Below are 53,845 nucleotides of genomic sequence, written 5' to 3' on the forward strand. Positions count from 1 at the left end.
GGCCCTCACGGCCTTTCGCCCGGCCAAAACCGCCCCGGGCCCCCCCCCGCCCCCCCCGGGGCCCGGTACCACCGCGACGTCCGCGGCGCGCCCTCGTCGGGCGGGCAGCGCCGTGGCGTCCGCGGAACCGCCGCTGATCAGCGTGGTCGTGGCCACCCACGACCGCGCCGCACGCCTGCGGTGCTGCCTGGACTCGCTGCTGCGGAACGGCTATCCGCACTTCGAGGTGATCGTCGTGGACAACGCCCCGTCGTCCGACGACACCCGGCAGCTGATCGGCCGGCGGTACGCCGGCCAGGTCCACTACCTGCGCGAGCCGGTGGCGGGCCTGGCCCGGGCGCACAACGCGGCGCTGCCCGCCGTGCGCGGCGAACTGTGCGCGTTCACCGACGACGACACGCTGGCCGACCCGCGCTGGCTGGCCGCGCTGGCCGAGGCGTTCGGCCAGGACCGGCGGATCGGCTGCGTCACCGGGCTGATCCTGCCCGCCGAACTGCAGACCCCCGCCCAGCTCGCGCTGGAGCGGCTGGCCGGCTTCAGCAAGGGCTTCGCCCCGCTGCGCTGGTCGCTGGCCGACCCGCCGGCCGACCCGCTCTTCCCTTTCACCGCCGGGCAGTTCGGTTCGGGAGCCAACATGGCCTTCCGCACCTCGACGCTGCGCCGGCTCGGCGGCTTCGACCCCGCGATGGGCACCGGCACCCCGGCCCGCGGCGGCGACGACCTGCTCGCCTTCCTGCGGGTGCTGGCGGCCGGCTACACCCTGGCCTACCAGCCCGAGGCGCTGATCTGGCACCACCACCGGCGCGCGCCGGAGGCGGTGCCGGCCCAGGCGTTCGGCTACGGCGCCGGGTTCGGGGCCTTCGTGGCCGCCGCCCTGGTGCAGGAGCCGCAACTGGGCGCGGCGCTGCTGCGGAGGCTGCCCAAGGGCCTCGGCCGGGCCGCCCAGCGGGCCTCGCGGTACTCCGACGAGGTGCCGCAGACCCCGGGGCTGGGCCTGCTGGAGCTGCGCGGCCTGGCCTACGGGCCGGTCGGCTACCTGCGCAGCCGGCTGCAGGCCCGCCGGATCGGAGGCTGAGCCATGCCCGCGCTGCCCACCCTGACCGTCGCCGTCTGCGCCTACACCACGCGGCGCTGGGCCGACCTGAGCGCCGCGCTGGACTCGCTGCGCCACCAGCAGTACCCGCCCGAGGAGGTGCTGCTGGTGGTCGACCACTGCCCCGAACTCGCCGCCCGGGCCGAACTGGCCTGGCCCGACGTGCAGGTGATGGCGAATCAGGAGGCCCGCGGGCTGTCCGGGGCGCGCAACACCGCGGTGGCGCACGCGCACGGCGAGGTGATCGCCTTCCTGGACGACGACGCGGTGGCCGAACCCGCCTGGACCGGCCACCTGCTGGCCGGCTACCGGGACCCGGCGGTGCTGGGCGTCGGCGGGCTGGTCCGGCCCCGCTGGGACGGCGGCCGACCGGCCTGGTTCCCGCCGGAGTTCGACTGGGTGGTCGGCTGCAGCTACCGCGGCCTGCCCGAACACCCCGCGCCGGTGCGGAACTTCATCGGCGCCAACATGTCGTTCCGGCGGGCCGAGCTGGTCGCCGCCGGCGGCTTCCGCACTGAGCTGGGCCGGATCGGCACCCGGCCGCTGGGCTGCGAGGAGACCGAGCTGTGCCTGCGACTGGCCGCCGCCCACCCCGGCTGCGAACTGCGCTACGACCCGGCCGCCGCAGTGCGCCACCACGTGCCGCGGACCCGGGCCCGGTGGGGCTACTTCCGGGCCCGCTGCTACGCCGAGGGCCTGTCCAAGGCCACCGTGGCCCGGTTCGCCGGCCGGGCCCGGGCGCTGGCCAGCGAACGCAGCTACCTGCGCGCCACACTGCCCCGCGCGGTGGGCCGGGCGCTGCGCCCCGGGCAGCTGCGGGTGGCCGCCGCGATCTGCGCGGGCACCGGCGCCACCGTGCTCGGCTACCTGCGCGGGCGGCTGACCGACCTGGGGAGCGGTGCGCCATGACCGTCGTCCCGGTGCTGCTGTACCACTCGGTCAGCGCCGACCCGCCCGCCTGGATCGCCCCGTACACGGTCGCCCCGAGCGTGTTCGCCGAGCAGCTGGACCGGCTGGCGGACGCGGGCCGCACCGTGGTGCCGCTGCGCCGGCTGGTCGCCGCCCAGCGCGGCGGGCCGCAGCTGCCCGAGCGCAGCGCCGTGCTGACCTTCGACGACGGCTTCGAGGACTTCTACTGGACGGTCGCGCCGATCCTCACCGAGCGCGGCCTGCCCGCCACCCTGTACCTGACCACCGGGGCGGTCCACCCGCCGGGCGAGGAGGGCAGCGGCAGCCTGCTGCCGCCCGCACCGATGCTGAACTGGCGTCAGGTGGCCACCCTGGACGCCTACGGCTTCGACATCGGCGGCCACTCGCTGACCCACCCCCAGCTGGACACGCTGGGGCGGGCCCGGCTCTGCGCCGAGGTGGCCGACTGCAAGCGGATCCTGGAGGACGCGCTCGGCCACCCGGTCACCAACTACGCCTACCCGCACGGCTACAACAGCGCGGCCGTGCGGCGCAAGGTGCACCAGGCCGGCTGGACCTCGGCCACCGCGGTGGCGAACCGTTTCAGCTCGCAGGCCGACGACCCGCTGCGGATCGCCCGCCTGATGGTCCGGGCGGACACCGCCCCCGACCTGTTCCAGCAGTGGGTGACCGGCCACGGCGCACCCATCGCACCCCGCCCGGAGCGGCTGCGCACCAAGGGCTGGCGGGTCTACCGCCGGCTGCGCGCCGCCGTCGGCCGACCGGCCGGCGGCCCGCCCCCGGTGGAGGACTGACCGGCGGGTCGCACTCGCCGAACACCGCCCGACTGGGAGGCTGAACCATGGTCGACGCACAGATCCGCACCTCGCGCCGCGCGGTGCCGGACGACCACCGCCCCGCCGCCCCGGTGCCGGTGGCGGTCGACCCGCTGCAGACCGTGCCCGAGCTGACCGAGCGGCTGCTGGCGGAGGTGGAGCGGGCCGACTGGCTGGAGGCCTACCTGGCCGCCGCCGGTGCCACCCAGATCCTGCAGGACCTGCTGGAGGGCACCGACCGCGCCCTGCCGCGGGCCGCCCGGCACCTGGCCGACCGCCGGTTCGGCGCGCTGCTGCGGGTGCTGGCGCGGCTGTCCGTGCTGCTGCGCCCGTGGCGCGGCCGGTGGGCGCTGCGGCGCTGGTGCGACCGGCTGGCGGCGCTGACCGACCAACTGGCCGACCTGGTGCTGGTGCCCGGCCGGGCCGACCAGGCCGGGCCGGGCCTGTCGGCGGCCGCCCGGCCGGCCGCCACCGGGCCGGCCGGCTGCCGGGCGCTGCGCCGCGCGGTGCTGCGCCGGCCGCCGTGCTTCGCCGGGTTCGACCAGCACCCGCAGGACGTCGCCGAACTGGTCCGGCGGTTCGCCGCCCAGTACCCCGAGCACGGCCGCCCGCTGCTGGTGCTCGGCGTGCGCACGTCCGGCAGCTACCTGGCCCCGCTGGCCGGCGCGGCGCTGCGGGCCCGCGGCTACGCGGCGGTCACCGTCGGCACCGTGCGCCCGCACGGTCCGCTGCTGCCCGGGCGGCGGCGGACCGCCCGCCGCACCGCCCGCCGCGGCGGCGCCGTGCTGCTGCTGGACGCCCCGCCGGAGACCGGCGGCTCGGTGGCGGCGGTGGCCCGCGCGGCCGAGCGGGCCGGCTTCCCGGCCGCCGCCGTGGTGCCGCTGCTCGCGCTGTTCGGCGCGGCGGTGGTGCCCGAGGCGCTGCACCGCTACCCGTGCGTGCTGCTGCCCGGCGACCGCTGGGCGGTGCGCGAGCGGCTGGGCGAGGCCGGACTGCTGCGCACCGTGGCCGCCGTGCTGCCCGACTCCGTGCGGGTGGCCGAGGTGACCGCGCCCGCGGTGGGCCGGCCGTCCCGCTGGGCGCACCTGTCGGTCCCGGTGGCCGTCCGGGTGGAGCGGGCCGACCGCTCGGCCGTGCTGCTCTCGCTCACCGCGGAGTGGGCGGGCCTGGGCGGCTTCGGCCGCTACCGCGCGCAGATCGCCGAGCGGCTGCCCGGTCTGGTCGCCCCGGTGCTCGGCTTCGTCGACGGCGTGCTGCTGCGCGAGCGGCTGCCGGGCGAGGACCGGCCGGGCCGTCCGGTGGCCCCGGTCGCCGTGGCCGGCTACCTGGCGCAGCGCCGGCGCAAGCTCGCGCTGGCCGAGGACCGCAGCGCCTGGCTGGCCGGCCGCCGGCCGGTCTGGGAGGTGGCCGGCCAGGTGCTGGCCGCCCCCTACGGCCGGTTCGCGCTGCCGGCCCGCATCGCGCTGCTCGACCGGCTGGCCCGCCGCACGCTGACCGTCGACCACCCGTGCGTGACCGACGGCCGAACCGGTCCGGGCGCCTGGGCCGCCGACGGGCGCGGCGGCTGGGCCAAGACCGACTGCGCCGGCGGCAGCTCCAGCCACCTCGACCTGGCCGGCCGGGACGCCGCCTTCGACCTGGCGGGCGCCGCGCTCGGCTCCCCCGAGGACGAGGCCGCCCTGCTGGCCCGCTACCGCGAACTGACCGGCGACCCGCTGCCGGGCGCCCGCTGGTGCCTGCTGCAACTGGTGCAGGCGTGGAACGAGCGGCGCCTCGCCGCCGCCGGGGCGCTGCCCGCCCCGGCCGGCGAGCGGGCCCGCACCGCCCAGGCCCGCGCGGTGCGCCGGTTCCTGGCCGACGTCTACCTGGCCGACCTGCCCGCCGACTCCGGCGGCAGCGGCTGGGTGGTGCTGGACGTGGACGGCGTGCTGGAGACCGACGCGCCGGGATTCCCCGCCTCCTCGCCGCTCGGCCTGCTGGCGCTGCGCGCGCTGCGGGCGCACGGCTACCGCACCCTGCTGGCCACCGGGCGCTCGTTGCCCGAGGTGCGCGAGCGGTGCGCCGACTACGGGCTGTCCGGCGGCGCGGCCGAGTACGGCTGCGTCGGCTGGGACGGGCAGGGCGAACTGGCCCTGCTGCCGCAGGAGCTGCGCGAGGCGGGCGACGGCGGGCTGCCCGGGCGGATCGCCGCGCTGCCGGGCTGCTCGGTGGACCTGCGCTACCTGTGGTGCGTGCGCGGCCGGAGCGCCGCCGGACCGGGTGCGCTCGATCCGCGGACGGTCCGTCAGCTGCTCGCCGACTGCGACCCGCCGGTCCGGTACGAGGTGGTGCCGGGCGAGGCGCAGACCGACTTCGTGCCGCTGGGCGCCGACAAGGGCCACGGCGTGCGCGCCCTGCTGGACCACCTGGGCGCGCCCGGCGCCGTCCCGGTGCTGGCGGTCGGCGACGGCCGGGCCGACCTGTCGATGCTGCGGTCGGCGGTGCACGGCAGGGCCCCGGCCAACGGGCAGCGGGCGCTGCACGACACCCCCGTGACGGTGCTGCGCCACGCGTACCAGGCCGGCCTGGCCGAGGCGGTCGCGGGCCTGATCGGCCACCCCGTGGGCAGCTGCGACCAGTGCCGGCCCCCGCTGCCGGACGACACCGCCCGCCCGCTGCTGGCGCTGCTCGCGGTGTCGGAGGACGGCCGGCGCGGCACGGTCTCGCGCACCGCCCGGCTGGTCCGCGCCGCGCTGCGGCCGGACGGACCCGGGGAGCGGCTGTGATGCTCCGCTCCCCGGCCAGGGTCCGGGTGGTCGCCGAGGTGGCCGCCACCGACGGGGCCGCGCCGTCCCGGGCCCGCCGTCGCCGGGCCGACCCGCTGCTGCGCAACGGCCTGCTGCTGACGGCCAGTTCGCTGATCACCTCGCTGGTGGGAGTCGGCTTCTGGGCGCTCGCCGCCCGCTGGTACAGCCCGGCGCAGGTGGGCCGCAACTTCGCCGCCGTGTCCGCGCTCATGCTGCTGGGCGGGATCGGGCAGTTCAACCTCTCCACCGTGATGGTGCGCTTCGTGCCGCCGGCCCTGCGCCCGGCCCGGCTGGTGCTCCGCTCCTACCTGGGCGCGTTGGCCGCCACCGCGCTGGTCAGCGTCGTCTTCGTGCTGCTGATCCCGCTGATCTCGCCCCAACTGGGCTTCCTGCACGCGCCGCTGCTGGGCGCGGCCTTCGTGGTGGGCGCCGCCGGCTACGCGATCTTCGAACTGCAGGACGGGGTGCTCACCGGGCTGCGCCGGGCCGATCTGGTGGTCTGGGAGAACTCCGGATTCGCCTTGCTGAAGACCGGGCTGCTGGGCGCCTTCGCGGTGGGCGGACTGACCCTGGGCATCCTGCACTCGTGGCTCGTCGGCCTGGTGGTGGTGGTCGCGGTGACCAACGCCTACATGTTCACCCGGGTGATCCCGCGCCACCGCCCGCGCGGCAGTGCGGTCAGCCCGACGCCCGGTTACGTGGCGGCCGACTTCGTCGGGGCGATGTGTTGGCAGGCCGCCACCTCGCTGCCGCCGATCATCGTGCTGAACGTGGCGGGCGCCGCGCCCAGCGCCTACTTCTCGATCTCCTGGCTGATCGCCTTCGGCCTCTACCAGCTGGCCAACAACATGGGCTACTCGCTGATGGTCGAGTCCGCCGACGAACGCCGGCTGCCGGCCCACTACTGGCGGATCATGCGGCAGGCCGGCACGATCCTGGTCGCGGCGGTGCTGCTGCTGGAGCTCGGCGCGCCCGTGCTGCTGCGGGTGTTCGGGCCCGACTACGCGGCCCACGGCACCACGACGCTGCGGTTGCTGGGCGCCTCCGCGCTGCCCAACCTGGTGCTTACCACGACGGTGGCGGTCTGCCGGGTGCGCCGGCGGCTGCGGGTGTCGGTCAGCGCGCTGTTCGTGCTGTCGGTGATGGTGCTGGGGCTGACCGTGCTGCTGCTGCCGCACTGGGGGATCGCCGGAGCGGCGGCCGCCTGGCTGGTGGCGCAGCTGACGGTGGCCACCGGGCTGCTGGTGCTCGCCCGCCACTGGCGGCCGGCCGGGGACGGGGACCGGCCGCACGGCACCGGCGGGTGGCTGACCCGGGTGTGCTGCCTGCCGGTGGCCCCGCCGCGGCTGCGGCGGGCGGCGGACCGGCGCACGGCCCGTCGGCTGGCGGCCCGGGCCCGGCCCGGCGCCCGGCCGTCGGGGGTCGAACGCACCGCTGCCGACGTGCTGGTCGTCCGGCTGGACGGCGCCCGGGGCCCGGTCACGGTCACCCACCCGTGCACCGGCCGGGCGGCGGCCGCGCTGGCCGCCGACTGCGAGGCGCTCGCCCGGCTCGGCGCCGACCCGCGGCTCGACGGACTGCACGCGCTGCTCCCGGGGGTCACGGACCACCGGTTGACGGGTCGACTGCCGATGGCGGTGCAGGCCCGCCCGCCCGGCACGGACGGCGAGCGGCTGCTGCAGCGGGACCCCGGGAGCGCCCGGGCGCTGGCGGCCGGCTCGCTCGGCGCGATCGCCGCACTCCACCGGGCCACCGGGCGGACCGAACCGGCCGCCGCGCTGCTGGCGGACTGGGTGGACCGCCCGGCCGACCAGCTGGCCGCCGGACTCGCCTGCTGCCGTGACGGGGCGGGTGCGGCCGCGCTGCGGGCGGTGCGGGAGCGGCTGCACGCCCGGCTGGCGGAGCGCCGGATGCTGGTGGCCTGGACGCACGGCGACTTCCACCCCGGTCAGGTGCTGCTGGACGGCCGGCTGCGGGTGACCGGACTGATCGACTGGTCCAGCGCGGTGGAGCGCGGCCCGGCCGAGGTGGACGGGTACCAGTTCGTCTTCGCGCTGCACCGGCTGCTGGACGGACGGGGGATCGGCGAGCAGGCGGCCCGGTGGGCGGCGGGACGTGATCCCGAACCCGACGACCTGGCGCTGCTGGCCGTCACCGGCACCCCGGTGACCCCGGAAGGGGCGTTGCTCGGCTGGCTGTGGCGGGTCGCCGGCGATGTCACCAAGGGCGGCCGGTCCGCCCGCGACCACTGGTGGGTGGCGGCCAATCTGGCGCCGGTCCTGACGGAGGCAAGGCGATGGCCCGAGAGTCGACGGTGACGGCTGCGCCGCCCACCAGGCTGCGCCGGGTGGGCGGACGCGGTCCCTGGCCGCAGTGGGTGCCGCGCGCGATGCTGCCCGTGGCGCTGGCCGTCTGGCTCGTCTCGCTGCGCCGGGTGCAGCTGGAGCGGATGGGCGACCTGGGGCTGCTCCAGGTGCTGCCGGTCTGGTTCTGGGTGGCGGTGGCCCTGCTCACGCTGGGCTTCGTGGCCGCCCTGCGGGACCTGCGGGTCGGCAAGGGGTGGCTGGCGGGCTACCTGCTGGCGCTGGTGATGATGATCCACGCCACCCCGAGCCTGCTCTACCCCGCGCTGCGCTACTCCTGGGCCTGGAAGCACATCGCGGTGCTGGACGCGATGCTGCGGCACAACGGCACCGTGCCCAACGCGCAGGGCCTGGACATCTACAACCAGTGGCCCGGCTTCTTCCAGATCAACGCGCTGCTGCTGCGGGTCACCGGGATGCACTCGGCGCTCGGCTACGCGGCGTGGGCGCCGGTCTTCTTCAACGTGCTGCTGCTCGGGCCGCTGCTGCTGCTCTACCGCTCGGTCAGCAGCGACCGCCGGGTGGTCTGGGGCGGGGTGTGGATCTTCTACTCGGCCTCCTGGGTGGGCCAGGACTACTTCGCCCCGCAGGCCTTCGCCTTCCTGCTCTACGCCAGCCTGCTGGCGGTGCTGATCAGGCGGCTGCACGAGCCCGGGGTGCACGGCTGGCCGCCGGGCCGGCTGCTGATGCTGCTGCTGATCGAGTTCGCGATCGCCTCCTCGCACCAGCTGACCCCGCTGATGCTGATCAGCGCGCTGCTGATGCTCGCGCTGCCCCGGCGCAACCGGCGCACCGTGCTGCCGCTGCTCGCCGGCGCGGTCGGGTTCACCGTGCTGTGGGACGCCACGGTGGCCCGGCCGTACCTGTCGGCCAACCTGCACGACCTGCTGCACGCGCTCACCTCGCCGGACGCCAACGTGCTGTCCGGGCTGGCCGGACTGGGCGCGGCGGCCCCGGGACAGGTGCTGGTGGCCTGGGTGGACCGGGGGATGTCGGCCGCGCTCTTCGCGCTGGCCGCCGTGGCGTACTGGCGCCGTCCGTGGACCCGGCGGACCGGGGTGCCCCTGCTCGCGCTGTCGCCGCTGCCGCTGCTGGTGGCGAACAACTACGGCGGCGAGATGATCTTCCGGGCGTACCTGTTCTCGCTGCCCGCCACCGCCTTCCTGACCGCCGCGCTGCTGTTCGCGCCCTCGGAGCGGCCGCGCCTGCGGGCGGTGGTGGTGACGGGGCTGCTCGGGACGCTGCTGGTCGGACTGTTCTTCGGCTACTACAGCAAGGAGAGCATGAACTGGTTCTCCACCGACGAGGTCGCCGCGGTGCGCACCACGATCGACCGCGCGCCACCGGGCAGCCGGATCGTCTCGGTCACCGGCGACCTGCCCGGCGCCGACCTGCACTACGACGAGCACAGCCGGGTGGTCTTCTCGCAGGACACGCTGGCGGAGCGCCGGGCGCTGCTGGTCGACCCGACCTCGGCGATCCTGCACGCGCAGGTCGGTGCGAACGGCCCGACCTACCTGGTGCTCACCCGGGCCCAGGCCGCGGAGTGCTACCTGACCGGCACGCTGCCCGCGGACACGGTGGCCCGGCTGCGGGCCGCCGCGGACGCGCTGCCGGCGCTGACGCCGGTGTACCGGGGCCCGGACGCGGTGGTCTACCAGTACGTGGCGACGACCGGCACCCCGTGATGGACGGAGGCTCCTGATGACCAGGTTCGTGACGACCAGGACCGTGCTCGCGCTCTCGGGGTGGGTCGCGCTGCTCGCCACCCTGCTGCCCGCGGGCTCGCCGGTGCGGGTCGCGGTCACCGCGGCGTTCGTGCTGCTGGCCCCCGGTGCGGCGGCGGTGCGGCCCCGGTGGCCGCGGCCGCGCGAGGGCGCCGTGCTGCCCGCGCTGGAGGGCGCGGTACTGACGGTGGCGGTGAGCCTGGCGCTGGCGGTCGCGGTGGCGGAGGCGTTCTACCTGCACCACGCGTTCACGCTGCCCCGGGCGCTGGCGGTGCTGGCGGCGGTCACCACCGTGCTGGCGCTGCTGCCGCGGGCCGGGGACCGGGAGCCGGGCGGTGGTCAGCGGGCCCCGCGCGGGCGCCCCGCGCGGCGGCGCTGGTGGCGGGCCGGCGGCGCTGGCCTGCTGCTGGTCGCCACGGGCTGCAGCGGCCCGCCCGCCCCCGGCCTGGGCGGCGGCCCGTCCACCGCGCCGGTGACCAGCCCCGGTGCCCTCGGCGCCGACCCCGCCGCGGCCGGCCCCTGGCACCTGGTCTTCCACGACGACTTCAACGGCACCGCGCTGGACACCGCCCGCTGGGCCACCTGCTACGACTGGAACGACCACGGGTGCACCAACGCCGGCAACCACGAGTCCGAGTGGTACCTGCCGGGCCAGGTGTCCGTGCGGGACGGCCGGGCCGTGCTCACCGCGCAGCGGCGCGACACCGTCGGCAGCGACGGGAAGACCTACCCGTGGACCTCCGGCATGATCACCACCGGGCGGGACTCCTGGAACGGCACGCCCAAGGAGACCTTCACCCGCGGCTACTTCGAGGTCGCCATGCGGGTCCCGAGCGCGGGCGGCATGTTTCCCGCGTTCTGGCTGATGCCCGACACCCGCAGCGCCCCGCCCGAGCTCGACGTGGCCGAGTTCCCCAGCGACCCGAACGCCGTGAACTTCAACCTGCACTGGATCGGGCCCGACAAGAGCGACCAGCACGTCGGCCTGACCTGGGGTCCGGCCGACTTCGCGGGCAGCACGCACGTGCTCGCGGCGGACTGGGAACAGGACTCGGTCACCTGGTACGTGGACGGGGTGGCCCGGTGGAAGCAGACCGAGCACGTCCCCGACGTCCCGATGGAACTGATCGTCAACCTGGCGGTCGGCTACCCGTACCCGCCGGCCCCCGACGTGCAGCAGGCGCAGGCGACGGTGGACTGGGTCAAGGTCTGGCAGCACTGACCCGCAGTCGGCCCGGCACCGACAGGCGGTCAGCCGCGGGCCACCGCGGCGCTGATCCGGCGGGCCGCGAACCCCGTCCCGCAGACGAACCGGAGCACCGGGCCGAAGGACGGCGCCGCCGACAGCCCGGCGAAGTAGAGCCCGGGGACGGCGGACTCGAACCCCGCGCGCAGCCGCGGCACCGGCCCGTCCCGCAGCAGCAGGGCGCGCAGGGAGGGGGAGAGCAGCTCCAGCCGGCGCAGGTCGATCCGGTAGCCGGTGGCGCAGATCAGGTGGTCCGCGGCGACCGAGCGCGGGACGCCGGTGCCGCCGTCCACCGCCCGCAGCTCCAGCCGCACCTGGCCGTCCTCGGCCCAGCCCGCGGTCGGCTGGTAGCCCGTCAGCTGGGGGAACCGCCCCGCGACCCGCTCGCGCAGCCACCAAGCCCCGGAGGGGCCGAGCACGGTGCGCACGAAGTGGGTCCGGGTGCGCTCGGGCAGGTAGCGGAAGGCGGCCGGGCCCTGCGCGAAGGCCAGCAGCGACCAGCCCGGCCCGAGCGGGGAGCCCGGCTTGGCCAGCCGCACCGGCAGCGGCCGGTCGGCGGGCCGGTCGGTGGCGGGCGGGTCGCCGAAGAGCAGCCGGTCGGTGCGGGCCACCAGCACCGGCTCCGCCCCCGACTCGTGCAGCAGCGCCGCGGTCTCCAGCCCCGACTGGCCGGCGCCCAGCACCAGCACCCGCTTGCCGGCGAAGGTGCCCAGGTCGTGGTGGTCCGCCGAGTGCGAGGCCACCCCGGCCTCGACCAGGGGGGCCAGGTCGGCCGGCACGTGGGCGTACGGGCCCAGGCCGGTGGCCAGCACCACGGTGGCGCTGGCGAACCGCTCGCCGTCGTCCAGCGTGACCTGGAACCCGCCGGCCGGGTCGCGGGCCACCTCGATCACCCGGGTGGCCGCCACGTCCGGCACCCAGCGGCTCTGGAACCAGCGGCCGTAGTCGATGAACTCGGCGATCGGCACCGGGTGGCGGTCCTCGCCGCCCGGGCGGCCCTCCTCGGCCCGGAACTGCTCCAGCCGCCCGCGCCCGGCCGGGCCGGCGATCGAGGAGGCGGACGGGGTGGATTTGAGGTACATCCCGGCCGGCATCCGCGCCTGCCAGCTCTCCATCGTCTCGCCGAACACCCGCGGCTCGATGCCGCGGGCGCGCAGGTGGGCGGCGATCGCCAGACCGTAGGGGCCGGCTCCGACCACGGTGGCCTGGGTACGCGGGCTGCTGCTCGACTCCATGGCGAGCCTCCTCGGGACGTCGCGGGGTCGCGAACGGCATTCCGTCCTCCAGCATGCGCCGCCCGGCCCGCGCGCGCCCTGCGACGTGAGTGGTCGGGACGTGAGTGGCCGGGACGTGGGCGGGCGGTCCGGGTGCGGTGCGCCGAGAATGGTGCTGACTGCTGTCCCCGGAAGCGAGGGCGGGATGACGGAGCAGGGACCGGAGCTGGACCGCAGCGTCCCCGCGCTGCTGGTGAAGGTGGGTCACTACCCGCAGCACCACGGGGGGCTGGGCGTGGTGCGGACACTGGCCAGGGCGGGGGTCGCGGTGCACGCGATGGTCGAGGCGCCGACCACGCCGGTGGCGCTGTCCCGGCACCTGGCCGGGTACGCGGTGTACCGGAGCAGCGGGCGGGAGCCGCCCGGGCACCTGGTCGACGAGATCTGCGCGATCGCCGAGCGGATCGGCCGCCCGGCGGTGGCGGTCCCCACCGACGACGAGGCCGCCGTGCTGCTCGCCGAGCACGCCGACGCGTTCGCCCCGCACCTGCTGCTGCCGCCGGTGGCCGCCGGGCTGCCGCGCCGGCTCGCCAGCAAGGCCGGGCTGGACGAGCTGTGCCGGCGCCACGGGACCCCGACCCCGCGCTCGGCGGCGGTCGCGGACCGCGCGGCGCTGCTCGCGCTGGGGCGGGAGTGGGGCTACCCGCTGGTGCTGAAGAACCTGGAGGCCTTCACCCGGCTGCGCGCGCCCGTGGTCGGGCACACCACGCTGGTCCGGAACGAGGGCGCGCTGCGGGAGCTGGTGGCCGACGTTCCGCTCTCGGTGCTGGCCCAGGAGTACCTGCCGACCGAGCGGACCGAGGACTGGAGCACGCACCTGTACTGCGGGGCGGGCGGCGAGCCGCGGGTGGCGTTCACCGGGCGCAAGGTGCGGGCCTGGCCGCCCGACTCCGGGGTCACCACCCGGGCGGTGGCGCTGCCGAACCGTCACCTCCTGGAGCAGGCGGTGCGGTTCTGCCGGGCGATCGGCTACGCCGGGGCGGCCGACCTGGACTGGCGGCTGGACCTGCGCGACGGGACGTACAAGCTGCTCGACTTCAACCCCCGCACCGGCGCGCAGTTCCGGCTGTTCGAGGACGAGCACGGCGTGGACGTGGTGCGGGCGCTGCACCTGGAGCTGACCGGCCGCCGGGTGCCGCCCGCGCCGCAGCGCACCCCGCGGACCTTCGTGGTGGGCCAGTTGGACCTGCCCTCGATGCTCTGCTGGGTCGCGCGCCACCGCCGGCCGCCGCAGGCGGTGCTGCCCCGCGCGGGCACCGAGCGCGGCTGGCTGAGCCTGGACGACCCGCTGCCCGCGGTGGCGGAGGCCTGCTGGTTCGCCGGCACCGTGGCGCGCCGGCTGCTGGGCCGCACCGGGTGACATCCGGCCGCCCAGCGGTGACACTGTGCTGACCCAGCGTCAGGCAGGAGGGATGCGCAGGTGGACGTGCACGGCTACCGCACGGTCGTGACCAGCGGATTCGACTACGTGACCACCGGCGGCCTGGCGGACGCGCAGCTGCGCGACTGGCTGCGGGACGTGAAGAAGTACGACCCGGACCTGCTGGAGTACGGCCCGGGTGCCGGCGGCGGGGTCCGGCTGGACGCCGACTCGCAGACCAACCTGCACGGCGCGTACACCCGCTGGCGGCTGCGCGAGAGCGGCTCCGACGGAGTCTGGCAGACCCTGCTGGTGATCCGGTCGCGCCCGGACGGGGCCACCCCCTGGGTCCGGCTGGAGGTGGAGCAGCTGCCGGGCGGGCCGGGGGCGCGGCCCGCCTCCGCCCACCCGCCGCGGTTGGCCGCCCCGCTGCTGGCGGCGCTCGGCGCGCGGGACGGCCTGGCCGCGGTGCGGGCCGAGCCGGCCGTCATCGGGCCTGCGGACGTGCCCCGGGTGGTGGCCGAACTGTGCGACCCCGGACGGCGGTTGCCCACTGTGGTGGTCTCGGTGGCGGACGAGGCGGAGCGGGCGGAGGCGGTCGGGCTGCTGCGCGGACTGCCCGGGCTCGCGGTGCTCTACCTGCTCGGGCCGCAGGCGGAGCCGGCGTTCCACCGCGCGCTGCCGCACCACCGGGTGGTCGACGGCGCGGTGCGCACGTTCCTGCCCGGAGTGCGGCCGGACCGGTTCGCCGACGCCTACCGGCACCCGCTGCTGCGCCGCTCGGCGCGGCAGGAGGACCCGGCCGGGGCCGCCCGGCTGTTGACCCGGCTGCCCCGGCGGCTGGCGGTGCGCTCGCCGCTGCCCGCCGGGCTGGTCGACACCCCGGCGCTGCGGCCACGCCCGGCCACCGAGGCCAGCGCCTCCGAGCTGGAGCGGCTGCGCGCGGAGAACACGGCGCTGACCCAGCTGCTGGACGAGGCCGGGCAGGAGGAGGCGGCCCGGCTCGGCGAGATCGGCGAGCTGCGACTGGAGCTGCGGGAGCGGGAGGAGAGCGGCTTCGAGCTGGCCGTGGAGCTGGAGGAGCGGGCCGACGAGCTGCGCCGCACCGCGAGCCGGCTGCGGGAGCTGCAGCGGCAGTTGGTGGAGCTGGACCGGGCGGCACTGGCCTTCGGCGAGCCGGCCGCCTTCGACGCCGGGCCGCCCGGCTTCGAGGAGCTGCTGCACCGGCTGGGCGAGTTGGGCGCGGTGCGGTTCACCGGGAACCGGCGGACCACCGCCGAGCTGGACGCGCAGGCGCTCGGCTCGGACTGGGCGGCCACCGCCTGGGACGCGCTGCTGGCGCTGCAGGACTACGCGGCGGCCCGCACCGACGGCGCGCCGCTGCGGGACTTCCTGCACTGGTGCCGGGAGACCCCGCCGGGCGGGCACGGCTTCCCGCCCGGCAAGGTGGTCCGGGACGAGTCGACGCAGACCGCCGGGCGCAAGGCCTGGCGCCAGCAGCGCACCTTCCCGGTGCCGGTGGCGGTGGACCCGGCCGGGGAGCTGTTCATGGGGGCGCACCTGCGGATCGGCGCGGGCAACGCCAAGGCACCGCGGCTGCACTTCCACGACGACACGGCGCACACCGGGCTGGTCTACGTGGGGTACCTGGGGCCGCACCTGGACAACACGCTGAGCGGGAGCATCTGAGCGGTCCGGCCGTCGGGCCCGGGCGCCGGGTCAGACCCGGGCGCCCAGCATCCGCAGCGCCAGCTCGCCGTAGCGCACGCCCAGCTGCTCGGGGGCCTCGGTGCTGCGCTCGTTGTACCAGCGGGCCACGTCGATGCCGAGGCCGGTGATCGCGCGGGCGGCGGTGCGCGAGTCGGTGCCGAGGAAGGCGCCGGTGCGCACGCCGTCCTCGATCACCTGCTTCACCAGGTCCTCGATCCGCCGGCGCAGCGCGGCGACCTCGGCGAAGTCCTCCTCGGGCAGCGCGCGCAGCTCGTAGTTGACGATCCGCCCGACGGTGTGGCCGCGGGCGTGCCAGCAGGTGAAGTCCTCGACCAGGCGGCGCATCTGCTCCACCGGGTGGTCGCTGCTGCGCACCGCCTGCTCGACCAGGTCCAGGGTGGCGGCGTGGCCGCTGCGGCTGATCTCGGCCAGCAGGGCGGCCTTGGACGGGTAGTGGATGTAGAGCGCGGCCGGGCTCATGCCGGCGCCGGTGGCGATGTCCCGGGTGGTGGTGGCGTGGAATCCCCGGGCGGCGAAGGAGTCGACGGCTGCGGCCAGCAGCCGCCGCGCGGCCTCGGGGCGCTCCCCGGGCCACTGGTCGGCGAGGTGCTGGGCGGTGGTCATGGTCGACATCCTCGCACGGGCTCGGGTGGCGGTCGGTGTTGACAGTGTGCGGTGCGGACAACATCCTAAGCAAGCGCTTAGTTACCCGTGAGTTCATGCACTTGTGAGGACGATCATGACGTTGACGTTCAAGGGTCAGGTGGCGCTCGTCACCGGGGCCAGCCGGGGCATCGGCCTGGGCATCGCCCGGGAGCTGGTCGACCGCGGTGCCAAGGTCTGCATCACCGCCCGCAACCCCGAACCGCTCGCCGAGGCGGTGCGCGACCTGGGCGGCGCGGACCACGCCGTCGCGGTGGCCGGCAAGGCCGACGACCCCGAGCACCAGCGGGCGGCGGTGGCGAGCACGATCGAGGCCTTCGGCCGGCTGGACCTGCTGGTCAACAACACCGGCATCAACCCGGTCTTCGGCCCGGTGCTGGACACCGACCCGGCCGCCGCCGCCAAGATCCTGGCCGTCAACGTGCTCGGCCCGCTCGCCTGGACCCGGCTGGCCCACGAGGCCTGGATGCGCGAGCACGGCGGCGCGGTGGTCAACGTCTCCTCGATCGCCGGCCTGCGCACCTCGCCCGGCATCGGGATGTACGGGGTCAGCAAGGCCGCGCTCTCCCGGCTCACCATGGAGCTGGCCGGGGAGCTGGGCCCGAACATCCGGGTCAACGCGGTGGCGCCGGCCGTGGTGAAGACCAAGTTCGCCGAGGCGCTCTACGTGGGCCGCGAGGAGGAGGCGGCCGCGCCCTACCCGCTGAAGCGGCTGGGCGTACCGGAGGACGTGGCCGGCGCGGTGGCCTTCCTGCTCTCCGACGCGGCGGCCTGGATCACCGGCCAGACCCTGGTGGTGGACGGCGGCGTGACCCTGGGCGGCGGGCTGTGACCGGCCGCACCGTGGTGGTCACCGGCGCCGGCCGCGGCATCGGCGCGGCGCTGGCGGCGGCCTTCGCCGCCGAGGGCGCCCGGGTGGTGGTCAACGACCTGGACGCCGCGGCGGCCCGCGAGACCGCCGAGCGGCTCGGTGCCGTGGCGGTGCCGGGGGACGCGGCGAGCCGGGAGGGCGTCGAGGCGCTGGTCGCGGCCGCACGGGCCGAGCTCGGGCGGATCGACGTGTTCTGCGCCAACGCCGGGGTGGCCCCCGGCGGCGGCGCCGATGCGCCCGGACCGGCCTGGTCGGCCGCCTGGGAGGTGAACGTGATGGCCCACGTGCGGGCCGCCGAGCTGCTGCTGCCCGAGTGGCTGGAGCGGGGCGAGGGGCGGTTCGTGGCCACCGTCTCGGCGGCCGGCCTGCTCACCATGCTCGGCTCGGCGCCGTACTCGGTGAGCAAGCACGCGGCGCTGGCCTTCGCCGAGTGGCTCTCGGCCACCTACCGGCACCGCGGGGTGCGGGTGCACGCGCTCTGCCCGCAGGGCGTGCGGACCCAGATCCTGGAGGAGTCCGGCGAGGTCGGCAAGGCCCTGATGGCCGCCGGCGCGCTCGAACCGGAGCAGGTCGCGGCGGACGTGCTGCGGGCGATCGCCGAGGAGCGGTTCCTGATCCTGCCGCACCCCGAGGTGGCGCAGTTCTACGCCCACCGCGCCACCGACCCGGACCGCTGGCTGGACGGGATGAACCACCTGCAGCGCAAGTTCGTCGAGGGAGAGTCATGAGGGCTTGGCAGGTCACCGAGTTGGGGCTGCCGCGGGACGTGATGCGGCTGGTCGGGGACGCGCCGGCCCCGGTGCCCGGCGAGCACCAGGTGCTGGTGCGGGTGAGGGCGGCGGCGGTGAACTTCCCCGACGCGCTGATGTGCCTGGGCCTGTACCAGGTGAAGCCGCCGCTGCCGTACACCCCCGGGGTCGAGCTGTGCGGTGAACTGCCCGGCGGCGAGAAGGTGATCGGCAACCCGGTGGGCGGCAGCGGGGCGTTCGCCGAGTACGCGCTGCTGGACACCCGGGCGATGTTCCCCGCGCCCGCGGCACTGGACGACGCCGAGGCCGCGGCGCTGCACATCGGTTACCAGACGGCCTGGTTCGCGCTGCACCGGCGGGCCCGGCTGCAGGCCGGGGAGACCCTGCTGGTGCACGCGGCCGCCGGCGGCGTGGGCAGTGCGGCGGTGCAGCTCGGCAAGGCGGCCGGCGCGCGGGTGATCGCGGTCGTCGGCGGGCCCGAGAAGGCCGCGGTGGCACGGCAGTTGGGCGCCGACCTGGTGATCGACCGGAAGGCCGCCGACTTCGTGGCCGCGGTCAAGGAGGCCACCGGCGGGCGCGGCGCGGACGTGGTCTTCGACCCGGTGGGCGGCGACGCGTACACCGGCTCGACCAAGTGCGTCGCCTTCGAGGGCCGGATCGTGGTGGTCGGCTTCGCCAGCGGCACCATCCCCAGCCCGCCGCTGGGCCACGCCCTGGTGAAGAACTACTCGGTGCTGGGCCTGCACTGGGGCCTGTACAACGCCAAGGACCCGGCCGCCGTGCTGGCCTGCCACGAGGAGCTCGGCAAGCTCGCGGCGGCCGGCACGGTCAAGCCGCTGATCAGCGAGCGGCTCCCGCTGGAGCGCGCCGCCGAGGGCGTCCAGCGGGTCGCCGAGGGCGCCAGCACGGGCCGGGTGGTGATCCTGCCGTAGCCGCCGACCGCCGGCTCACGGAGGGGGCCCGGCCCCGGCCGTGCGCCGGCGGCGGGTGCTCAGCCCGGCAGGTCCACCAGCTCCGCCAGCCGGGCGCGGTGCCGGCCGGGGGTGCCGAGGGCGAGCTGGTCGGCCTTGGCGCGCTTGAGGTAGAGGTGGGCCGGGTGCTCCCAGGTCATCCCGATGCCGCCGTGCAGCTGGACGCACTCCTCGGCCGCGTGCACCGCGACCTCGGCGCAGTGCGAGGCGGCCACCGCGACGGTGACGGCGGCGTCGGCGGCCTCCGAGGCCAGGGCGTCCGCCGCGGCCCGGGCGGCGGCGCGGGCGCCGACCACCTCCAGCCAGAGGTCGGCCAGCCGGTGCTTGAGCGCCTGGAAGGAGCCCAGGGACCGGTTGAACTGGCGGCGTTCGCGCAGGTGCTCGACGGTCATGGTGAGGCAGCGCTCGGCCACGCCCAGCTGCTCCGAGGCCAGCATCCCGGCGCCGGTGAGCAGGGCACGGTCCAGTACTGCCGGGTCCTCGGTGAGCAGCCGGCCGCGCGCCCCGTCCAGCGTCACGTCGGCGAGCGGGCGGGTCAGGTCGAGCGAGGTGCGCGGGGTCACCGTGAACCCGTCCTCCACCAGGTAGAGCGCGCCGCCCGTGACCGGGACCACCAGCAGCTCGGCCGTCCGGGCGTCCGCCACCGAGGTGACCGTGCCGGTCAGCGCGCCGCCGTCGGCCCGGACGGTGGGCGCGCCCAGCGAGAGCGGGACCGCCAGGGTGGCGGTGCGCTCCGTCGGCCCGAGCACCGCGCCCGCCAGCACCACGCTGCCGAGGAACGGGGTGGGCGCCAGCGAGCGGCCCAGCTCCTCCATCACCACGGCGACCTCGCGCAGGCTGCCGCCGACCTCGGGGGCGAGCAGCTCGGTCACCCCGAGCCCGGTCAACTCCCGCCACAGCGCCGGGTCGTAGTCCTGCTGGGCGGTGACCCGGGCGAGCACCGCGTCGATCGGGCTGTGGTCGGTGAGCAGGTCGCGCAGGCTGGCCCGCAGCTCCTCCTCGATCTCGGTGTAGAGCAGGTTCACCGGGACAGCTCCTTCCACGGCACGTCCTTGTCCGTGCGCGGCTCGGGCGGCAGCCCCAGCACCCGCTCGGCGATGATGTTGCGCAGGATCTCGCTGGTCCCGCCCTCGATGGAGTTGCCCTTGGCGCGCAGGTAGCGGTAGCCGGCCTCGCGCCCGGTGAAGTCCACCAGCTCGGGGCGGACGAAGCTCCAGTCGTCGTAGGCCAGGCCCTCCTCGGCCAGCAGTTCGACCTCGAAGCCGGTCAGCTGCTGGGCCAGCCGGGCGAAGCCGAGCTTGCCGCCGGCGCCCTCGGGGCCGGGCTGGCCGGCCGCCAACTGCTGGCGCAGCCGCTCGCCGGTCAGCCGCAGCACCTCGGCGTCCACCCAGTGCGCGAGCAGCCGCTGGTGCAGCTCGGGGGTGCGCAACTCGGGCCTGGTGCGCCAGGTCTCGGCCACCATGCCGATCAACCCGCCCTCGCGGGGCATCCGTTGACCGCCGATCGAGACCCGTTCGTTGTTCAGCGTGGTCTGCGCGACCTGCCAGCCCTCGCCCACCGCGCCCAGCCGGTCGGTGTCGGGGATCCGCACCCCGGTGAGGAAGACCTCGTTGAACTCGGCCTCGCCGGTGAGCTGGCGCAGCGGCCGGACCTCCACGCCGGGGTCGGTCATGTCGCAGACGAAGTAGGTGATGCCGCGGTGCTTGGGCACCGCCGGGTCGGTGCGGGCGATCAGGATCGCCCAGCGGGCGGTGTGCGCGGTGGAGGTCCACACCTTCTGGCCGTCCACCGTCCAGACGCCGTCCGGACCGGGCACCGCGCGGGTGGCCAGCGCCGCCAGGTCGGAGCCGGCGCCGGGCTCGCTGAACAGCTGGCACCAGACCTCCTCGCCGGTCCACAGCGGGCGCAGCCAGCGCCGCTGCTGCTCCTCGGTGCCGTAGCGCAGGATGGTCGGCGCGGCCATGCCCAGGCCGATGCCGATCCGCCGCGGATCGTTGTCCGGCGCTCCGGCGGCGGCCAACTCGGCGTCCACCACGGCCTGCAGGGACCGGGGTGCGGCCAGCCCGCCGAGCCCGACCGGGAAGTGCACCCAGGCCAGTCCGGCGTCGAACCTGGCCCGCAGGAAGTCGAGCGGGTCGACCTCCGACGGCGGGCAGGAGGACAGCAACGCCGCGACCCGCGACCGCAGCTGATCGTCCGTCAGGCTCATCCCTGGTACCTCCTCAGCTCACGGCGCGCCAGCGAGCGGCGGTGGACCTCGTCCGGGCCGTCGGCGAGGCGCAGGGTGCGGTTGCCGGCCCAGAGCTGGGCCAGCGGGGTGTCCTGGCTGACCCCGGCGGCGCCGTGCGCCTGGACCGCCTTGTCCAGGATCCACTCGACGGTCTGCGGCACCACGATCTTGATCGCCTGGATCTCGGTGTGCGCGCCCTTGTTGCCGACGGTGTCCATCAGCCAGGCCGTCTTGAGCACCAGCAGCCGGGCCTGCTCGATCCGCACCCGGGACTCGGCGATCCAGTCCTGGACCACGCCCTGGGCGGCCAGCGGCTTGCCGAAGGCGGTCCGCCCGCTCGCCCGGCGGCACATCAGCTCCAGCGCCCGCTCGGCGATCCCGATCGCGCGCATGCAGTGGTGGATCCGGCCGGGACCGAGCCGGGCCTGGGCGATCGCGAAGCCGGACCCGGGCTCGCCGATCAGGTTGGCGGCCGGCACCCGGACGTCCTCGAAGAGCACCTCGGCGTGGCCGCCGTGGTCCCGGTCCTCGTAGCCGAAGACCGTCATGGCCCGCCGGACGGTGACCCCGGGGGTGTCGCGCGGCACCAGGATCATCGACTGGCGCAGGCGCACGTCGGCGTCCGGGTCGGTCTGGCCCATCACGATGAAGACCTTGCAGTCGGGGTTCATCGCCCCGGTGATGTACCACTTGCGGCCGTTGACCAGGTAGCTGTCGCCGACCCGCTCGATCCGGGTGCGGATGTTGGTGGCGTCGGAGGAGGCCACCTCGGGCTCGGTCATCGCGAAGGCGGAGCGGATCTCGCCGGCCAGCAGCGGCTCCAGCCACTGCTTGCGCTGCGCCTCGTCGCCGAACTGGGCCAGCAGCTCCATGTTGCCGGTGTCGGGGGCGGCGCAGTTGGTCGCGGCCGGGGCCAACTGGATGCTGCGGCCGGTGATCTCGGCCAGCGGCGCGTACTGCAGGTTGGGCAGTTCGTAGAACAGGTTCCACAGCCCGCGGGCCCGCGCCTCCTGCTGGAGCTCGCGGACCACGGCCGGGGTGGACCAGTCCTCGTTCAGCGCCAGGCGCGACTCGGCGGGGTAGACGCACTCGTCCATGAAGGCGGTCAGCCGCTCGCGCAGCTCCTCGGTCTTGGCGTCGAAGGCGAAGTCCATCGGGGTCAGGCCTCCTTGAGGGCGGTCAGCCCGTGGTCGACGAAGAGCGGGACCAGCGCGCCGACCCGGTCGAAACCGGCCCCGACGGTGCGGCCCTGGGCGAACCGGAAGTGGATGCCCTCCAGCACCACGGCGAGCTTGAACGAGGCGAAGGCCACGTACCAGTCGACGCCGGTGACGTCGCGCCCGGAGCCCGCGGCGTACCGCCGGACCAGCTCGGAGCCGGAGGGGAAGCCGGGCGCCAGCGCGACGCCCGGGATGACGCCGGCGAACTGCCCGGCCAGGTCGGTGTACATCACCAGCAGGCCGAGGTCGGTGAGCGGGTCGCCGAGGGTGGACATCTCCCAGTCCAGCACGGCGGTGATCCGGTCGTCCGGGCCGACCAGCACGTTGTCCAGCCGGTAGTCGCCGTGCACCAGGGTGGCGGCGGGGGAGTCGGGCAGGCTGTCGGCCAGCGCCGCGGCCAGCCGGTCGATGCCCGGCACCTCGCGGCTGCGGGAGGCGGCCAACTGCTTCCCCCAGCGCTGCACCTGACGGGCCAGGAAGCCCTCGGGGCGCCCGAAGTCGGCCAGGCCGACGTCCTGCGGGTCGACGGCGTGCAGCGCGACCAGGGTGTCCACCAGGTGGTCGGCCAGCGCCCGCACCCGCACGGGGCCGAGGGCGGCCAGCGCGGCGCTGTCCCGGTGCGCGGTGCCGTCCACGTACTCCATCAGGTAGAACGGCGCGCCGATCACCTCCGGGTCCTCGGTCAGCCGCACGGTGCGCGGTACCGGGACGGCGGAGCCGTGCAGGGCGCTGAGCACGCGGTACTCGCGGGCCATGTCGTGGGCGGTGGCCAGCACGTGCCCCAGCGGCGGGCGGCGCAGCACCCAACGGTGGGTGCCGTCGGTGAGCCGGTAGGTCAGGTTGGAGCGGCCGCCCTCGATCAGTTCGGCCTGCAGCTCCCCGGTGCCCAGGTGGGCCCGGAGTTTGGCGAGGTCGAGTCCGGGGGGATTGTCGGTCATGGCGTCCTCGGGGTGAGAGGGTGACTAAGCGCTTGCTTAGCCTGGCCCCCGAAGCTGGTCCTGTCAATGACGAGCGGCCCCCGCCCGGGGAGGGTGGGGGCCGCTCGCGCGGTGGCGATCAGTGGTGGTCGGACCGCCTGCGCTGCAGCACGAAGTTCTCCAGCGCGCTGATCCGTCCGTCCGGCTGCGCCACGTTGTAGTAGGTCACGTGCATGCTGGTGGTCCCGCCCGGCTCGTGCCCCGGGTCCACCGTGAACGCGGCGAAGCCGTAGGCGCTCTTCAGGTCCCGCACGCCCACCCACGGCGCGTCCTCGAAGACGTACACGGGGGTCCGCTTGCCGTTGCCGCCCACGGCGCCGACCCCGGTGATCACCTTGGCCTTGCCGGGTGCGAAGAACTTGGCGTTGGTCGGCGAGGAGGTGCCGCCGCCGCCCAGCACCATGTGCACCGTGCCCCGGGCGGTGTCGATCACGTCGGTCGCGGTGGCGACCGGGTTCGGGGTCAGCGTCTCCGAGCCGGAGACCGTGCCGCGCACCGGCAGCGAGCGCTCGTAGTCGTGCTCGTGCCCGCACACCACCAGGTCCACCTGGTACCGGTCGAAGAGCGGGCCCCACTGCTCGCGCAGCCCGCGGTCGGCGCCGTTGGCGTCGGACGAGGAGACCATCACCTGGTGCATGCAGACCACGACCCAGTCGATCGAGCGGTCGGACCGGGCCGCCGCCAGGTCCCGCTCCAGCCAGGCCGCCTGGGCCCCGCCGCTGTAGCCGTGCACGTAGGAGTCGCCGGCGTCCTGGTAGGCCACGTCGTCGTTCTGCAGCACCACCACGTGCACCGAGCCGACGGTGAAGGAGTACCAGAGGCCCTGGGTCTCGGCGTCGCCGCCGTTTCCGGGCAGGTCGAACCGGGTCTGGAAGGCGCTGAAGCCGATCGGCCCGTTGGCCTTCTCGTTCTCGTGGTTGCCGGCCGCCGGCATCCACGGGCGGAACCGCGCCGAGCGGGTGTTGTTGGCGAAGAAGCCCTGCCAGGTGCGCAGCCGGTCCGGCGAGATGTTGGCGTAGCAGAGGTCGCCGTTGAGCAGGTGGAAGAGCGGGTCGACCTGCTCGATGCCGGCCACGATGTCCGCCGCGGCGGGCGAGGCGATGCCGCTGGGCACCGAGGTGTAGCCGCCCTTGCCGTCCGGCTGCCAAGTGGTGCTCGGCACCGCCTGGTCACCGAAGCTGGTGAAGGTGAAGGGGTGCCGGCCGCGCTCGGCGGTGCGGAAGGTGCCCGCGTCGGGGCGGCCGCCGTCGTGCAGCGCGGCGTAGGTGTAGTAGGTGCCCGGGCACAGGTCGAGCATCCGGGCGTGGTGGGTGTGGACGGTCCGGCCGCTGGCGCCGTCGGTGTAGGTGCGGGTGTCGGCCTCGACGGTGCGGCCGAACCCGCCCTCCAGGGTGCCCAGCTGGACCCGGGGGCGGCGGACCGGGCCGTCGGTGGTCCAGGAGGCGGTCATCTCCCGGGCGGGGTCGGCGCCGAAGGTCAGGTGCAGGCCCTCGACCGCCGGGGCGCCGAGCGACTCCGGCCGGGTGAGCAGCAGCGGCGAGCCCTGGTCGGCACCGCTCCCGCCCCGGTCGCCGCCCGACTGGTCGTCAGCGAGCGCCGGGGTGGCGGCGATCAGCGGGGCGGCGGCCAGGGCGGCGCCGCCCACCAGCGCGCTGCGCCGGCTGAGGGTCTTGTCGCTCTGCTGCTCGGGGGAGTCGCTGGGGTGATCCATGGCAGGGTCCTCACTTCCGATTCGCCGACGGCCGCTCACGCTAGGGGGGTTGACCACCGGCGCGGTGAACTGCGCGCGGCGCACCACTGAACGCTTCCATCGGCTACAGTGGCGCCGTGCGCAATCCGCTGCTCCCGCTCAGCTGGTGGCCGTCCTAGGACGGCCGCGCATCCCGCATGCCCAGGGCCGTCCGGACGGACGGCCCTTTTCCATGGCTCCTCGCCCAGGGTCCCCGGCCGGACGGCCGGCCCGAACCGACGCTCGACGAGGAGACCACGATGCCCAGTTACGCCCCCCGTGTGCTGACCGGCGACCGCCCCACCGGCGCCCTGCACCTCGGCCACTACTTCGGCAGCCTGCAGAACCGGGTCCGGCTGCAGGCGGAGGGTGCCGAGCTCTTCGTGGTGGTGGCCGACTACCAGGTGCTCACCGACCGCGACGTGGCCGACCGGCTGGCCGAACGGGTCGAGGAACTGGTGCTGGACTACCTGGCGGTGGGCATCGACGGCCGGCGCGCGGTGATCTTCACGCACAGCGCGGTGCCGGCCCTCAACCAACTGCTGCTGCCCTTCCTCAGCCTGGTCAGCGCCTCCGAACTGCACCGCAACCCGACCGTGAAGGACGAGATCTCGCACTCGCGCCAGTCCTCGGTCAGCGGGCTGATGCTCACCTACCCGGTGCACCAGGCGGCCGACATCCTGTTCTGCAAGGCCCGCCTGGTGCCGGTCGGACAGGACCAGCTGCCGCACCTGGAGGCCACCCGGACCATCGCCCGCCGGTTCAACGCCCGCTACCACAGCGGTGGTTCACCGGTCTTCCCGGAACCCGAGGCGCTGCTGTCGGCGATGCCGCTGCTGCTCGGCACGGACGGCACCAAGATGAGCAAGAGCCGGGGCAACGCGATCCCGCTGGGTGCGAGCGAGGACGAGACCGCCGCACTGCTCAAGGGCGCGAAGACGGACGCCGACCGCCGGATCGCCTTCGACCCGGTGCGGCGCCCGGAGGTGTCGAGCCTGCTGCAGCTCGCCGCGCTGTGCCAGGGCCGCGACCCGCACGCGGTGGCCGACGAGATCGGCGACGGCGGGGCCAGCCGGCTCAAGGCGGTGGTGACCGAGGCGGTGAACGAGTACTTCCGCCCGATCCGCAAGCGGCGCGCCGAGCTGGCCACCGACCGCGCGCACCTGCGCGCCGTGCTGGCCGCCGGGAACGCGCGGGCCAACACGATCGCGGACGCCACCCTGGCGGAGGTCGCCGGGGCGATGGGGATGCGGTACTGACACCGGCGCCGCCGCGGCCCGCAGGACCGCTGGACGAAGCTCCAACAGTCGCCGCGCGGCGGCTCGGCACCGCCGGATCTATTGACGAAGGGACCTGCGCTTTCTACATTCTGTTCAAGCGGAAATGATGTTCCGCTTCGTGGAATTCCCGTGCTCCCCGCCGACCCCCGTGGCGGGGAGCGCGCACGTGGGCCGGACCTGTCGCCGCAGGTGCCGGTTGGTGGGCGACGGTTCCCTGCCGTCCGCCAGGGTCGTCCCAGCGGCACCGTACTCCGTCCCGACACACGGTCGCCGCTCCCGGGCCCGAAGCCACCGCGCACTTTCGAAGGGACCAGGACCCATGGGCCGTCAGGAGCTGGCGTCAGCGGACGCCGTCGCCGCCGTGCACCCTGTGGACGAGATGCTGCCGCCCGGACGGATGTCGGCCGTCGCGCTGCAGCACGTGGCCAGCATGTACGCCGGGGTCGCGGCCCCGCCGCTGATCATCGGTGGGGCGGTCGGGCTGAGCCCCGCCCAGCTCACCACCCTGCTGGCCGCCAGCCTGTTCATCGCCGGCATCGCCACCCTGCTGCAGACCCTCGGGGTGTGGCGGATCGGCTCCCGGCTGCCGTTCGTCAACGGCGTCTCGTTCGCGACCGTCTCGCCGATCCTGGCGGTGGTGGAGGCCAAGAAGGGGGCCGCGCTCCCGCTGATCTTCGGCTCCACCCTGGTGGCCGGGCTGGTCTGCTTCCTGCTGGCACCGGTCTTCTGCCGACTGGTCAGATTCTTCCCCCCGGTGGTCAGCGGCACGGTGATCACGCTGATCGGGGTCTCGCTGCTGCCCGTGGCCGGCAACTGGGCGCAGGGCGGCAACGCGCGCGCCACCGACTACGGGTCGCTGGGCAACCTCGGGCTGGCCGGTCTGACGCTGCTCGCGGTGCTGCTCTTCAACCGGTTCCTGCGCGGGTTCCTGCAGCGGATCTCGATCCTGTTCGGGCTGCTGGTGGGCACCCTGGCGGCGATCCCGCTGGGGAAGGTGGACCTGCACGCGCTGAGCGCGCTGCCGGTCTTCGAGCTGCCGCACCCGTTCGCGTTCGGCGCGCCGCGGTTCGAGCTGGCCTCGATCGTCTCGATGCTGGTGGTGATGGTGGTCTCGATGACCGAGTCCACCGCGGACATGATCGCGCTGGGCGAGGTGGTGGACCGGCCGGCCGACGACCGGACGATCGCCGCCGGCCTGCGGGCCGACGGTCTGGCCACCGCCTTCGGCGGGGTGTTCAACGGCTTCATCTGCTCCGCCTTCGCGCAGAACATCGGGCTGGTCGCGCTGACCCGGATCCGCAGCCGCTTCGTGGTCGCGCTGGCGGGCGGCTTCCTGGTGCTGATGGGCCTGCTGCCGGTGGTCGGCGGCCTGGTCTCGCTGGTGCCGCAGCCGGTGCTGGGCGGGGCGGGCGTGGTGCTGTTCGGCTCGGTCGCGGTGGCCGGCATCCGCACCCTCAGCAAGGCGGACCTGAGCGTGGGGTCGAACGCGGTGATCGTGGCGGTCAGCCTGGCGTTCGGCATCTTCCCGATCGCCTACCCGGGCTTCTACCACGCGCTGCCCGAGCAGCTGGCCACCGTCCTCCACTCGGGCATCTCGGCGGGCTGCCTGCTGGCGATCACGCTGAACCTGCTCTTCAACCACCTGGGGCGGGGCCGCGAGATCCCGCCGGCCTACGTGCCGGAGGAGCAGATCGTCGCGCTGGGGAAGGTGGACGGGCTGAGCGAGCACGTCTGAGCGAGCACGTCCGAGCGGTGCGGCCGACCGGGCGCCCGGCTCCGGTCGGCCGTCCGACCGGGGCCGGGCACACCCGAGTGCCTCAGGGCGCCGCGGCGGTGGGCAGGGTCCGCAGCCGGGTGACGGGGGAGAGCAGCAGGCCGAGGACGACGGCGGCCGAGGCGACCGCGACCACGGTCAGCGCGTCCCTGGGCCCGAGCCGGCCCGCCAGCAGACCGGCGGCGAGGCCGCCCAGCGAGCCGCCGCCGAACAGCAGGGTGCGGAAGGCCGCGGTCATCCGGCCCATCATCGACTGCGGGGTCACCGCCTGACGCAGGCTCACGATGACGACGCCGGCCACGCCGAGGCCCAGGTAGCTGGTGAAGAAGGAGAGCACGAACAGCGCGAGCACCACCGGTCGCGGTCCGCCCGCGGCCGGGATCAGGCTGGGGCCGAGCAGCAGTGCGGACTGGGCGACCAGGTACACCCGCCCGAGCGGGAACCGGGCGATCACCCGCCGGGAGACCAGCGCGCCGATCAGGCCGCCCACCGAGGCGGTGGCGAACACGCCGCCCAGGGCGGCCGAGCCGAGGCGCAGGTCGTGGGTCCCGTAGAGCAGGAACACGGTCCAGGTGGTGATCATCGAGAAGTTGCAGCAGAACCCGACCAGGGCGAGGGCCCGGAGCACCCGGTCGCGCACCACCCAGGCCAGGCCGTCCCGCAGTTCGCGCCACAGGTGGCGGTCGGCGGCCGGCTCGGGGCGCGGCTCCGGGGTGCGGATCAGCAGCAGGGAGACCACGGACACCAGGTAGGAGGCGGCGTCCACCACCAGGGCCAACGGCGCGCCGAGCCAGGAGACGAGCAGGCCCGCGAGCCCCGGCCCGGCCACGTCGGCCGCCGAGGAGCCCGCACCCATCCTGGCACTGGCCGCCACGTAGTGCTCGGGACCGCGGACCAGCACCGGCACGTAGGACATCCAGCTCACGTCGAACACCACCGAGGCGACGCCGACCGCACAGGCGATCACCATCAGCACCGGCAGGTCGAGGGCGTGCCACCAGTACAGCAGCGGGACCAGGCCGAGCAGCACCAGGCGGACCAGGTTGGCGCCGAGCATCACCGGCCGGCGGCGGGCCCGGTCGGTCCAGGTGCCGATCAGCAGGGCGAGGCCGAGGTAGGGGACCAGCTGCAGGAAGCGGAGCAGGCCGACCTGCTCGTCGGTCGCGCCGAAGGCGCCAATGGCGGTCAGCGGGAGGGCGAGGTTGGTGACCTGGGTGCCGAGCAGCGAGACCGTCTCACCGAGCCAGAAGCGGAGGAAGTCGGCGTTGTGCCGCAGGCCCGGCGTCGTGGGCGCGGCCGGCGCGGCGAGCAGTCCGGTCATTGGGTGCTCCGGGCGCTGCGGGCGAGTTCGGCGACGGCGGCCGCCACGGTGTCGACCTCGTCCTCGGTGTTGTAGTAGTGCGGGGACAGCCGCAGGCACCAGTCGACCTCCTTGTCGGCGAAGTCGTACTGGGCGAACTCCCGGTAGCTGAGCGCGGAGTTGATGCCGCGGGCGTCGAGCGCGGCCTTGAACGGGCCGGCCTGCCAGCCGTCGATGGCGAAGGTGACCAGGGCGGCGGGGGACCGGCCGCCGTCCAGGGTGCGCACGCCCGGGATCGCGCCGAGCTGCTCGCGCAGCCGGCCCGCCAGCGCGGGGGTGCGCCGGGCGATCGGCTCCAGGCCGACCCGCAGCGCGTACCGGACGGCGGCGGCGCAGCCGAGCACGGTGGCGTACGGGAACTCCCACTCCTCGAAGCGGGCCGCCGAGTCGACCGGGCGGTAGTGGCCGGGTGCCACCCAGCGCGCGCCGTACATGTCGATGAAGAGCGGCTCGTGGCCCGCGGCCAGGAACCGGTCGGAGACGTAGAGGAAGCCCGAACCCCGCGGGCCGCGAAGGAACTTGCGGCAGGTGGCGGTGAGCAGGTCGCAACCGATCGCCTCGACGTCGATCGGGTACTGGCCCACCGACTGGCAGGCGTCGACCAGGTACGGCAGGTCGAGCTCGCGGCAGTGTCGACCGATCTGCGCGATCGGCTGCACCAGACCGGAGTTGGTGGGCACGTGGGTGACGGCCACCAGGCGGGGGCGGTGCTCGCGCATCAGCCGGGCCATCGCCGCGACGTCGACGCCGCTGCCGTCGGGGTGGTCCGGGGCGTGCACGATCGCGACGCCGTGGCGCTTGCGGAGCGAGAGGAAGGCGATCTGGTTGGAGATGAAGTCGTTGCGGGTGGTGAGGATCGTGTCGCCCGGGCGGAAGTCGATCGCGGAGAGCGCCTTGGCGTACGCGTGGGTGGCGCTGCCGGCGAAGGCGATGTTGCCGGGGCGGGTGCGGATCAGCTCGGCGATCGAGGTGTGGAAGTCGGCGATCTCGACCTCCCGTGCGGCGGAGGCCTCGTAACCGCCGATGGCGGCCTCCAGTTGGAGGTGGTCGAGCATCGCCCGGAGCACCGGACGGGCCATCAGGCCGCAGCCGGCGTTGTTGAAGTGGATCACCGAGGCGCACCCCGGGGTGTCGGCCCGCAGGGCGGCGAGGTCGAGGAGCGGTTCCGCGTCATGGATGAAAGCGCTATTCTGTTCCTTCATGTCAGACGGTAGCAGTATCGACAGCTTGGTGGCGATCCTCCGGGCCGAGGTCGCGCGGCTCGCGCCGGGCGACCGGCTGCCCAGCAGCCGGGACCTGATCGGGCGTCACGGCGTGGGGCCGGTGACGGTGTCGCGGGCGATCGCACTGCTGGCGGCCGAGGGCGTCCTGGTCACCCGTCCGGGAAGCGGCACCTACGTGGCCGTGCGCCGCTCGACGGCGACCGCCCCCGACACCTCCTGGCAGGCCGTCGCCCTGGCGGGTCGTCAGCTGGACCCGGGGGAGCCGACGGTCGAGGTGCCGCCGGGCACCGTCGCGCTCTCGGGCGGTTACCTGCACGAGAGCCTGCAGCCCACCCGGGCGCTCGGTGCCGCACTGGCCCGTGCCGCCCGGCGCCCCGACGCCTGGCACCGGGCCCCCGCCGCCGGCCTGGCACCGTTGCGGACCGTCTTCGCCCGCCAACTCGGCGGCGACGTCGGCCCCGAGGACGTCCTGGTCACCGGCGGCGGGCAGGGGGCGCTGTCCATGCTCTTCCGGGCCACCGTCGCCCCGGGCAGCCCCGTGCTGGTCGAATCGCCGACCTATCCGGGCGCCCTGGCCGCCGCCCGCGCGGCCGGCCTGCGCCCGGTGCCGGTGCCGATGGACGCCGACGGGCTGCGCCCCGACCTGCTCGCCGACGCCTTCGCGATGACCGGCGCCCGGCTGCTCTACTGCCAGCCCACCTTCCACAACCCCACCGGTACCGTGCTGTCCGACGCGCGCCGCGCCCAGGTGGTCGACGTGGCCCGCGCGGCCGGTGCCTTCCTGATCGAGGACGACTTCGCCCGCCACCTCGGCCACGGCCGTCCGGTGCCCCGCCCGCTGGTCGCCGACGACCGTGACGGCACGGTCATCCACCTGACCTCGCTCACCAAGCCCGCGTCACCGAGTCTGCGGATCGGCGCCGTGACCGCCCGCGGCCCCGTGATGCGCCGCCTGCTGGGGATGCGCCGGGTGGACGACTTCTTCATCGCGCGCCCGCTCCAGGAGGCCGCGGTCGAGCTCCTGTCCACCCCCGCCTGGGACCGCCACCTGCGCGCCCTGGCCGCGGCCCTCCAGCACCGCTGCACCACCCTGGCAGCCGCCCTGTCCCGGACCCTGCCCGACTGGACGCTCACCACCGTCCCCGCCGGCGGCCTGCACCTGTGGGTCCAACTCCCCTCCCACCTGGACGAGTCGGCCCTGGCCGACGCCACCCGGACCGCCGGCGTCTCGATCGACCCGGGCCACCCGTTCTTCCCGGCCGAGCCCCCGGGGGCCTACCGGCGGTTGAACTTCGGCGCGGCGGCGGACCCGGGCGAACTCGCCGAGGCAGCACGGCGGCTCGCGGCGGCGGGCGGCCCCCGGACCGGACCCTAGCGGTCGGCCGGCGAGTGCGGCGGCCGCTGCGCGGGTCGGCCGCCCGCGCGCAGGGCCTTCAGGCGTGCCACGTCCTGGGGGTGGCCGGAGCCCGGGGCGGCGGAGCGGTCGGGGGTTTCGAGGACGAGGGGGACGCCGTCGGTCGCCGGGTGGGTGAAGAGGGCGGCGAAGGGGGTGGCGCCGATGTGGCCGTCGCCGATGTTGGCGTGGCGGTCCTTGTGGGCGCCGACCAGGTCCTTGGAGTCGTTGGCGTGGATCAGGCCGAGCCGGCCGGGGCCGACGGTGGCGGTCAGCGTGTCCAGGGCGGCGGACATGCCGTCGGGGGCGGCGAGGTCGTGGCCCGCCGCGAAGACGTGGCAGGTGTCGAGGCAGACGCCGAGCGCGGGGTGGGCGTCGAGGGCGTCGAAGTACTCGGCGAGGTCCTCGATCCGGGAGCAGAGCGAGGCGCCCTGGCCCGCGGTGGGTTCCAGCAGCAGGGCGGGGGAGTCGTCGTCGAGCTCCCGCAGCAGCGGGAGCAGGTCGGCGCGGACCTGGGCCATCGCCTCGGCGCGGCGGTCCGGAGTGATCGACGAGCCGGTGTGGACCACGACGCCGAGCGCGCCGATGGCCCGGGCCCGCTGCAGCGAGTGGCGCAGCGAGACGACCGAGGAGGCGCGGGTGGCGGCGGACGGGGAGCCGGGGTTGATCAGGTACGGCGCGTGCACGTAGGCGGGGATGCCGCGCTCGGCGCACTGCGCGCGGAACGCCTCGTCCTGGTCGGGGCGGCCGGCCGGCGTCGCCCACCCCCGCGGGTTCGCCACGAAGACCTGGACCGCCTCGCCCCCGATCTTGTCGTTGTACGCGAGGCCGGTGCCGACCAGCCCGCGGCCCGCGACGGGGACGTGCGCGCCGATGGGATTGCGATGGTTCACCCGGGAAGGGTGCCACACACGGGAGCGGCCGCTCCCCACCGGAGTGGGGAGCGGCCGCGGACGGGGCCGGAGGGGCTCAGGCCACCGTGTAGCTGTACGGGATCGCGGCCAGCACCGAACCGGTGACCGCCATCGCGTTGTTCGCCAGCTGCGTGCCGCCCGGCGTGGTCACCAGGTACAGCACGCCGTGCACCACGCTGCCCTTGGCGCCCTGCGGCGTCAGGGTCACCGTCAGCGCGCCGGAGCCGCCCGGCTGCACCGTCACCGGCGAGGTGGCCGGCGCCGAGGCGTTGTAGGCGAGCGCGAACGGGTCGCCGGTGCTGGAGGTCAGCGCCGGGTCGAAGGCCAGGGTGTGCGCCGAGGCCGTGATGGTGGAGCTGCCGGCCGGGGCGCCCGCCGCGTCGAACGGGCCGATCTGCTGGACGTAGGTGCTCCAGAAGCCCGGCTCCAGCGGCTGCGCGGCGCTGCCGGGCGCCTTCACCGAGGAGATGGTCGAGCCGTCCTGGGCCTTCGTCAGGTCGCCGAACAGGTCGGGCGAGCCGGTCGGGCCGTTGAACTCGAACTGCGCCTTGGTGGTGGAGGCCGCCACCCCGGTCAGCTGGTCGGTGCCCGGCGGGACCAGGAAGTTGGGCACCAGCGAGCTGGTGGTCAGCGGCAGCGCCAGGGTGGCCGAGGTGCCCAGCGGCACCAGCGGCAGGTTCACCCGCTTGGTGAGCCGCCCGTCGGCCTGGACCTGCTGCACGCTGGCCGTGTTGTTGGTGTAGTTCACCGTGACGGCGACCGGCTTGCCCGCGGCCAGCTTGGTCGAGGGCGAGTTCGGCAGGCCGGGGGCGGTGGCCTGGTCCTGGTCGAGGCCGATCCGACCGGTGAAGTCCTGGCAGAGCTCGGCGCCGGAGACCGGGTTGTACACGTTGAGCACGAACCGCCAGCGGCCCGCGGCCGGCTCCACGGCGGTGGCGGAGACCCCGGCGGTGGTGCTGGTGATGTTCCCGGAGGCGTCCAGCACCGCGTTGGACTCGGCGTCGGCCACGGTGCCGTTCGGGCTGATCAGCACGCCCTGCGCGACCAGGTTCGGGTCCTGGGCCAGGGTCAGGCCGACCCGGACGTCGTGGTGCCCGGCCGGGACGTCGAAGGCCCAGGTGAAGCTCTGCGCCGGCGAGAAGCTGCGGCCGTTGCCGCCCGTGACGCTGCCGGTGAAGGTGCCCTCGTTGCCGGAGACCGGGACCAGGCTGCGCAGCACGACCGGGACGGTGGTGGTGCGGCCGTTGGAGCTGGACACCACCACGGACTCGGCGGCGTCACCGCCGGCGGCGGGGGTGGTCAGCCGGACCTTGAGGGTCTTGGACTGACCGGGCGCCAGGTCCGCCACCTGCGGGGTGACGGCGCCGGCCGGGACCGCGCGCTGGGTGGCGGTGTCCAGCAGTACCGGGCCGGTGAAGCCCTTGGCGCCGGCGGGGGTGTAGAGCACGGCCGTCCAGTCGCCCGCGGCGGGGTGCGGGACGTCCACGATGCCCCAGTTCGGCGAGACCGCGCCGCCCTGCGGACGGGTGTTGGTCTCGAACCGGCCGGACGGGTCGAGCAGGGTGAGCCGGACCACCGGGGTGACGGTGCTGCTGCCGGCCTGCTGCGGCTTGCCCTGCCAGGCGATGGTGGCCGCCAGGCGGTCGGCGCCGGCCGGGACGGTGAACTTCACCTGGTGCGCCACCCAGGGCGCGCCGTTGGTGGCGTACGGGAACTGCTGGTCGGTGCTGGAGTTCAGCTGCACCGTCTGCTGCGCGTCGGCCAGCGGGGCGAAGTCGCGGGTGGCGGCCGAGACCGTCTGCGGCTTGTCGCTGGTGTTGACCACGGTGACGTCGGCGGTGCGGGTCGAGCCGGGCTGCGCGGTCAGGTCGATCTGACCGGTCGTCACCTGCACGGTGGAGCTGTCGGCCGACGGGCTCTGGTAGCCGCGGGCGGCCTCGGCGGCGGCGCGCACGTCCAGCAGGCCCGCGCCCTGCTCCTGGGCCGGCAGGCCGAGGTCGTCGGCGGTGCCGGTGAGGAACTTCTTGACCAGCTCGGGGCTGGGCGACTGGCCGTGGTGCGCGTCGCGGTAGGCCTGGATCACCACGGCGGCCGCGCCGGCGGTCAGCGGGGCCGACTGGCTGGTGCCGCCGAAGGGCTGGATGCCGGTGCCCTTGCCGTTGTAGTTGGTGCACTCGGTGTAGATCGAGGTGTCGGGCGAGCAGAGCGCCCAGTCCGACTCGCCGGGGGCGACCAGGTCGACGGTGCGGCCGGCCTGGGTGATGCCGCCGGAGGAGAGCGCCGAGATCCGGCTGTTCTCCCAGCTGCCGTTGGAGAACCCGAACGCCGCGTACCCGGTCTGGGCGTACGACTGGTTGTCCGTGGAGGCCCCGGTGGAGATCACCTTCGGGTCGGTGGACGGGGTGCCGATGGTGCCGTTGATCCCGGCGTCGCCGGAGGAGACGGTCACCGTGACGCCCGCGTCGACGGCCATGTCGTTGAAGAGCGAGATGGTGTCGTGCGCGCCGGAGTCCGGGGTCACGTTGGAGCCGAAGGACTCGTTGAGCACGTCCACGTGCGCGACCGTGACCGCGTAGTCGATCGACTGCAGGATCGCCGAGTTCGGGAACAGGTCGCCGCCGGCCTTGAGCGCGACCAGCGAGGCGCCCGGCGCGATGCCCTCGACCCGGATGGTGCAGCCGGGCGGCAGCGGGTGGCTCGGGTTGACGAACTGCGACAGGTCGTAGCTCTGCCGGCCCTGGGCGATCATCGCGGAGGCGTCACCGAACGCCTCGGCGGCGCCGGACGGGGCGAAGAAGCCCTGGCCGGAGAAGTCCTGGTAGTCCACGACCGCGTGCGAGCCGTCCGCCCGGACGAAGTCCGGGTTGTTCGGGTCCAGGCCGTCCGCGATGTAGGCGACCTTGACGCCGGTGCCGTCGGCGATCTCGTGCGCGCCCGGCGCGCCGGGGCGGCTCTCGGTGTGCGTGGTGTACAGCGCCTCGGGCTCCAGCAGCGGCTTGGCCGGGTCGCTCGGGCAGACCGCGCTCGGGTCCTGGGTGTCGCCCTGCTTGGCGGACTGCGCGGCGGGGGCCTTCCCGGGGGCGGCGCCGGTCCCGGCGGCGTCCGCCGGGGTGGGCTTGGCGGCCGGCGGGGAGACCTTGACGGTCTCGTCCGCGATCACCGAGGCGACGGCCGGGTCGGCCGCGAGCTGGGCCCGCAGGGCGGGGCTCACGGTGGCCGAGAAGGCGTTGCCGACCACGAAGGTCTTGATCCCGGTGCCGCCGTTGGCCCGGACCTTGGCGAGCAGCGGGGCCTGGGCCTGACCGGTCGCCTTGCGGCGGGCGTCCAGGTGGCCGGAGTCGGCCGGGGTGCTGGAGAGCTGGTCCTTGAGGACCACGATCACCGGAGCCGGAGCTCCGCTCTCCGACGCCGCCTGGGCGTTCGGAGCGGGGGCGACCGGGGCGCCGCTGGCGCTGGTCCCGAAGGAGAGCACCAGGGAGGCGGCAGTGAGCGTGGCGGCTGCGAGCTGCGTTGTGCGCGGGTTGCGCCAGCCGATCATGAACATCCCTTCGTCTGATGAGACGTCAGGGGGCGCTTCCCGCACGCGCGTACAGGGGTCGGACGCACGCGTGTCTGCAGGAACGCCCGTCCCGACAAGCCCACGCATTCCATCGCGCCGCTGCCCCCGGCCACAAGGGGTCAACAGCCAGAATGAATGGCACTGAGTGGATATGACTGTTCGATAGCCGGACAATTGCAGATCACGGCGAGTGTTGCGGGCCACCACGCCGCGGGAGTCTTGGCAAGATCGCAACATAACCGTTCGGCCCAGGGGATATACGCACCCCATGGACCTCCACCACGCCAGCACCATCCCCGACGCGCTCCGGCGCAGCGCCGCCCGCACCCCCGACCGGACCGCGCTGCACTTCGCCGACCGCGCCTGGAGCTACCGCGCGCTCGACGAGGCCACCACCCGGCTGGCCGGCCGCCTGCTGGAGCGCGGCCTGCGCCCGGGCGACCGGGTGGCCGCGCTGGGCCGCAACTCGGACGCCTACCTGCTGCTCTTCCTGGCCTGCGGCCGGGCCGGGCTGGTCCACGTGCCGGTCAACCACAACGCCACCGCCGCCGAACTGCGCTACTTCACCGAGCAGTCCGGCAGCGCGCTGCTGGTGCACGACGCCGAGTACGCCGAGTCGGCCGCCGCCGCGGCCCCGCTGCCGGCGGCCGACTTCGCCGAGCTGCTGGCGGACGCGGACCACGGGCCGGTGCCCGAGCTGTCGGTGACGGTCCGTGACACGGATCTGGTCCAGCTGCTCTACACCTCGGGCACCACCGCCGCGCCCAAGGGGGCGATGATGACCCACCGGGCGCTGCTGCACGAGTACCTGTCGGCGATCGTCGCGCTCGACCTGACCGAGCGGGACCGGCCGCTGCACGCGCTGCCGCTCTACCACTCGGGCCAGCTGCACGTCTTCCTGCTGCCCTACCTGCTGCTCGGCGCGGAGAACCACCTGGTGCAGGTGCCGGAGCCGGGCGACCTGCTGGCCCGGCTCGCGGCGGGGCGGCTGACCAGCTTCTTCGCGCCGCCCACCGTGTGGACGGCGATCGAGGCGCACCCCGAGTTCCGCCGCGCCGACCTCGGCGCGCTGACCAAGGCGTACTACGGCGCCTCGATCATGCCCGGGCCGGTGCTGGAGCGGTTGCGGGCGGCGCTGCCCGCGACCGGGTTCTACAACGCGTTCGGGCAGTCCGAGATCGGTCCGCTCACCACGGTGCTGCGACCGGACGAGCACGCCGAGCGCCCCACCTCGGCCGGGCGCACCGTGCTGTTCGTCGAGGCCAGGGTGGTGGACCAGGACGGGGCGGAGGTGGCGCCCGGCGAGGTGGGCGAGATCCTCTACCGCTCGCCGCAGCTTTGCACCGGGTACTGGGACAAGCCGGAGGAGACGGCGGCTGCCTTCGACGGGGAGTGGTTCCACTCCGGCGACCTGGTCCGGCGCGACGCCGAGGGCTACGTGTACGTGGTCGACCGGCTGAAGGACGTGATCAACACGGGCGGGGTGCTGGTCGCCTCGCGCGAGGTGGAGGACGTGCTGTACGGGCACCCGGCGGTGGCCGAGGCCGCGGTGATCGGACTGCCCGACCCGCACTGGATCGAGGCGGTGACCGCGGTGGTGGTGACCCGCGCGCCGGTGGCGGCGGCGGAGCTGATCGGCTGGGCCCGGGAGCGGCTGCCCGCGCACAAGACGCCGAAGGCGGTGCACTTCGCCACCGAGCTGCCGAAGAACGCCTCGGGCAAGCTGCTCAAGCGCGAGCTGCGCGAGCGGCTGACCGGTTCGCCGCAGGGCTGGTGACGCACCGTCGGGCCGGGTTCAGTCCGCCGACCCGAGCGGCAGCTCCAGTTCGAACCAGACCAGCTTGCCGCGCGGGGTGGCGCGGCTGCCCCAGCGGTGGGCCATCTCGTTGACCAGGTGCATGCCGCGCCCGCCCTCGTCGTCCTCCAGGGCCCGGCGCAGCCGGGGCGCGTGGCCGTCGACGTCCGAGACCTCCACGGTGAGCGCCTGGTTGCGGAACAGCCGCAGCTGGGTGGGGGCGCCGGCGTGCACCAGGGCGTTGGTGACCAGCTCGCTGGTGAGCAGCTCCGCCTGGTCCACCAGGGTGGCCAGCCCCCAGCCGTCCAGGGTGTGCCGGACGAACCGGCGGGCGCGGCCGACCAGCGCGCGGTCGCCGGTCAGCGCCAGGGTGGCGATCCGGTCCGGCCCGATCCGCCGGGCCCGGGCCATGATCACCGCGATGTCGTCCTCCCGGGTGCCGGTGACCAGCGAGGCCAGCACCGCGTCGCAGGAGTGCTCCAGGTCGCCGCGCTGCTCGGCCACGGTGGCGCGCAGCGTCTCCAGCCCGTCGTCCAGGTCCCGGTCGCGCCGCTCCACCAGGCCGTCCGTGCAGAGCACCACCAGGCCCTCCGGCGGCAGCCGGAACTCCACCGACTCGAAGGGCACGCCGCCCACGCCGAGCGGTGCGCCCGGCGGCAGGTCGAGCACGGTCAGGGTGCCGTCGGGCGCGGTGACCAACGGCGGCACGTGCCCGGCGCAGGCGGCGGTGCAGAGCAGGTCCACCGGGTCCAGCACCAGCACGACGCAGGTGGCGTACTGGCCCTCGGCGGCGCCTTCGGCGGCCATCGTGGCGGCCTCGTCCAACCGGCGCAGCACCCGGGCCGGATCCATGTCCAGGGTGATCAGCGTCCGTGCCACGGTCCGCAGTTGGCCCATCATGGCGGCGGCCCGCAGGCCGTGGCCGGTGACGTCGCCGACCACCAGCGCGACCCGGCCGCAGGGCAGCGGCACCACGTCGAACCAGTCCCCGCCCACCTCGCTGAGCAGGCTGGCCGGCAGGTAGCGGTAGGCGATCTCCAACCCGGGCGGGTGGTGCACGTGCTGCGGCAGCAGGCTGCGCTGCAGGGTCAGCGCGGTGTCCCGCTCGCGGCGGTAGAGCCGGGCGTTGTCCATGCAGACCGCGGCCCGCGCGGCCAACTCCTCGCCGAGCGCCACGTCGGCGGCGTTGAACGCCTCGGGGTTGCGCATCCGCATGAACTCGGCGCCGCCCAGCACCCGGCCGCGGGCCACCAGCGGGACCATCAGGTACGAGTGGATGCCGGACTCCAGCGCGGGCTGGATCCGGTCCGGGGAGGCCACGATGGTGGCCAGGTTCTCCTCGTCCACCTCGGCCACCAGGATCGACCGGCCGCTGCGCAGGCTCTGCGCGTAGAGCGCCGCGGACTCCGACACCCCGCCCACCGGGTCGGCGGCGCCGGTGAGTTGGCCGCCGGGGGCGCGCACCCCGTTGGCGTCGATCTCGCCGACCGCCACCGCCCGCAGCATCGCCGGGCCGAAGGCCGGCACCACCGGCGTGCCCTCGCCGGTCAGCACCGCCTCCAGCAGGTCCACGGTGACGAAGTCGGCGAACCGGGGTATCACCACCTCCACCAACTCCTCGGCGGTGCGCGGCAGGTCGAGCGTGGTGCCGATCCGCCCGCCGGCCTCGTTGAGCAGGGCCAGCCGCCCGGTCGCCGCGTGCGCCTCGTCCAGCGCCTTGCGCCGGTCCTCGGCGGCGGCCCGCTCCAGGGTGTACAGCCGGGCGTTGTCGATGGCGACCGCGGCCCGCGAGGCCAGCTCGTCGCCCAGCGTGATGTCGGCCTCGGCGAAGGACTCCCGCTCGCCGCGGCGCGAGTAGACCACCATGCCGAGCACCGCGCCGCGGGCCACCAACGGGGTGATCCGCACCGAGCGGGAGCGCCGGCCCAGGTACTCGCGCAGCGACACCATGTCCAGTCCGGTGGTCAGCGGCGGCAGTTGCCAGGACGGGACGACCACGGTGCGGCCGCTGGTCATGGCGCGCGCGTAGGGGGAGTCGGGCTGGATCTCGTAGACCGCGTCCACCGGCAGCACGCCGACCGGGTAGCTCGGGTCGGAGGCGGCCAGGGCGAGTCGGCGCACCCGCATCCGGCCGTCGTCGGGGACGCCGCTGACCAGGCGGTCCAGCGCGAAGACGCCGCTCAGGTCGGCGACCCGGGGGACCATCGCGTCGGCCAGCTCGCGGGCGGTGGTGTGCAGGTCCAGCGTGGTGCCGATCGAGGCGGTGGCGTCCACCAGCAGGGACAGCCGCTCCTGGGCGCGGGCGGCGGCGGACTCGGCGCGGAACCGGTCGGTGACGTCCACGATGGTCGAGCTGACCCCGTGCACCTCGCCCGGCGGGTCCTCCAGCCGGAAGTAGGAGGCGGACCAGGCGTGGTCGTGGCCCGGGTCGCCCGGGGTGCGGCCGTGCGAGCGGGCGTCCAGCACCGGCTCGCCGGTGGCCAGCACGTGCCGCATCACCGCCTCGATCTCGCTGCCGTTGATCCCGGGCAGGATGTCGGAGATCCGCCGGCCCAGGTGCTCGGCCACCGAGACGCCGTTGACCCGGGCCAGGGCCTCGTTGAGCCGCACGAAGCGCAGGTCGTCGTCGTACACCGCCATGCCCACCGGCGACTGGGTGAAGAAGCCGTCGAGCACCGCGAGGTCGGCCTGGATCCGGCGCAGCACCGTGACGTCGGAGGCCACCGCGAGCACCAGCGGCACGCCGCCGGGGCCGGCCACCGGGTGGGTGCGGAACTCCAGGTTCACGAAGTGGCCCTCGCGGTGGAGCACCGGGAAGACGCCGGCCCAGTGGTGGCCCGAGAGGATCTGCTCGAAGAGGGCCAGCACCTCGGGGCGCTGGTCCTCCGTGGCCAGCAGTTGGGCGGCGGGGGCGCCGACCGCCTCGGCGGCGGTGTACCCGAGCAGCGCCTCGGCGTCCGGGCTCCAGTGCAGGATCCGGCCGTCCCCCTGGATCAGCGCGGTGGCGATCGGGATCACCAGCGGGCTGTCGACGCGGGCCGGATCCCCGTCCGTCGCGGGGCGACGGTCGGGGGCACCGCTGCCAGGCTCTCGCTCGACTGCGTCCATTGGCCGCCACCCGTTCTGAGGTGCGTGTCCTGCCCGGCCATTTTCCCACGGGCCCGTCCGACGGGTCTTTTCGGAACGGGCCCGGGCGGGCCGCGCGCCCCGGTTGCCGGCGTTGGGCGGATACTGCCCGCATGACGGCACCGGTGGAGTTCGAGCTCGGTACGGACGGGCCCAGCACGATCGTGGTGGGGGTGGACGGCACGGTCACCTCGATGCGTGCCGCGGCGTACGCGGCCGGGCTGGCGCGGCGGCAGGGGAGCCGGCTGATCGTGGTCTACGTGGCGGCGGTCGGCGCGCTGGCCGGCACCAGCCCGGAGGCGGCGGTGGCGCTGCGCGAGGGGACCGAGGAGGTGGCCGAGGAGCTGCGGACGGCACTGGAGCGGGCGGTGGTGGAACGCGGGCTGAGCGCGACGTTCGTGCACCGGAACGGAGATCCCTACACCGAGATCACCCGGTTGGCGGACGAGGTGCGGGCCGACGCCGTGCTGGTGGGCGCCTCCGAGCGGCTCGGGCACCGGTTGGTCGGCTCGCTGGCGGTCCGGCTGGTGCGGGCCGGGCGCTGGCCGGTCACCGTGGTGCCGTAGGCCCCGCGGCGTTCCGGCAGGTCGGCGAGGACCGCGGGACCGGACTCAGGGTGACCGACCCGGTACCGACCGCCCCCGCGGGTGGTGAGCGTGATCCGGACCGTCGCCGCCGACCGGTGCCGCCCCGCGGCAGACCACGACCTGGGCCCGGCGGGCCGCGCAGGCGGGCCCGGAGCAGGTTCAACTGCTGGTGGCGGAAGAGGAGTTGGCGCAGCGCGTCGGGGTCCGGCGCGGGTCGGCGGCCCGGTCAGGCGCCCGGGTGGGCGGTGCTCGGACGGGTCGCGTCCGTGGGCAGCGGGAGCAGGTGCCGGCCGGTCAGGTGGCCGACCCAGTGCCGGTGGCACTGCGGGCAGGCCGGGGCCCCGGCCGTCGAGTAGGGCGAGGCCGACGGGACGCCGTGGTGGGAGAAGGCCTCCCAGTCGGCACCGTCCTCGTCGCGGTAGTGCTGGACGTCATAGTCCGCGGTCCACCGGTGCCAGCAGTGTCCGCAGGTGAACTCGACATGTTCCACGGCCTGTTCGGTGATCATGGCGACGCTCCCTGGGTCGGGGTGGCGGCCGGTCGGGCAATCGGCGCAGATCACCCCGTAACGGTCATGAAACTCCGATACTGCGCTGCTGGCAAGGGCCGCGACGCTGACAGCGAGTCACCGGCTGAACTAGCATGAACGGCATCGATTGCTGCGTCCGCGCGTGCTGGAGTGGCACGGGTGCGGAGCGGGAGGTATGGGATGACCGAACCAGAGGCCGTCGGCCGGGCCGGCGCCGAGGCGTGCGGGACGACGACGCTGGCCGAGAAGATCGACGGCCTGTTCCAGGTCGTCCGCCGCCCCAACCGCGAGCAGTACAGCCACGAGGAAGTCGCCAAGGCCTGTCGGGAGGCCACCGGGGAGACCTTCTCGGCCACCTACCTCTGGCAGTTGCGCACCGGCCGGCGCGACAACCCGACCAAGCGGCACCTGGAGGCACTGGCCCAGTTCTTCCAGGTGCCGGTGGCCTACTTCTTCGACGACGAGCAGGGCGCCGCCATCGCGCAGGAGCTGGAGCTGCTCGGTGCGCTGCGGGACGCCGGGGTGCGCAGCGTGGCACTGCGCGCGGTCAACCTCTCGCCGGAGGGGGTGGGCACGATCAGCGACCTGATCGACGTGATCGCGCGGCGTGAGGGCAGCGCGAAGTAGCGGCAGCGGGTGGCGCCCCGCGGGGCGGCGGCACCCGGACCCGGGCAGTGGCACGCGGGCAGCGGGCGTCAGCAGGGAGGGGCTGCGGTGCGGATCGGCTTGGCACGGCGCGGAGAGCACCGGCGGCTCTGGCAACGCTGCCGACAGGTGGCCGACGCCCTCGAACTGCCCGTCCCGTTCGACGCCGCGCGGTTCATCGCGGCGCTGGCCGAGCAGCGCGGCCGGCCGATCGACCTGGTGCCGGTGACCGGCCGACCGCACCTGCCGTGCGGCCTGCTGGTGACCACGGACACCGCCGACTGCATCGTGTACGCGGCGGACACCACCGCCCTGCACCAGCAGCACATCCTGCTGCACGAGGCCGCGCACCTGATCTGCGGCCACCACGAGAGCGCGCCGACGGCCGCGACGGCCGCGCGCACCCTGCTGCCCAACCTGTCGCCCGCGCTGGTGGCCCGGGTGCTCGGCCGCACCGTGTACAGCGAACCGCAGGAACAGGAGGCCGAGTTGCTCGCCTCGATGATCCTGCACCGGGCCCAGCAGGCGGCCGTGCCCGGACCACCGACGGACCGTCAGCACACCTGGGTGGACTCGGTGTTCGGCCTTCCCGGGGAGAGCACGGCCGGGTCGCCACGTGGTTGAGCTCGGCAGCAGCGACCTGGCGGCCTACCTGTCCGGCGGGCTCTGCCTCTTCTTCGCCGGCCGTCGGCTGGCCGCGCTGCGCCTGCACCCGCAGGACGCGGTGCAGCGCTACGTGGCGGGCTTCCTGGTCTGCATGGGGGCGGCGCTGGCCGCCCTCGCCCCGGCCTCGCTGACCCGGCTGACCACGCTGGGGCTGGGCGAACAGCCGGAGATCCTGCTCACCGACGCGTTGCGCACGGGCGCGGAGAGCCTGCTGGTGCTGATCGGACTGGCGCTGGAGGCCCGGGACACGGGGGCGGCGGGAGCGCGGCGGCTGCGCGGGCGGATCCGGCTGCACCAGGTGGCCGCGCCGGCCGTGCCGGTGACCATGGCGCTCCTGCTGGGGGCCGCGCACATCGCCTCCCGGGGCGACGAGTTGGTGGTGAGCGGCAGCGGGCGCTGGCTGCTGGCCGGGTACGACACGCTGTTCGCCGGCTATGCGGTCGGCTGCCTGTGGGTGCTGGTGTCGGTGCTCGGCCGGCGGACCCGGCGGGCCGGACCGGGGCTGCTGCGCACCGGTCTGCGGCTGATGCGCGCGGCCGCCGCGCTCGGCGTGGTGTGGAGCCTGTGGACGGTGGACGACATCGCGGGGATCCTGGCCGACGGTCGGCAGGGCGGCGGCGAGGACACCCCGTCCATCGTGCTCGGCGCCGCCTGCGCCGCGCTGACGGTGATCGGGGCCAGTGCCACGGTCTGGGGCCGGGCGCGCTGGACGGTGCGGCTGGCCGGCCCGCTGCGGCGCTGCCGGGCCCGGCGCCGGCACCGGGCGCTGGAGCCGCTCTGGTCCGCGCTGCGCAGCGCGGTGCCCGGGATCGCGCTGCTGGCCGACGGACCCGAACCCGGTCCGGTCCGGGGCAGGGTGCCGCTGCGGCACGCGGAGTTCGCGCTCTACCGGCGGATCATCGAGATCCGGGACGGCCAACTCGCGCTGCGCGCCCACCTGCCGGCCGAGGCGCCGCAGTGGGTGGTGGCGGCGGTGCGGGAGTCGCCGGTCGGGCGGCGGCGGGTGCGCCGGCCGGCTCCGCTCGGTGCGGTGGTGGAGGCGGCGCTGCTGGCGGCCGCGCTGGAGACCCGGCGGGCCGGGACCCGGTCGGGCGGCGACCCGGGGGCCGGCTGGGCACCCCAACCGGTCCCCGGCACGGTGGCGGCCGAGGCGGCCTGGCTGCTGCAGGTGGCCGCGGCCTTCGCGGACGGACCGGCCGTGGCCAGGGTCCGCGAGCGGGCCGCGCTGCGGGCTCAGGGCGCGGCCGCGCGCAGCTCCCGGTAGGCCTGCCGGGTCAGCTCGGTGACCTGCACCGGGCGGCCGCCCGGCACCGTGGTGCGGCGCTCGGGCACCATGCCGAGCTTGGCCATGACCCGGGCCGAGGCGGTGTTGGGCAGCTGGTGGATGCTCACGATCCGCTCCAGGCCCACCGTTTCGAAGCCGAAGTCGAGCACGGCGCGGGCGCCCTCGGTGGCGTAGCCGTGGCCCCAGCAGTCCCGGCGCAGCCGCCAGCCGATCTCCACCGCGGGCAGGATCTCGGGCAGGAAGCGGGGCACGTTCAGGCCGACCCAGCCCGCGAACCGCCCGCTGTCGAGCAGCTCGACGGCGAACAGGCCGAAGCCGCGCTCGGCCCAGCCGGTGCGGATCCGGAGCAGCGACTCGGCGGTCTGCTCCCGGGTGTGGGTGGTCCCGTCGGCGATGTAGCGCATCACCTCCGGATCGGCGTCGAGTGCGGCGAGCCGGTCCAGGTCGGCGTCGTGCCACTGGCGCAGCCGCAGGCGGGCGGTGCGGAGTTCGGGCATCATCGCGGCAGCTCCGGGGCGTCCGGCAGCTGCGGGGCGTCGGGGAGGTCGGGGTCGTCGGGGAGGTGCTCGAACTCGGGCAGCCGTGGGGCGTCCGGCAGCCCGGGGTCGTCGGGGAGGTGCTCGAACTCGGGCAGCTGCGGGGCGTCGGGGAGCCCGGGGTTGTCGGGGAGGTGCTCGAACTCCGGCAGCTGTGGGACGTCGGGGAGGTCGGGATGGTCGGGGAGGTGCTCGAACTCGGGCAGCCGTGGGGCCACGGGGAGGTCGGGGTCGTCGGGGAGGTGCTCGAACTCCGGCAGCCGTGGGGCGTCCGGCAGGTCCGGGATGTCGGGGAGCCCGCCCGGCACGGGCAGGTCGGTGACGTCCGGGAGGTCGCTGACCTCCGGCAGCTCCGGGGGCTCCGGCAGGATCGGCACGGCGGACTCCTTCGCGGTCGGACGGTCCGTCAAATCCTGTCCGGCCCGGGCCCGCAGGGCAAGGCTTGCACCCGGGCCCGGGCGGGTTCAGGCTGGGGGAGAGTAGGAGGCGCGCCATGCAGAACCAATGGGATGTCCAGCTGTCCTTCGAGGAGGACGGCGTGAACACGCTCTGTGACGCCCGACTGGTCGGCGACCGGGCACCGCGACTGACCGGCCACGGCGAGGCCACCCGCAGCACCGAGGACCGGCCGTTGGCCCGGATCGGCGAGGAGGTGGCGGCCTGGCGGGCGCTGGACGACCTCTCGCACCGGCTGAAGGCGCAGGCGGTGGGCGAGATCCAGGACGAGGGGCACCGGCCGGCCTACCTGATCTACTGAGCGGCCCGGGTCCGGTCGGCCGCGGCCGGCGGCGCGGTCCGCACGGCTTGATCACATGCTGAGAGGCCCTTCCGGCATGTGGTCAGGATCCGTACGCTGACGGCATGATGACCCGTGCCGACGTCCCGCCCCTGGCCGCTCGAGCCGTGCAGGTCGACGCCTCGCCGGTCCGCGAGATCCTCGCGCTCACCGCGCGCCCCGAGGTGATCTCGTTCGCCGGCGGGCTGCCGGCGCCCGAGCTGTTCGACGCGGCCGGCCTGCGGGCGGCGTACGACGCGGTGCTCGCCGAGCGGCCCGCGCAGGTGCTGCAGTACTCGGTCACCGAGGGCGACCCGGACCTGCGCGCCGCGATCGCCGCCCGGTACACCGGGCGCGGGCTGCCCACCGCGGCCGCCGACCTGGTCGTCACCACCGGCTCGCAGCAGGGGCTGGGCCTGCTCGCCACCGCGCTGCTGGAGCCGGGTGACACCGTGCTGGTGGAGGACCCCAGCTACCTGGCCGCGCTGCAGTGCTTCAAGTTCGCCGGCGCCCGGGTGGTCCCGGTGCCCGGCGACGAGCACGGGGTGGACCCGGAGGCGGTGGCCGAGCTGGTCCGCACCGAGCGGCCCAAGCTCCTCTACCTGGTCCCCAACTTCCAGAACCCCACCGGCCGCACGCTGCCGGCCGAGCGCCGCTCGGCGCTGGTCGAGGTGGCGGCGCAGCACGGGGTGTGGCTGGTCGAGGACGACCCGTACGGCGAGCTGCGGTTCGAGGGCGAGCCGCAGCCCTGGCTGTCCAGCTACCCCGAGGCGGCCGACCGGACGGTGCTGCTGGGCAGCTTCTCCAAGGTGCTCGCGCCCGGGATGCGGCTGGGCTGGCTGCGCGCGCCGGCCGGGCTGCTGCGGGCCTGCGTGGTCGCCAAGCAGGCGGCCGACCTGCACACCGCGACCGTGGACCAGGCCGCCGCCGCGCGGTACCTGGCCGACAACGACCTGGGCGCCCACCTGGCGAAGGTCACCGAGGCCTACCGGTCCCGCCGCGACGCCCTGGTGGGCGGCCTGGCCGCCGCGCTGCCGGCGGAGAGCCGGTGGAACAACCCCGAGGGCGGCATGTTCGTCTGGGTCCGGCTCCCGGCCGGGTACGACGCGTCCGAGCTGCTGCGGGCCGCGGTCGCCCAGGACGTGGCCTACGTCCCCGGCGCCCCGTTCTTCGCCGGCCCGGCCGACCCGGGCGCGCTGCGGATGGCCTTCACCACCCACACCCCGGCGGAGATCGCCGAAGGCCTGGACCGGCTGGCCCGGGTCTTCTGAGCGGGCTCAGCGCACCCACGCCTGGAGCGGCTCGGTGTCCAGCGTGATGTCCACCGGGGAGGGCAGGGCGACGGTCTTGCCGAAGGGAACGCTGAGGACCCGGCCGTAACGGGTGCCGTCGGGCTCGCTGTGGACCTTCACCTCGCCGCTGTCACGGTCGATCAGGAGGTAGACGGGGATCCCGGTCTCGGCGTACGCGCGGGGCTTGTCGACGCGGTCGCGCAGATTCGTGTCAGTGTCGTAGGAGGTGACCTCGACGACCAACAGGACCTGGTCGGGATCGGCCCATTCGCCCTGCCCGACGAAGGCGTCCGCCGGGGCGAGGGAACCGTCGGGGATGGCGAAGCCGCCGCGGTAGGGCTGGATCCGCAGTCCCTGCGAGTGCAGGAACAACTCGGGTCGTGCCTGGATGCAGATGCGCAGCAGCCACTGGATGATGCGTCCGTGGTCACCGTCGGCCACGTGCTTGACCCCCACCCTGCCGTCAACGAGTTCGAACCGGATGCCCATGGCGAGGCGTCCCGCTATCAGCGCGAACTCCTCGAACTCGCCCGGTGCCACTTCTGCATGATCGGAGAGTGCTGTCATCGACGGTCCTCCTTCGGTGTCTCCGACGATAGCCGAACCCGTGCCGCTCCCCGCAGTCTGTTACCCGCACGGGTGAAGCCCGGATACACCGGCGCCCCGGACCCCGCTGCTCGCGGTCCGGGGCGCAGTCGTTCGCGTGGCGGTCAGCGCGGGACCGCGGGCCAGCTGTTCTCGTCGGCCGGGGCTGCGTGGCGCATCTGCTCCTCCTGAGGGGTGGGGGAGTGGGCGGTCAGTAGAAGGTGGGCTTGGGCTTGTACTGGTCGCCCCAGCTGGTGTCGTGGTCGGCCACCACCGCGTGCTGCGGCTGGTGCGCGACGACGGTGGCGGTCGGGAGCGCGAGCAGGGCGGTGGCAGCGAGCAGCAGCAGGGTGCCGCGACGCAGGAAGGTGGCCACGGGCCGTCTCCAGGGTTCGATGCGGATCGGACGAACACGGGCGGCGTGCGGGCCTGCCCGGAATCCGGACGCCGGTGGCTGACACGCCGTCCGGAGCCCTAGTCCACCTTGTCGGGGTGGCGTTGGTCCAGCGGCGATCAGTGGCAATAGCGTGCATGGCAGTGAAGTGCGGGGGTCGCAAAAGGGGTTGAAACGTGCAAGACGGGACAGACTTCGAGCAGTTGCCGATGCTCGATGAGACGGCACTCACACTCTTCGACCACGTGCTGGCCCACGGCGCACTGGACCTGGGCCGGCCCGTCGCGCTGCCGGGCCTCGGGGAGCCGACCGGTGCCGAGCTGGCGCGGGCCGCCGACGTGCTCCTGACGCTGCGTCTGCTCCGGCCGGCGCCCGGCCGGCCCGACCTGCTGATCCCGACCAGCCCCGAGGCGGCCGCGGCCGAGGCACTGGCCCCGCTGGAGGCCCGGATCGCCGACGCCAGCCGGCACGCCCAGACCGTGCGCGACGAACTGCAGGCGCTGATGCCCCGTTACCGCAGCTCGCTGCGCGAACGCGGCCGGCTGGCCGGCGGCGACCGGCTGCCCGACCTGCCCACGGTCTCCGCCATGCTCACCGAGGAGGCGGCCCGCTGCCGCGAGGAGGTGTTCACCATCCAACCCGGCGGCGGCCGGCAGCCGACCCGGCTGGCCGAGGCGGTCAGCCGGGACCTGGCGATGCTCGGCCGCGGCGTGCGGATGCGCACCCTCTACCAGCACTCGGCCCGGGCCAACCTGGCCACCCAGGGCTACGTGGAGACCCTCACCGGGGCCGGCGCCGAGTACCGCACCGCGGCCGAACTCCCGGACCGCGCGGTGGTCTTCGACCGCGCGGTGGCATTCCTGCCGGCCCGTCAGGAGGACGGCTCGGGCGACGGCGCGGTGCTGGTGCGGGATCCGGACATCGTGGCCTACCTGTGCCGGGTGTTCGACCAGCTCTGGGCCACCGCCACCCCGTTCCGCGGCAGCACCGAGGCCGCCTACCGGGAGGTGGGGGACAGCCTGCGCCGGGCCCTGGTGGGGATGCTGGCCGAGGGGGTCAAGGACGAGGTGATCGCCCGCCGGCTCGGCATGTCGCTGCGCACCTGCCGGCGGCACATCGCCGAGGCCCTGCTCGCGCTCGGCGCGGAGAGCCGGTTCCAGGGCGGGGTGCTGGCGGAGCGTCACGGACTCACCCGGCCCGACGACGGGTCGGCGTGACCGGTCGGCCACTCTGGACCGGTTGATCATCGTTCGTCCATACTCGACCGGTCGGCAGGGCGATCGAGGGGAACGCATCCGTGCGGTTGGGACGAGTGGCAGTGGTCGGCGGCAGCATCGCGGGCTGCGCGGGAGCGCTGGCGGTGACCCGGGCGGGCGCCGACGAGGTGGTGGTCTTCGAGCGGGCCGCCCAGGACCTGCAGGACCGCGGCGTGGGCCTGGCCCTGCACGCCGACCGGTACGCCGAACTGGCCGAGCGCGGCTACCTGGACGAGGCGATGCCCTGGGTGCGGATCGAGCGCCGGATCTGGATCGACCGGGACGGCGAGCGGTTCGGCGGCCGCCGGTTCGCGCAGCAGCCGTTCGGCTTCCGCACCTACAACTGGGGCAGCCTCTGGCGCGAGCTGCGCGACCGGATCCCCGCGCAGGTCGAGTACCGCACCGAGGCCGCCGTGGCCGGGGTGCGCGCCGAGGGGGACGGTGCGGTGGTGCGGCTGGCCGACGGCGGCGAGCACCGGTTCGACCTGGTGGTCGGCGCCGACGGCTACCGCTCGGTGGTGCGGGGCGCGGTGGACCCGGCCGACCGCGCCGAGTACGGCGGCTACCTGGCCTGGCGCGGCTCGCTGGCGGTGGCGGACCTGCCCGACTGGAGCGAGGCCTTCCCGGAGCACGAGGCGGTGACCGTCTGCTTCGCCGGCGGGCACGTGGTCGCCTACCGCACCCCCGGGCCCGGCGGTCGCGGCCAGATGGTCAACTGGGTGCTCTACGCCGTCCCGCAGCAGGCGGACGAGCTGCGCTTCGACGACCCCGAGGCGGCCTCGCTGCGGGTGCTGACGCCGAGCCTGGAGCGTCAGCTGCTGCAGATCGCGGACCAGGGCCTGCCGCCGTTCTGGGGGGAGGTGGTGCGCCGCACGCCGGACCGGTTCGTCCAGCCCATGTACGACCTGGCGGTGGAGCGGTACAGCCGCGGCCCGGTGGTGCTGCTGGGCGACGCGGCCTCGATCGCCCGCCCGCACACCGGCAGCGGCGCCGTCAAGGCCCTGCAGGACGCCAGCGCGCTGGAGCGGGCGCTGTGCTCCGCCCCGGACCTGGCCACGGCGCTGGCCGGGTACTCCGCGGAGCGGTCCGAGGTCGGCCGCAAGACCCGGGAGCTCGGGCACCGGCTGGGACTGGCGCAGGTGCAGCAGACACCGGACTGGTCGGCGCTGGGGCAGCAGGAGCTGGACCAGTGGTGGCAGGCGGTCTGCGGCGGCGCCGGGTTCGGCGGGCACGCGCTGCGCCCGTAGCCCGGGCCCGCGCCGGGGGCGCACAGGGCGTACGCGGGGGCGTGTGCGGACACCGGGGCGATCGTCGAACGGATCACCTGGACCGTACCCGCCCGTACCGGGCGTCGACCGGCGTACTGTGCGCCTCATGACGCCCGATCAGTGCCTCCGAGCGGTCGCCGCGATGGAGGCGTCCTGGAAGCGCGACGCGCAGGCGCTGGTGACCCTCACCCGCCCGGTCGACGGTGAGGCCCCGCTGGCCCTGGTGCTGGCCGAGTTCGCCGAGCGGGCACTGCAGCAGCTGGCCGCCGCGCACCTGGACTCCCGGTTGGCGCAGGAGGCCGGCGCGTGCGAGGAGTCGCTGCGGAACGACCCGGTGCTGACCGCCACGGTGCTGCTCGCCACCACCTACCACTGCTGGTCCGAGACGGCCGCCGAGCACGACGTGCTCGCCGCCGCCTCGCTGGCCCGCTGCATCCTGATCGGTCTGGCCGGCCTGACCGACGTCGACCCGGCGGACGAGCGGGTCGAGGAGCTGATCGCCTGGCTGCGCGAGCGCGCCCTGGACGGCACCTGGTCGGAGCAGCAGGGACGCCCGGACGCGGACGCCGGGCGGGCGTGAGCGCCGGGAGCCGACCGTCCCCCGCGGGCCCCTCCCGGGGCCCGGCGGCCGGGCGCACCGAGGGCGGCGGAGCCGATCTTGAGCCGGGCGGGCGCAGGGGACGCTAAATATTCGTCAAGATTGGCCTTGACGGAAATACCCCCGGACGGCCCGTCCGGGGCCTCCTACCTGGGATGCCGCCATGCAGGCGGACTTGTCCTGACACCTGGACCGGCCTGCGCGTTCCTCGAATGGTGGTCGCATAATCTGACCCGGTCGTCCTCTTGACGGCCGTTTCACGTCAGAGCATCCCGACAGGAGTCACACCGTGGTCGCCCAAGCAGCTCCGGCCGAATCCGGCACGGAACCCCCGGCACGGAGCCGGCTGCGCGCCTGGTTGCTGGAGGGCCTGGCGGACAGGGCCAAGCAGCACCCCGGCCCGCACGTCGAGTCCCCCGGCCACGAGGGCCAGCGCTGGTGGCGGGTGATGTGCCTGACCGGTCTGGACTACTTCTCCACCCTGGGCTACCAGCCCGGCATCGCCGCGCTCGCCGCCGGCCTGCTCTCCCCGCTGGCCACCATCGTCCTGGTGCTGGTCACCCTGTTCGGCGCGCTGCCGGTCTACCGCCGGGTGGCGAAGGAGAGCCCGCACGGCGAGGGCTCCATCGCGATGCTGGAGCGGCTGCTGTCGTTCTGGAAGGGCAAGCTCTTCGTGCTCGCCCTGCTCGGCTTCGCGGCGACCGACTTCATCATCACCATCACGCTGTCGGCCGCCGACGCCAGCGCGCACCTGGTGGAGAACCCGCACCTGACCTCGGTGCTGGGCGGCCACCAGGTGCTGATCACGCTGCTGCTGGTCGCGCTGCTCGGCGCCGTCTTCCTCAAGGGCTTCAGCGAGGCGATCGGCCTGGCGGTGGCGCTGGTCGGCCTGTACCTGGCGCTCAACGTGGTGGTCACCGTGGTCGGCCTCTACCACGTGCTCACCGCGCCCCAGGTGATCACCGACTGGACCCACGCGCTGACCGTCCAGCACGGCAACATCTTCGTGATGATCGGTGTCTCGCTGGTCACCTTCCCGAAGCTGGCGCTGGGCATGTCCGGCTTCGAGACCGGCGTCGCCGTGATGCCGCACATCAAGGGCGACCCGGGCGAGACCGAGGAGAACCCGGTCGGCCGGATCCGCGGCGCCCGCAAGCTGCTCACCACCGCGGCGATCATCATGAGCATCTTCCTGATCGCCACCAGCTTCATCACCACGCTGCTCATCCCGGCCGACGAGTTCAAGACCGGCGGCCAGGCCAACGGCCGTGCGCTGGCCTTCCTGGCGCACAAGTACCTGGGCGGCGCCTTCGGCAGCGTCTACGACCTGTCCACCATCGCGATCCTCTGGTTCGCCGGCGCCTCGGCGATGGCCGGGCTGCTCAACCTGATGCCGCGTTACCTGCCGCGCTACGGCATGGCGCCCAGCTGGGCCCGCGCCGTGCGGCCGATGGTGATCGTGCTCACCCTGGTCTCGTTCCTGATCACCTGGATCTTCGACGCCAACGTCGACGCCCAGGGCGGCGCCTACGCCACCGGCGTGCTGGTGCTGATCAGCTCCGCGGCGATCGCGGTGACCATCGCGGCCCGCAAGGCCAAGGAGAAGGGCTGGTTCTGGGCCTTCGCGACGATCTCGGTGGTCTTCATCTACACCACCGTGGTCAACTCGATCGAGCGCTCCGACGGTCTGAAGATCGGTGCCTGCTTCATCGTCGCCATCATCCTGGTCTCGCTGATCTCCCGGGTGGCCCGCGTCTTCGAGCTGCGGGTGACCGACGTGGTGCTGGACGAGACCGCCGAGCGGTTCCTGCGCGACGCCTCGCACCGCACGATCCGGCTGATCGCCATGGAGCCGAAGAAGCGCGAGGACGAGGAGTACCGGGAGAAGAAGCGGCAGATCCGGGCCGACAACGACATCCCGACCGAGGACGACCTGGTCTTCGTCGAGGTCAAGGTCACCGACCCGTCCGACTTCGAGGCCGTGCTGCAGGTGCGCGGCGAGGTGCTGCACGGCCGCTACCGGGTGCTGGTGGTGGAGAGCTCCAGCGTGCCGAACGCGCTGGCCGCGCTCGCCCTGCACGTGCGGGACGTGACCGGCCGCCAGCCGCACCTGTACTTCGAGTGGACCGAGGGCAACCCGCTGGCCCAGTTCCTGCGGTTCTTCCTGTTCGGCCAGGGCGAGGTGGCCCCGGTCACCCGCGAGGTGCTGCGCGAGGCCGAGCCGGACCGCACCCGCCGCCCCCGGGTGCACGTGGGCTGACGCCGTCACGGCACGCGCGAGGGGCCCGGAC

General features: G+C 74.9%; 43 protein-coding genes. 26 read left to right on the forward strand and 17 right to left on the reverse strand.

Annotated features, from left to right (window positions below):
* Positions 1-112 precede the first annotated feature (112 nt).
* Genes ACFW1A_RS04380 through ACFW1A_RS04410 form a run of 7 tightly spaced genes read left to right on the forward strand, consistent with a single transcriptional unit; the run spans position 113 to position 10,936 of the window.
* Positions 113-1,075 (forward strand): glycosyltransferase family 2 protein, encoded by a 963-nt coding sequence (locus ACFW1A_RS04380; RefSeq protein WP_380403923.1) that lies wholly within the window; start codon positions 113-115, stop codon positions 1,073-1,075.
* A gap of 3 nt (positions 1,076-1,078) precedes the next feature.
* Entirely contained in the window at positions 1,079-2,002 is a 924-nt protein-coding gene (locus ACFW1A_RS04385) for a glycosyltransferase family 2 protein (protein WP_380403928.1), read from the forward strand.
* Complete coding sequence (locus tag ACFW1A_RS04390) at positions 1,999-2,817, forward strand: polysaccharide deacetylase family protein (RefSeq protein ID WP_380403933.1); 819 nt, start codon at positions 1,999-2,001, stop codon at positions 2,815-2,817. Before ACFW1A_RS04385 ends, ACFW1A_RS04390 begins: the two co-directional genes overlap by 4 nt.
* Positions 2,818-2,864: 47 nt before the next feature.
* Positions 2,865-5,603, forward strand: a complete 2,739-nt coding sequence (locus ACFW1A_RS04395; protein WP_380403935.1) for an HAD hydrolase family protein — start codon at positions 2,865-2,867, stop codon at positions 5,601-5,603.
* On the forward strand, positions 5,603-7,942 hold the full coding sequence (locus ACFW1A_RS04400; RefSeq protein ID WP_380403938.1) for a phosphotransferase: 2,340 nt from the start codon (positions 5,603-5,605) through the stop codon (positions 7,940-7,942). The genes ACFW1A_RS04395 and ACFW1A_RS04400 overlap by 1 nt, the downstream gene beginning before the upstream one ends.
* Complete coding sequence (locus ACFW1A_RS04405) at positions 7,921-9,675, forward strand: glycosyltransferase (protein ID WP_380403941.1); 1,755 nt, start codon at positions 7,921-7,923, stop codon at positions 9,673-9,675. The genes ACFW1A_RS04400 and ACFW1A_RS04405 overlap by 22 nt, the downstream gene beginning before the upstream one ends.
* A 16-nt stretch (positions 9,676-9,691) precedes the next feature.
* Complete coding sequence (locus ACFW1A_RS04410) at positions 9,692-10,936, forward strand: family 16 glycosylhydrolase (protein WP_380403944.1); 1,245 nt, start codon at positions 9,692-9,694, stop codon at positions 10,934-10,936.
* A gap of 29 nt (positions 10,937-10,965) precedes the next feature.
* Here ACFW1A_RS04410 and ACFW1A_RS04415 read toward each other — a convergent pair whose 3' ends face one another.
* Positions 10,966-12,195, reverse strand: a complete 1,230-nt coding sequence (locus ACFW1A_RS04415) for an FAD-dependent oxidoreductase (RefSeq protein ID WP_380403947.1) — start codon at positions 12,193-12,195, stop codon at positions 10,966-10,968.
* Between the two features lie 184 nt (positions 12,196-12,379).
* Between ACFW1A_RS04415 and ACFW1A_RS04420 the strand changes: the two genes are divergently transcribed.
* Together ACFW1A_RS04420 and ACFW1A_RS04425 are read left to right on the forward strand one after the other, a co-directional pair.
* A complete protein-coding gene (locus ACFW1A_RS04420; protein ID WP_380403950.1) occupies positions 12,380-13,594 on the forward strand; it encodes an ATP-grasp domain-containing protein in 1,215 nt (404 codons plus the stop codon).
* A gap of 60 nt (positions 13,595-13,654) precedes the next feature.
* Positions 13,655-15,283 carry a hypothetical protein gene (locus ACFW1A_RS04425; RefSeq protein WP_380403952.1) on the forward strand — a complete coding sequence of 543 codons (1,629 nt, stop codon included), beginning with the start codon at positions 13,655-13,657 and terminating at the stop codon, positions 15,281-15,283.
* A 30-nt stretch (positions 15,284-15,313) separates the two neighbouring features.
* On the opposite strand, the gene ACFW1A_RS04430 is transcribed toward ACFW1A_RS04425, so the two are convergent.
* A complete protein-coding gene (locus tag ACFW1A_RS04430) occupies positions 15,314-15,928 on the reverse strand; it encodes a TetR/AcrR family transcriptional regulator (protein WP_380403955.1) in 615 nt (204 codons plus the stop codon).
* Between the two features lie 115 nt (positions 15,929-16,043).
* Between ACFW1A_RS04430 and ACFW1A_RS04435 the strand changes: the two genes are divergently transcribed.
* From ACFW1A_RS04435 to ACFW1A_RS04445, 3 genes are read left to right on the forward strand one after another with little or no spacing between them, the layout of a single operon-like run.
* Positions 16,044-16,799, forward strand: a complete 756-nt coding sequence (locus ACFW1A_RS04435) for an SDR family oxidoreductase (protein ID WP_380403958.1) — start codon at positions 16,044-16,046, stop codon at positions 16,797-16,799.
* Positions 16,796-17,566 (forward strand): SDR family NAD(P)-dependent oxidoreductase, encoded by a 771-nt coding sequence (locus tag ACFW1A_RS04440; RefSeq protein WP_380403961.1) that lies wholly within the window; start codon positions 16,796-16,798, stop codon positions 17,564-17,566. The genes ACFW1A_RS04435 and ACFW1A_RS04440 overlap by 4 nt, the downstream gene beginning before the upstream one ends.
* Entirely contained in the window at positions 17,563-18,519 is a 957-nt protein-coding gene (locus tag ACFW1A_RS04445) for an NADPH:quinone oxidoreductase family protein (protein ID WP_380403964.1), read from the forward strand. The genes ACFW1A_RS04440 and ACFW1A_RS04445 overlap by 4 nt, the downstream gene beginning before the upstream one ends.
* A 59-nt stretch (positions 18,520-18,578) precedes the next feature.
* Here the strand turns inward: ACFW1A_RS04445 and ACFW1A_RS04450 are convergent, their stop codons facing one another.
* From ACFW1A_RS04450 to ACFW1A_RS04470, 5 genes are all read right to left on the reverse strand, one after another.
* Positions 18,579-19,583 carry an acyl-CoA dehydrogenase family protein gene (locus tag ACFW1A_RS04450; RefSeq protein ID WP_380403967.1) on the reverse strand — a complete coding sequence of 335 codons (1,005 nt, stop codon included), beginning with the start codon at positions 19,581-19,583 and terminating at the stop codon, positions 18,579-18,581.
* Positions 19,580-20,767, reverse strand: a complete 1,188-nt coding sequence (locus ACFW1A_RS04455) for an acyl-CoA dehydrogenase family protein (RefSeq protein WP_380403970.1) — start codon at positions 20,765-20,767, stop codon at positions 19,580-19,582. Before ACFW1A_RS04455 ends, ACFW1A_RS04450 begins: the two co-directional genes overlap by 4 nt.
* Entirely contained in the window at positions 20,764-21,942 is a 1,179-nt protein-coding gene (locus ACFW1A_RS04460; RefSeq protein WP_380403973.1) for an acyl-CoA dehydrogenase family protein, read from the reverse strand. The genes ACFW1A_RS04455 and ACFW1A_RS04460 overlap by 4 nt, the downstream gene beginning before the upstream one ends.
* A gap of 5 nt (positions 21,943-21,947) precedes the next feature.
* Entirely contained in the window at positions 21,948-22,946 is a 999-nt protein-coding gene (locus ACFW1A_RS04465; protein ID WP_380403978.1) for a phosphotransferase family protein, read from the reverse strand.
* A gap of 118 nt (positions 22,947-23,064) precedes the next feature.
* The gene (locus ACFW1A_RS04470) at positions 23,065-24,696 is read right to left on the reverse strand and encodes a purple acid phosphatase family protein (RefSeq protein ID WP_380403983.1); all 1,632 of its coding nucleotides are present in this window, start codon (positions 24,694-24,696) and stop codon (positions 23,065-23,067) included.
* 278 nt (positions 24,697-24,974) lie between these two features.
* Here ACFW1A_RS04470 and trpS point away from each other — a divergent pair, with 278 nt between their 5' ends.
* Both trpS and ACFW1A_RS04480 read left to right on the forward strand, forming a co-directional pair.
* Positions 24,975-25,973, forward strand: coding sequence for a tryptophan--tRNA ligase (gene trpS, locus ACFW1A_RS04475; protein WP_380403986.1), 999 nt, complete (start codon positions 24,975-24,977; stop codon positions 25,971-25,973).
* 340 nt (positions 25,974-26,313) lie between these two features.
* Positions 26,314-27,729 carry a nucleobase:cation symporter-2 family protein gene (locus ACFW1A_RS04480; RefSeq protein ID WP_380403988.1) on the forward strand — a complete coding sequence of 472 codons (1,416 nt, stop codon included), beginning with the start codon at positions 26,314-26,316 and terminating at the stop codon, positions 27,727-27,729.
* A gap of 82 nt (positions 27,730-27,811) precedes the next feature.
* Here the strand turns inward: ACFW1A_RS04480 and ACFW1A_RS04485 are convergent, their stop codons facing one another.
* Together ACFW1A_RS04485 and ACFW1A_RS04490 are read right to left on the reverse strand one after the other, a co-directional pair.
* The gene (locus tag ACFW1A_RS04485; RefSeq protein WP_380403991.1) at positions 27,812-29,089 is read right to left on the reverse strand and encodes an MFS transporter; all 1,278 of its coding nucleotides are present in this window, start codon (positions 29,087-29,089) and stop codon (positions 27,812-27,814) included.
* Positions 29,086-30,330, reverse strand: coding sequence for an aminotransferase class V-fold PLP-dependent enzyme (locus ACFW1A_RS04490; RefSeq protein ID WP_380403994.1), 1,245 nt, complete (start codon positions 30,328-30,330; stop codon positions 29,086-29,088). Before ACFW1A_RS04490 ends, ACFW1A_RS04485 begins: the two co-directional genes overlap by 4 nt.
* Here ACFW1A_RS04490 and ACFW1A_RS04495 point away from each other — a divergent pair.
* Positions 30,329-31,726: a PLP-dependent aminotransferase family protein gene (locus ACFW1A_RS04495; protein WP_380403996.1), complete on the forward strand. Its 1,398-nt coding sequence runs from the start codon at positions 30,329-30,331 to the stop codon at positions 31,724-31,726. The genes ACFW1A_RS04490 and ACFW1A_RS04495 overlap by 2 nt on opposite strands.
* Here the strand turns inward: ACFW1A_RS04495 and ACFW1A_RS04500 are convergent.
* Together ACFW1A_RS04500 and ACFW1A_RS04505 are read right to left on the reverse strand one after the other, a co-directional pair.
* A complete protein-coding gene (locus tag ACFW1A_RS04500) occupies positions 31,723-32,637 on the reverse strand; it encodes a deoxyribonuclease IV (protein ID WP_380403999.1) in 915 nt (304 codons plus the stop codon). The genes ACFW1A_RS04495 and ACFW1A_RS04500 overlap by 4 nt on opposite strands.
* 76 nt (positions 32,638-32,713) lie before the next feature.
* A complete protein-coding gene (locus ACFW1A_RS04505) occupies positions 32,714-36,196 on the reverse strand; it encodes a S8 family serine peptidase (RefSeq protein ID WP_380404002.1) in 3,483 nt (1,160 codons plus the stop codon).
* 289 nt (positions 36,197-36,485) lie between these two features.
* On the opposite strand from ACFW1A_RS04505, the gene ACFW1A_RS04510 reads away from it, so the two are divergent.
* Positions 36,486-37,994, forward strand: a complete 1,509-nt coding sequence (locus ACFW1A_RS04510) for a fatty acyl-CoA synthetase (protein ID WP_380404005.1) — start codon at positions 36,486-36,488, stop codon at positions 37,992-37,994.
* An 18-nt stretch (positions 37,995-38,012) separates the two neighbouring features.
* On the opposite strand, the gene ACFW1A_RS04515 is transcribed toward ACFW1A_RS04510, so the two are convergent.
* Positions 38,013-41,030, reverse strand: coding sequence for a SpoIIE family protein phosphatase (locus ACFW1A_RS04515; RefSeq protein WP_380404008.1), 3,018 nt, complete (start codon positions 41,028-41,030; stop codon positions 38,013-38,015).
* A 221-nt stretch (positions 41,031-41,251) separates the two neighbouring features.
* Between ACFW1A_RS04515 and ACFW1A_RS04520 the strand changes: the two genes are divergently transcribed.
* Entirely contained in the window at positions 41,252-41,704 is a 453-nt protein-coding gene (locus tag ACFW1A_RS04520; protein WP_380404011.1) for a universal stress protein, read from the forward strand.
* 247 nt (positions 41,705-41,951) lie between these two features.
* Here the strand turns inward: ACFW1A_RS04520 and ACFW1A_RS04525 are convergent, their stop codons facing one another.
* Positions 41,952-42,233, reverse strand: coding sequence for a hypothetical protein (locus ACFW1A_RS04525; protein ID WP_380404013.1), 282 nt, complete (start codon positions 42,231-42,233; stop codon positions 41,952-41,954).
* Between the two features lie 201 nt (positions 42,234-42,434).
* On the opposite strand from ACFW1A_RS04525, the gene ACFW1A_RS04530 reads away from it, so the two are divergent.
* The 3 genes from ACFW1A_RS04530 (at position 42,435) to ACFW1A_RS04540 (ending at position 44,829) form a co-directional block, all read left to right on the forward strand.
* Positions 42,435-42,881, forward strand: coding sequence for an XRE family transcriptional regulator (locus ACFW1A_RS04530; RefSeq protein ID WP_380404016.1), 447 nt, complete (start codon positions 42,435-42,437; stop codon positions 42,879-42,881).
* Between the two features lie 147 nt (positions 42,882-43,028).
* Positions 43,029-43,523, forward strand: a complete 495-nt coding sequence (locus tag ACFW1A_RS04535) for a ParH-like protein (RefSeq protein ID WP_380404019.1) — start codon at positions 43,029-43,031, stop codon at positions 43,521-43,523.
* A complete protein-coding gene (locus ACFW1A_RS04540; protein ID WP_380404022.1) occupies positions 43,516-44,829 on the forward strand; it encodes an MAB_1171c family putative transporter in 1,314 nt (437 codons plus the stop codon). The genes ACFW1A_RS04535 and ACFW1A_RS04540 overlap by 8 nt, the downstream gene beginning before the upstream one ends.
* On the opposite strand, the gene ACFW1A_RS04545 is transcribed toward ACFW1A_RS04540, so the two are convergent.
* Positions 44,799-45,347 (reverse strand): GNAT family N-acetyltransferase, encoded by a 549-nt coding sequence (locus ACFW1A_RS04545; RefSeq protein WP_380404051.1) that lies wholly within the window; start codon positions 45,345-45,347, stop codon positions 44,799-44,801. The two genes, ACFW1A_RS04540 and ACFW1A_RS04545, sit on opposite strands and share 31 nt — an antisense overlap.
* The gene (locus tag ACFW1A_RS04550) at positions 45,347-45,763 is read right to left on the reverse strand and encodes a hypothetical protein (RefSeq protein WP_380404025.1); all 417 of its coding nucleotides are present in this window, start codon (positions 45,761-45,763) and stop codon (positions 45,347-45,349) included. Before ACFW1A_RS04550 ends, ACFW1A_RS04545 begins: the two co-directional genes overlap by 1 nt.
* 116 nt (positions 45,764-45,879) lie before the next feature.
* Here ACFW1A_RS04550 and ACFW1A_RS04555 point away from each other — a divergent pair, with 116 nt between their 5' ends.
* Together ACFW1A_RS04555 and ACFW1A_RS04560 are read left to right on the forward strand one after the other, a co-directional pair.
* Positions 45,880-46,143 (forward strand): dsRBD fold-containing protein, encoded by a 264-nt coding sequence (locus ACFW1A_RS04555; RefSeq protein WP_380404028.1) that lies wholly within the window; start codon positions 45,880-45,882, stop codon positions 46,141-46,143.
* Positions 46,144-46,247: 104 nt separating this feature from the next.
* Entirely contained in the window at positions 46,248-47,432 is a 1,185-nt protein-coding gene (locus ACFW1A_RS04560; protein ID WP_380404031.1) for a PLP-dependent aminotransferase family protein, read from the forward strand.
* A gap of 6 nt (positions 47,433-47,438) precedes the next feature.
* Here ACFW1A_RS04560 and ACFW1A_RS04565 read toward each other — a convergent pair whose 3' ends face one another.
* Both ACFW1A_RS04565 and ACFW1A_RS04570 read right to left on the reverse strand, forming a co-directional pair.
* The gene (locus ACFW1A_RS04565) at positions 47,439-48,020 is read right to left on the reverse strand and encodes a Uma2 family endonuclease (protein WP_380404034.1); all 582 of its coding nucleotides are present in this window, start codon (positions 48,018-48,020) and stop codon (positions 47,439-47,441) included.
* A 229-nt stretch (positions 48,021-48,249) separates the two neighbouring features.
* Positions 48,250-48,414 carry a hypothetical protein gene (locus ACFW1A_RS04570; protein WP_380404037.1) on the reverse strand — a complete coding sequence of 55 codons (165 nt, stop codon included), beginning with the start codon at positions 48,412-48,414 and terminating at the stop codon, positions 48,250-48,252.
* 227 nt (positions 48,415-48,641) lie between these two features.
* Here ACFW1A_RS04570 and ACFW1A_RS04575 point away from each other — a divergent pair, with 227 nt between their 5' ends.
* The 4 genes from ACFW1A_RS04575 to ACFW1A_RS04590 all read left to right on the forward strand — a co-directional run bounded on the left by ACFW1A_RS04575 (position 48,642) and on the right by ACFW1A_RS04590 (position 53,814).
* Positions 48,642-49,649, forward strand: coding sequence for a DUF6879 family protein (locus ACFW1A_RS04575; protein WP_380404040.1), 1,008 nt, complete (start codon positions 48,642-48,644; stop codon positions 49,647-49,649).
* An 80-nt stretch (positions 49,650-49,729) separates the two neighbouring features.
* On the forward strand, positions 49,730-50,935 hold the full coding sequence (locus tag ACFW1A_RS04580; RefSeq protein WP_380404042.1) for an FAD-dependent monooxygenase: 1,206 nt from the start codon (positions 49,730-49,732) through the stop codon (positions 50,933-50,935).
* A gap of 127 nt (positions 50,936-51,062) precedes the next feature.
* Positions 51,063-51,536, forward strand: coding sequence for a hypothetical protein (locus ACFW1A_RS04585; RefSeq protein ID WP_380404045.1), 474 nt, complete (start codon positions 51,063-51,065; stop codon positions 51,534-51,536).
* Between the two features lie 307 nt (positions 51,537-51,843).
* Positions 51,844-53,814, forward strand: a complete 1,971-nt coding sequence (locus tag ACFW1A_RS04590; RefSeq protein ID WP_380404048.1) for an amino acid transporter — start codon at positions 51,844-51,846, stop codon at positions 53,812-53,814.
* Positions 53,815-53,845: the final 31 nt, after the last annotated feature.

It is taken from the genome of Kitasatospora sp. NPDC058965, assembly GCF_042741245.1.
Taxonomy (GTDB): Bacteria; Actinomycetota; Actinomycetes; order Streptomycetales; family Streptomycetaceae; genus Kitasatospora.

What these genes read in the sequence shown, in the direction of transcription:
- ACFW1A_RS04385 (WP_380403928.1), top strand. Translation starts at nt 1,079, where the DNA reads ATGCCCGCGCTGCCCACCCTGACCGTCGCCGTCTGCGCCTACACCACG.
- ACFW1A_RS04390 (WP_380403933.1), top strand. Translation starts at nt 1,999, where the DNA reads ATGACCGTCGTCCCGGTGCTGCTGTACCACTCGGTCAGCGCCGACCCG.
- ACFW1A_RS04395 (WP_380403935.1), top strand. Translation starts at nt 2,865, where the DNA reads ATGGTCGACGCACAGATCCGCACCTCGCGCCGCGCGGTGCCGGACGAC.
- ACFW1A_RS04400 (WP_380403938.1), top strand. Translation starts at nt 5,603, where the DNA reads ATGCTCCGCTCCCCGGCCAGGGTCCGGGTGGTCGCCGAGGTGGCCGCC.
- ACFW1A_RS04405 (WP_380403941.1), top strand. Translation starts at nt 7,921, where the DNA reads ATGGCCCGAGAGTCGACGGTGACGGCTGCGCCGCCCACCAGGCTGCGC.
- ACFW1A_RS04410 (WP_380403944.1), top strand. Translation starts at nt 9,692, where the DNA reads ATGACCAGGTTCGTGACGACCAGGACCGTGCTCGCGCTCTCGGGGTGG.
- ACFW1A_RS04415 (WP_380403947.1), bottom strand. Translation starts at nt 12,195, where the DNA reads ATGGAGTCGAGCAGCAGCCCGCGTACCCAGGCCACCGTGGTCGGAGCC.
- ACFW1A_RS04420 (WP_380403950.1), top strand. Translation starts at nt 12,380, where the DNA reads ATGACGGAGCAGGGACCGGAGCTGGACCGCAGCGTCCCCGCGCTGCTG.
- ACFW1A_RS04430 (WP_380403955.1), bottom strand. Translation starts at nt 15,928, where the DNA reads ATGACCACCGCCCAGCACCTCGCCGACCAGTGGCCCGGGGAGCGCCCC.
- ACFW1A_RS04435 (WP_380403958.1), top strand. Translation starts at nt 16,044, where the DNA reads ATGACGTTGACGTTCAAGGGTCAGGTGGCGCTCGTCACCGGGGCCAGC.
- ACFW1A_RS04445 (WP_380403964.1), top strand. Translation starts at nt 17,563, where the DNA reads ATGAGGGCTTGGCAGGTCACCGAGTTGGGGCTGCCGCGGGACGTGATG.
- ACFW1A_RS04455 (WP_380403970.1), bottom strand. Translation starts at nt 20,767, where the DNA reads ATGAGCCTGACGGACGATCAGCTGCGGTCGCGGGTCGCGGCGTTGCTG.
- ACFW1A_RS04460 (WP_380403973.1), bottom strand. Translation starts at nt 21,942, where the DNA reads ATGGACTTCGCCTTCGACGCCAAGACCGAGGAGCTGCGCGAGCGGCTG.
- ACFW1A_RS04465 (WP_380403978.1), bottom strand. Translation starts at nt 22,946, where the DNA reads ATGACCGACAATCCCCCCGGACTCGACCTCGCCAAACTCCGGGCCCAC.
- ACFW1A_RS04470 (WP_380403983.1), bottom strand. Translation starts at nt 24,696, where the DNA reads ATGGATCACCCCAGCGACTCCCCCGAGCAGCAGAGCGACAAGACCCTC.
- trpS (WP_380403986.1), top strand. Translation starts at nt 24,975, where the DNA reads ATGCCCAGTTACGCCCCCCGTGTGCTGACCGGCGACCGCCCCACCGGC.
- ACFW1A_RS04480 (WP_380403988.1), top strand. Translation starts at nt 26,314, where the DNA reads ATGGGCCGTCAGGAGCTGGCGTCAGCGGACGCCGTCGCCGCCGTGCAC.
- ACFW1A_RS04485 (WP_380403991.1), bottom strand. Translation starts at nt 29,089, where the DNA reads ATGACCGGACTGCTCGCCGCGCCGGCCGCGCCCACGACGCCGGGCCTG.
- ACFW1A_RS04495 (WP_380403996.1), top strand. Translation starts at nt 30,329, where the DNA reads ATGTCAGACGGTAGCAGTATCGACAGCTTGGTGGCGATCCTCCGGGCC.
- ACFW1A_RS04490 (WP_380403994.1), bottom strand. Translation starts at nt 30,330, where the DNA reads ATGAAGGAACAGAATAGCGCTTTCATCCATGACGCGGAACCGCTCCTC.
- ACFW1A_RS04505 (WP_380404002.1), bottom strand. Translation starts at nt 36,196, where the DNA reads ATGATCGGCTGGCGCAACCCGCGCACAACGCAGCTCGCAGCCGCCACG.
- ACFW1A_RS04510 (WP_380404005.1), top strand. Translation starts at nt 36,486, where the DNA reads ATGGACCTCCACCACGCCAGCACCATCCCCGACGCGCTCCGGCGCAGC.
- ACFW1A_RS04520 (WP_380404011.1), top strand. Translation starts at nt 41,252, where the DNA reads ATGACGGCACCGGTGGAGTTCGAGCTCGGTACGGACGGGCCCAGCACG.
- ACFW1A_RS04525 (WP_380404013.1), bottom strand. Translation starts at nt 42,233, where the DNA reads ATGATCACCGAACAGGCCGTGGAACATGTCGAGTTCACCTGCGGACAC.
- ACFW1A_RS04530 (WP_380404016.1), top strand. Translation starts at nt 42,435, where the DNA reads ATGACCGAACCAGAGGCCGTCGGCCGGGCCGGCGCCGAGGCGTGCGGG.
- ACFW1A_RS04545 (WP_380404051.1), bottom strand. Translation starts at nt 45,347, where the DNA reads ATGCCCGAACTCCGCACCGCCCGCCTGCGGCTGCGCCAGTGGCACGAC.
- ACFW1A_RS04555 (WP_380404028.1), top strand. Translation starts at nt 45,880, where the DNA reads ATGCAGAACCAATGGGATGTCCAGCTGTCCTTCGAGGAGGACGGCGTG.
- ACFW1A_RS04560 (WP_380404031.1), top strand. Translation starts at nt 46,248, where the DNA reads ATGATGACCCGTGCCGACGTCCCGCCCCTGGCCGCTCGAGCCGTGCAG.
- ACFW1A_RS04565 (WP_380404034.1), bottom strand. Translation starts at nt 48,020, where the DNA reads ATGACAGCACTCTCCGATCATGCAGAAGTGGCACCGGGCGAGTTCGAG.
- ACFW1A_RS04575 (WP_380404040.1), top strand. Translation starts at nt 48,642, where the DNA reads ATGCTCGATGAGACGGCACTCACACTCTTCGACCACGTGCTGGCCCAC.
- ACFW1A_RS04585 (WP_380404045.1), top strand. Translation starts at nt 51,063, where the DNA reads ATGACGCCCGATCAGTGCCTCCGAGCGGTCGCCGCGATGGAGGCGTCC.